This window comes from Streptomyces sp. bgisy159, assembly GCF_965341775.1.
In the GTDB taxonomy this organism is placed as follows: domain Bacteria; phylum Actinomycetota; class Actinomycetes; order Streptomycetales; family Streptomycetaceae; genus Streptomyces.
This window is the reverse complement of the sequence record NZ_CBDQZH010000008.1, coordinates 56,534-114,204: the sequence shown is the minus strand read 5'-3', so window position 1 is coordinate 114,204 and position 57,671 is coordinate 56,534. Positions and strand designations below refer to the sequence as shown.

Genomic DNA, 57,671 nt, shown 5'->3' with positions numbered 1-57,671 from the left:
CGGCGGCGTCGCCCGCGGCGAGGCCGAGGAGGAGGCCGGCGACGCGTTGCCCGGTCTCGGCCTGTGGGCCGGTTTCCGTCTCGGCCCAGGTCTCGGTACCGGTTTCGGTCTTGGCCCAGGTGTCGGTTCCGGTCTCTGTCCCGGTCTTGGCCGAGGTATCGGTTCCGGTCTCGGCCCAGGTGTCGGTTCGGGTTTCGGTCTCGACCCAGGTATCGGCCCGGGTCTCCGTCTCCGTCTGAATCCCGGCCCAGGTGTCGGCCCCGGTCTCCGTCTCAGTCCCGGCCACGCCGGTATCGGCCCCGGGCCAGGTCTCACCTCCGGTGGGGTGTCTCCGGCCCTCCCGCCATCCGTCACCGGAGGGAGGGAGGAACGCCTCCACCGGTGGGGGCCACTCGCCGTTGGCGGGTGTCTGCGGGACGGGAGGTGCGCAGGGGGTGAGGCGCGTGCCGGTCTCCGGGGCGGGTTCCGGGACGGTGCCCGGCCGGGTGAGGGCCGCCGTCCGTGGGCCGGACGGTGCCAGGGCGGCGGTGGCCGGGGGCGGGGTCGTGCCCGGGGCGCTGGGCGACTCGGTCTCCGGTCCGGGATCCCCGGAGGGTTCCGGGCCGGCCGGGGGAGCGGTGGTGTCCCACGGGGTCGGTGGAGTCATCGGGCGGCCTCCGGGGGCCACTTGGCGGCCTCCTCGGGGACCAGGAGCTCGGCGACGTCCAGGATGTGGTGGCCGGCCATGGCGGGCAGGCAACTGCCTCGGGCGGGGCCGATGGCCGCGGCCCAGTCGGCGGGGATGGCGCGGGCGCCCTGACCGGCGCCGGCCAGGGCGCCCGCCACCGCCGCCGTGGTGTCCGCGTCCCGGCCCATGTTGACGGCCGTGAGCACCGCCTCCCGGAAGTCGCCGTCCGCCGCCGCGTACGCGCCGAACGCGAGGGCGACGGCCTCGGGGGCCAGGTCCGTCCAGGGATAGCCACCGATGACGACGGCCGAGCGGACGGCCCGTTCGCCGCGGTGCGCCACGGCCACCGCCCTGCGCAGTGACCGGGCCGTCCAGGAGTCGTCGGGGATCACCGCCAGCGCGGAGGCGATCACGGCGAGGAGCGGTGCCCCGGCCATGGCCGCCGCGACCCCGGCCGCGACGGCCTGGCCGCCGTAGATGCCCTCGCCGTCGTGGCTCACCGAGCCGTCGATCGCCACCAGGCGGGCCGCCTCCGCCGGGCGGCCCGCGGCGAACACCCCGAAGGGGGCCGCGCGCATGGCCAGGCCGTCGCTCCAGGCGTGCCGGTGCTGGGCGGAGATGGGGGCCGCGAGCCCCCGGCGCAGGTTCTCCAGCGTGCCCCGCTCGCTGAAGCCCGCCCCCCGGAACGGACCCTCGTCGCGGTCGGCGATCCAGGCGTGCCAGGCCGCCTCCACGTGCGCCGGGGTGAGCGCCGAGCCGTGCCGGGCCAGCAGCAGGCCCGAGAAGATCGCGTACTCGGTGTCGTCGGTGCCCGCCGGCTGCTCGGCGACGAAGCCCGTGACGCGGCCCCAGCGGGCGCGGATCTCCGACGGTTTCATGTTCTCCGCGGGGGCGCCCAGGGCGTCCCCGACGGCCAGGCCGAGCAGTGCGCCCCGGGCCCGGTCGCGCGGCGCGGTGCCGGTGCCGGGTGCCGCCACCGCGGGGACGGGGGCGATCGATGCCATGTCTCCGCCTCTCCTTTGCGGATCTGTCCCAGCGATCTGTCCCACCGTTGGCGGTTGACTGCCGCCTCGTCGGCCTCAGAGTCACCCGGTCGGTGTGCGAGGGCAGGGCCGCCCGGAGGCGCAAGCGAAGGTAAAACCGCAGCTAAGCCCAGCCTTTCCTTGCTGGCGGCGGGGGAATCCACGGCGTAAGGTCCGTGTTGTCGAAAAGTAGAATCGATCCAAAGTTAGCTTTGGCTAAGCTTTCCGGGAGACCCTCATGGCCCTCATCGAGACCGAGGCGGCGCTGCACGAAGCCCACCGCGACAATCACACGCACCGCGATGTGAACGGTGGCTGGCTTCGGCCCGCGGTCTTCGGCGCGATGGACGGCCTGGTCTCCAACCTCGCCCTGATGACCGGTGTCGCGGGAGGGTCCGTCGGGCGCGAGACCATCGTGCTCACCGGCCTGGCCGGGCTCGCCGCCGGGGCCTTCTCCATGGCCGCCGGCGAGTACACCTCGGTCGCCTCCCAGCGGGAGCTCGTCGAGGCCGAACTCGACGTGGAGCGGCGGGAGCTCAGGAAGCACCCGAAGGACGAGGAGGCCGAACTCGCCGCCCTCTACGAGGCCCGCGGCGTCGAGCCGGAGCTGGCCCGGCAGGTGGCCCGGCAGCTGTCCCGGGACCCCGAGCAGGCCCTGGAGATACACGCCCGCGAGGAACTGGGCATCGACCCCTCCGACCTGCCCTCGCCGGCCGTCGCCGCGGTGTCCTCCTTCGGCGCCTTCGCGCTCGGCGCGCTGCTGCCCGTCCTGCCCTATCTGCTCGGGGCCACCGCGCTGTGGCCGGCGGTGCTGGTCGCGCTGATCGGACTCTTCGCCTGCGGCGCGGTCGTGGCCCGGGTGACCGCCCGCTCCTGGTGGTACAGCGGGCTGCGGCAGCTGGCGCTCGGCGGTGCGGCGGCCGGTGTGACGTACGCCCTGGGCGGCCTGTTCGGTACGGCCGTAGGATAGGGCGTCCGGCACTTATGCAAGGGACTGCATAAGTAGCCGTTACTGACTGGTTTCGGATGCTTGAACACCGGGCATGAGCCGTAAGCGCTGTGGGCAATGACGCCTGCGGCACACTCGCGGGGTGGGCGACGGTGCCCGTTCCGTTCTCCGGGTCGACGGACATCGATCTGTCCCGTTCGGCCCCCCTATATTTTCGGCCGCCGCGCGCGGCCTGTGCCGCGACCCTGTGGCGTCCGCATGCTGGAACGGAGTATCCGGTTCCCGAGAACCGCTCCATCATGTAACCTGCACGAAATTTCGCACCCACGTGCAACTCAGCAGAGGGCCAACGTCGTCCCTCGGCACTTCGCATATGCCAGATGACGACGACGGGAGAGCCGATGCGTACGCCGCGCCAGCCGTCCCAGCACTCCGCGAATGGCCAGAACTGGTCGTTCATGGATGCTCGCCCTGCTGCGCAGGGTATGTACGACCCCCGCAACGAGCACGACGCGTGCGGCGTCGGTTTCGTGGCCACCCTCACCGGTGAGGCGAGCCACACGCTGGTCGAGCAGGCGCTGACCGTACTGCGCAACCTCGAACACCGTGGCGCCACCGGCTCCGAGCCCGACTCCGGAGACGGCGCCGGCATCCTCTCCCAGGTGCCCGACACCTTCTTCCGCGAGGTGGCCGGATTCGAGCTGCCCGAGGCCGGCTCCTACGCCGTCGGCATCGCCTTCCTCCCCGAGGACGGCACCCAGGACGCCGTCTCACAGATCGAGACGATCGCCGCCGAGGAGGACCTCACCGTCCTCGGCTGGCGCGAGGTCCCCGTCGCCCCGGAGCTGCTCGGCGCCACCGCCCGGTCGACCATGCCGGTCTTCCGGCAGATCTTCGTCACCGACGGTGCCGCGGCGCCCGCCACGGGCATCGCTCTCGACCGCAAGGCGTTCGTACTGCGCAAGCGCGCCGAGCGCGAGGCGGGCGTCTACTTCCCGTCGCTGTCCGCGCGCACGATCGTCTACAAGGGCATGCTGACCACCGGCCAGCTGGAGCCCTTCTTCCCGGACCTGTCCGACCGCCGCTTCGGCTCGGCGATCGCGCTCGTGCACTCCCGGTTCTCCACGAACACCTTCCCGTCGTGGCCGCTCGCCCACCCGTACCGCTTCGTCGCGCACAACGGTGAGATCAACACCGTCAAGGGCAACCGCAACTGGATGCGCGCCCGCGAGTCGCAGCTGGTCTCCGACTTGTTCGGCTCTGCCGACCCTGGGCACAGCGGTGCGGACGAGAAGGCCATCGAGCGCATCTTCCCGGTGTGCACCCCGGACGCCTCCGACTCCGCCTCCTTCGACGAGGTGCTGGAGCTGCTGCACCTCGGCGGCCGCTCCCTGCCGCACTCCGTGCTGATGATGATCCCGGAGGCGTGGGAGAACCACGACTCCATGGACCCGGCCCGGCGCGCCTTCTACCAGTTCCACTCCACGATGATGGAGCCCTGGGACGGCCCCGCCTGCGTCACCTTCACCGACGGCACCCAGGTCGGCGCCGTGCTCGACCGCAACGGCCTGCGCCCCGGCCGCTACTGGGTCACCGACGACGGCCTGGTCGTCCTCGGCTCCGAGGTCGGCGTCCTCGACATCGACCCCGCCAAGGTGGTCCGCAAGGGCCGGCTGCAGCCCGGCCGGATGTTCCTCGTCGACACCGCCGAGCACCGCATCATCGAGGACGACGAGATCAAGGCGCAGCTCGCCGCCGAGGCCCCCTACGCGGAGTGGCTGGAGGCCGGCGAGATCGAGCTGGGCGACCTGCCCGAGCGCGAGCACATCGTCCACACCCACGCCTCGGTCACCCGCCGCCAGCAGACCTTCGGCTACACCGAGGAGGAGCTGCGCGTCATCCTCGCGCCGATGGCCCGCAGCGCCGCCGAGCCGATCGGCTCCATGGGCACCGACTCGCCGATCGCCGCGCTCTCCGACCGCCCGCGGCTGCTCTTCGACTACTTCACCCAGCTGTTCGCGCAGGTCACCAACCCGCCGCTGGACGCCATCCGCGAGGAACTGGTCACCTCCCTGCGCAGCGCGCTCGGCCCGCAGGGCAACCTGCTGGAGCCGAACGCCGCCTCCTGCCGCTCCGTCGTCCTGCCCTTCCCGGTCATCGACAACGACGAGCTGGCCAAGCTCATCCACATCAACGCCGACGGCGACATGCCCGGCTTCAAGGCCGCGACCCTGTCCGGCCTGTACCGGGTGCACGGCGGCGGCGACGCGCTGGCCGCGCGGATCGAGGAGATCTGCGCCGAGGCCGACGCCGCCATCGAGAACGGCGCCCGCCTGATCGTCCTGTCGGACCGCCACTCCGACGCCGAGCACGCGCCGATCCCCTCCCTGCTGCTCACCGCTGCCGTCCACCACCACCTCATCCGCACCAAGCAGCGCACCCAGGTGGGCCTGCTGGTCGAGGCCGGCGACGTCCGCGAGGTCCACCACGTCGCCCTGCTCATCGGCTACGGCGCCGCCGCCGTCAACCCGTACCTGGCGATGGAGTCGGTGGAGGACCTGCTGCGCGCGGGCACCTTCCTCGACGGCATGGAGCCCGAGAAGGCCATCAAGAACCTGATCTACGCCCTCGGCAAGGGCGTGCTGAAGGTCATGTCCAAGATGGGCATCTCCACCGTCGCCTCCTACCGCGGCGCGCAGGTCTTCGAGGCCGTCGGCCTGGACGAGAACTTCGTCGAGAAGTACTTCAACGGCACCGCCACCAAGATCGGCGGCGTCGGCATCGACGTCGTCGCCCAGGAGGTCGCCGCTCGCCACGCCAAGGCGTACCCGGCTTCCGGCATCGCCCCGGCGCACCGCGCGCTGGACATCGGCGGCGAGTACCAGTGGCGCCGCGAGGGCGAGCCGCACCTGTTCGACCCGGAGACGGTCTTCCGCCTCCAGCACTCCACGCGCTCGGGCAAGTACGACATCTTCAAGAAGTACACCGAGCGGGTCAACGAGCAGTCCGAGCGGCTGATGACGCTGCGCGGCCTGTTCGGCTTCAAGTCGGACCGGCAGCCGATCTCCGTCGACGAGGTCGAGCCGGTCAGCGAGATCGTCAAGCGCTTCTCCACCGGCGCCATGTCGTACGGCTCCATCTCCAAGGAGGCGCACGAGACCCTCGCCATCGCCATGAACCAGCTGGGCGGCAAGTCCAACACCGGTGAGGGCGGCGAGGACCCGGAGCGCCTGTACGACCCGGCCCGGCGCAGCGCCATCAAGCAGGTCGCCTCCGGCCGCTTCGGCGTCACCAGCGAGTACCTGGTCAACGCGGACGACATCCAGATCAAGATGGCACAGGGCGCCAAGCCCGGCGAGGGCGGCCAGCTGCCCGGCCACAAGGTGTACCCCTGGGTCGCCAGGACCCGTCACTCGACCCCGGGTGTCGGTCTGATCTCCCCGCCGCCGCACCACGACATCTACTCCATCGAGGACCTGGCCCAGCTGATCCACGACCTGAAGAACGCCAACCCTCGGGCGCGGATCCACGTCAAGCTGGTCTCCGAGGTCGGCGTCGGCACGGTCGCCGCGGGCGTCTCCAAGGCCCACGCGGACGTCGTGCTGATCTCGGGTCACGACGGCGGCACCGGTGCCTCCCCGCTGACCTCGCTGAAGCACGCGGGCGGCCCCTGGGAGCTCGGCCTCGCCGAGACCCAGCAGACCCTGCTGCTCAACGGCCTGCGCGACCGCATCGTCGTGCAGACCGACGGCCAGCTGAAGACCGGTCGCGACGTGATCATCGCCGCGCTGCTGGGCGCCGAGGAGTTCGGCTTCGCGACCGCCCCGCTGGTCGTCTCCGGCTGCGTGATGATGCGCGTCTGCCACCTGGACACCTGCCCGGTCGGCATCGCGACCCAGAACCCGACGCTGCGCGACCGCTTCACCGGCAAGCCGGAGTTCGTGGTCAACTTCTTCCAGTTCATCGCCCAGGAGGTCCGCGAACTCCTCGCCGAGCTGGGCTTCCGCTCCATCGAGGAGGCCGTCGGCCACGCCGAGATCCTCGACGTCGAGCGAGCGGTGGACCACTGGAAGGCGCAGGGCCTGGACCTGGAGCCGCTGTTCCACGTGCCGGCGCTGCCCGAGGAGGCGGTCCGCCACCAGCTGATCGCGCAGGACCACGGCCTGGAGAAGGCGCTCGACAACGAGCTGATCAAGCTCGCCGCCGACGCCCTGTCCGCCGACTCGGCCGACGACGCCCAGCCGGTGCGTGCCCAGGTCGCCATCCGCAACATCAACCGCACGGTCGGCACCATGCTCGGCCACGAGGTGACGAAGAAGTTCGGCGGCGCGGGCCTGCCCGACGACACCATCGACATCACCTTCACGGGCTCCGCCGGCCAGTCCTTCGGCGCCTTCCTGCCGCGCGGTGTCACGCTGCGCCTGGAGGGCGACGCCAACGACTACGTCGGCAAGGGCCTCTCCGGCGGCCGCGTGATCGTCCGCCCGGACCGGGGCGCCGACCACCTCGCCGAGTACTCGACGATCGCGGGCAACACCATCGCGTACGGCGCGACCGGCGGCGAGCTGTTCCTGCGCGGCCGCACCGGTGAGCGGTTCTGCGTCCGCAACTCCGGCGCGCTGGTCGTGTCCGAGGGCGTGGGCGACCACGGCTGCGAGTACATGACCGGCGGTCACGCGGTGGTCCTCGGCGAGACCGGCCGCAACTTCGCGGCCGGCATGTCCGGCGGCGTCGCCTACGTCATCGATCTGGACCGCGACAACGTCAACGTCGGCAACCTCGACTCGATCGAGGCGCTGAGCGAGGACGACCAGCAGTGGCTGCACGGCGTGGTGCGCCGTCACGCCGAGGAGACCGGGTCCACGGTCGCCGAGAAGCTGCTCGCGGAGTGGGACACCGCCGTGACCCGCTTCAGCAAGATCATCCCCAGCACGTACAAGGCAGTGCTCGCCGCCAAGGACGCCGCCGAGCGAGCCGGACTGACCGAGTCCGAGATCACCGAGAAGATGATGGAGGCGGCGATCAATGGCTGACCCGAAGGGCTTTCTGAACCACGGCCGCGAGGTCGCCAGGTCCCGCCCCGTCGAGGAGCGCGTCAAGGACTGGAACGAGGTCTACGTCCCCGGCTCCCTGCTGCCGATCATCAGCAAGCAGGCCAGCCGCTGCATGGACTGCGGCATCCCGTTCTGCCACAACGGCTGCCCGCTGGGGAACCTGATCCCCGAGTGGAACGACTACGCCTACCGGGAGGACTGGTCGGCCGCGCAGGAACGCCTGCACGCCACCAACAACTTCCCGGAGTTCACCGGCCGGCTCTGCCCGGCGCCGTGCGAGTCGGCGTGTGTGCTCGGCATCAACCAGCCGCCGGTCACCATCAAGAACGTCGAGGTCTCGATCATCGACAAGGCGTGGGAGACCGGGGACGTCGCCCCGCAGATCCCGGAGCGCCTGTCCGGCAAGACCGTCGCCGTCGTCGGCTCCGGCCCCGCGGGTCTGGCCGCCGCCCAGCAGCTGACCCGGGCCGGCCACACCGTCGCCGTCTACGAGCGCGCGGACCGCGTCGGTGGTCTGCTGCGCTACGGCATCCCCGAGTTCAAGATGGAGAAGCGGCACATCAACCGCCGCATCGAGCAGATGCGCGCGGAGGGCACCCGCTTCCGCACCGGTGTGGAGATCGGCCGCGACCTCAAGGCCGGCGACCTGAAGAAGCGGTACGACGCGGTGGTCCTGGCCGTCGGCGCCACCACCGCCCGTGACCTGCCGGTGCCGGGCCGCGAGCTCAAGGGCGTCTACCAGGCCATGGAGTACCTGCCGCTGGCCAACAAGGTCCAGGAGGGCGACTACGTCACCGCCCCGGTCTCGGCCGAGGGCAAGCACGTGGTGGTCATCGGCGGCGGCGACACCGGCGCGGACTGCGTCGGCACCGCCCACCGGCAGGGCGCGGCCTCCGTGACCCAGCTGGAGATCATGCCGAAGCCGGGCGAGGAGCGGAACGCGGGCCAGCCCTGGCCGACCTTCCCGATGCTCTACAAGGTGACCAGCGCCCACGAGGAGGGCGGTGAGCGGGTCTACTCCGTCTCCACCACCCACTTCGAGGGCGACGAGGACGGCAACGTCCAGTGGCTGCACCTGGTCGAGGTCGAGTTCGTCGACGGCAAGCTGACCCAGAAGCCGGGCACCGAGCGGAAGATCCCCGCCCAGCTGGTCACCCTCGCCATGGGCTTCACCGGCACCGACCAGGAGAACGGCCTGGTCGAGCAGTTCGGCCTGGAGCTGGACGCGCGCGGCAACATCGCCCGCGACGCCGACTTCCAGACCAACGTGCCGGGCGTGTTCGTCGCCGGTGACGCCGGCCGCGGCCAGTCGCTCATCGTCTGGGCCATCGCCGAGGGCCGCTCTGCCGCCCGCGGTGCCGACCGGTTCCTGACCGGCGCCAGCGACCTGCCCGCGCCGATCCGCCCGACGGACCGCGCGCTCACGGTCTGACGGCCCCTCAAGAACGTCCCGTACAACGGCGTACGGAACACAGGCAGCGTCTGCCCCACTGTCCCCGACCGGACGACGGGGCAGGCGCTGTCGCCTAAGGTGGCTTTGTGATCAGTCTCAGCAAGGTCCAGGAGGCCGCCCCCGCGCTGGTCAGCCTCTACAAGTCCGCCGGTGTGTCGCTCAGCCGGCACGGGCTGGCGGGGGAGCGGGCCGCCGTCTATCTCGTCGTCGACTACTCCGGCTCGATGAAGCCGTACTACAAGGACGGCAGCGTGCAGGCGCTGGCCGACCGGGTGCTGGGTCTGTCCGCCCACCTCGACGACGACGGCCGGGTGCCCGTCGTGTTCTTCTCCACCGACATCGACGCCGAGACCGACATCGTGCTCGCCGACCACGCGGGGCGGGTGGACCGGATCGTGGCCGGGCTCGGGCACATGGGAAGGACCAGCTACCACCTGGCGATGGACGCCGTCATCGACCACTACCTGGACAGCGGGGCCGACGCGCCCGCCTTGGTGGTGTTCCAGACGGACGGCGGCCCGATCAACAAGCTCGCCGCCGAACGGTATCTGTGCAAGGCGTCCGGGCTGCCGCTGTTCTGGCAGTTCATCGGCTTCGGCGACCCGGACAGCAAGCAGTTCGACTTCCTGCGCCGGCTCGACGACCTGCCCGTCCCCGAGAAGCGGATGGTCGACAACGCCGGTTTCTTCCACGCCGGTGCCGACCCGCGCGCGATGCCGGACGGCGAGCTGTACGACCGCCTGGTGGGCGAGTTCCCGTCATGGCTGGCGGCGGCGCGGGCGCGGGGCATCCTGCGGACGCCGGGCGACGCCGGCAACCTGGCCCGGGGGGCGCACTGAGCCCGCCGGGTCTCACGCCCGCGCATCGAGCACCGCCCGTCGGCATGCGTGCGGACTGCCCCACGCCGTGCGCAGCGCGTGCGCCCGGGTGAGCCACAGGGACAGGTCGTACTCCGCCGTGTAGCCGATGGCGCCGTGCGACTGCAGGGCGGCGCGGGCCGCCGTGTACGCGGCGTCGCAGGCGGCGGCCTTGGCCGCGGCCACCTCGCCCGGCTCCAGCGTGAGCGCGGCGCCCAGCACCAGCGGGCGGGCGAACTCCAGCGCGATCCGCGCGTCGGCCAGCCGGTGCTTGACCGCCTGGAACGAGCCGACCGGGACGCCGAACTGGGTGCGCCGGCCGACGTACGCCACCGTCCGGTCCAGCAGGGCCAGCCCGATGCCGAGCGCCTGCGCGGCGGTGGCCAGCCGCGCCCACCGCACCGCCTGCTCCAGGGCCTCGGCGACCCGCGGGCCGCGGGCGAGCGGCTCCCCGCCGGGTGGCAACGGGCTCAGCCGGCGCGCGGGGTCCGGGGTCGGGCGCGGTGGAGTGCCGGGCGGCGGCGACAGTTCCAGGCAGCCGTCGGCCGTCACGCCCAGCCGGACGTCCGCCACCTCCGCGTCCACGGCGTACGGCCCCCAGGCCAGCGTCGCCATCGCCGCACCGCCGGCCAGAGCGGGCAGCAGGCGCTCGGCCGGGCCCGGATCCTCCAGCGCGCTGAGCAGGGCCGCCGCCGCCACCGTCTCCGCCAGCGGGCCCGGCACCGCGTGCCGCCCCAGCTCCACGAAGGCCACCGCGACCTCGGCCGGCCGGGGGCCCAGCCCCGCGTACGCCTCGGGGACCGCCAGCGCGAACACCCCCGCCTCGGCGACCCGGCGCCACAGCGCGCGTCCGCCCGCGGGATCGCCCCGGCCCCAGGACCGGATCACCGCCGGGGTGTCCGCGGCCGTCAGCAGGGCGTCCAGGGAGGCGGCGAAGGCCCGCTGCTCGGGATCGAGGAGGAGGCGCATCAGCGGCGTCCCTTCGGCAGGCCCAGCAGCCGCTCGGCGACGATGTCCCGCTGGATCTCGTTGGTTCCGGCGTAGATCGGGCCGGCCAGCGCGAACAGCCAGCCCTCGGACCACGAGGTGTCCGCGAACACGCCCTCCTCGCCGAGGAGTTCCAGGGCGGTCTCGTGCAGTGCGAGGTCGTACTCCGACCAGAACACCTTGTTCACGCTGGACTCCGGGCCGAGGGACCCGCCGTCCAGCAGGCGCGAGGCGGCGGCGTAGGCGAACAACTGGTAGGCGCGGGCGCCGATCAGGGCGTCGGCCACCCGGTCGGCGAACTCCGGCGGGCCGCCGCGGGAGCGCCACAGGCGGTGCAGCCGGTCGGCGGCGGCGAGGAAGCGGCCCGGGGAGCGGAGCATCAGGCCGCGTTCGTTGCCCGCCGCCGACATCGCGATGCGCCAGCCCTCGCCGGGCGCCCCGATCACGTCCTCGTCGGGCACGAACGCGTCGTCCAGGAACAGCTCCGCGAAGGCCGGCCGGCCGTCCAGGCGCTGGATCGGGCGGACCGTGACCCCCGGGGCGTGCAGGTCGAACATCAGGTAGATCAGGCCCTGGTGGGGCCCGGCGGCGCCCGGGTCGCAGCGGAACAGGCCGAAGGCGCGGTCGGCGAAGGCCGCGCGCGAGGACCACGTCTTCTGCCCGCTCAGCCGCCAGCCGCCCGCCACCCGCTCCGCCCTCGCGCGCAGCGACGCCAGGTCGGAGCCGGCCTCGGGCTCCGACCAGGCCTGCGCCCAGACCGCCTCGCCGCGCGCCATGGGCGGCAGGACCCGGGCGCGCTGCTCCTCGGTGCCGTGGTCGAGGAGGGTCGGGGCGAGCAGCGAGATCCCGTTCTGGCTGACCCGGGCCGGGGCGGCCAGGGCGTGGTACTCCTCCTCGAAGAGCAGCCAGCGCACCAGATCGCAGTCCCGACCGCCGTACCGCGTCGGCCAGTTCACCGCCGACCAGCGGGCCGCGGCCAGCTCGGCCTCCCACGCGCGGTGGGCGGCGAAGCCCTCGGCGGTCTCCAGGGAGGGCAGGGGAGCGCGCGGGACGTGGTCGGCCAGCCAGGCGCGGGCCTCGGTGCGGAAGGCCTCGTCGGCCGGGGAGAACGCGAGGTCCACGACTCACCCTCCTTCCCTAACAAGTGTTTGGTAGGTTAGCGTGCTGTCATGACCAACGTCGAGGCTCCGGCGTACGTTCCCGGACACGGTCTGCTCGGCGGCCGCACCGCCGTCGTCACCGCGGCCGCCGGGGCGGGCATCGGCGCGGCCACCGCCCGCCGGTTCCTCCAGGAGGGCGCCCGCGTACTGATCAGCGACGCCCACGCCCGCCGGCTGGAGGAGCACCGGGCCGCTCTGGCGGGCGAGTTCGGCGACGCGGTGACCGCCGTGCCGTGCGACGTGACCGACGAGACGCAGGTGTGCGCCCTGTTCGACGCGGCCGTCGCCGCGCACGGACGGCTGGACGTCGTCGTCAACAACGCGGGCCTCGGCGGCACCTCGGACCTCGTCGACATGACGGACGACCAGTGGACCCGCGTCCTGGACGTCACGCTGAACGGCACCTTCCGCTGCACCCGGGCCGCGCTGCGCCTGATGCGCCGCTCCGGCGGCGGGGTGATCGTCAACAACGCCTCCGTCCTGGGCTGGCGCGCCCAGGCCGGACAGGCGCACTACGCCGCCGCCAAGGCCGGCGTGATGGCACTGACCCGCTGCGCCGCGGTGGAGGCGGCCCGGGACGGGATCCGGGTCAACGCGGTCGCGCCGAGCCTCGCCCTGCACCCGCACCTGGCGAAGGTGACCTCGGCCGAGCTGCTGCGCGACCTGACCGCCCGGGAGGCCTTCGGCCGCGCCGCCGCACCCTGGGAGGTGGCCAACGTGATCGTCTTCCTGGCGTCGGGCTACTCCTCGTACATGACCGGCGAGGTCGTCGCCGTCAGCAGCCAGCGCGCGTGAGGCCGGGGGCGAGAATGTGCGCGTGCCTACGAAGAAGAAGCCCCAGGTGACCGCCGAGAGCAAGCCCGCGGCGGCCGCCGCGCAGGCCCGGCGACGCGAACTCCTCGGCACCGCCGCCGAGGTCTTCGCCGAACAGGGCTACAACGCCACCACCGTCCGCAAGATCGCCGACCAGGCCGGCATGCTCGCCGGCAGCCTCTACTACCACTTCGACTCCAAGGAGTCGATGCTGGAGGAGATCCTGCGGACCTTCCTCGACGAGCTGTGGGACGGCTACGACACCGTCCTGGCCGCCGGCCTCGGCCCGCGCGAAACCCTTGAGGCCCTGGTCACCGAGTCGTTCCGGGAGATCGACAGGCACCGCGCCGCCGTCGCGATCTACCAGAAGGAGAGCAGGCAGCTCGTGGCGCAGGAGCGGTTCGCCTTCCTCGCCGAGTCGCAGCGCAGGTTCGAGAGGGCCTGGCTGTCCACGCTGGAGCGCGGTGTCGCGGACCGGGTCTTCCGGGCCGACCTCGACGTCCGGCTCACCTACCGGTTCGTCCGGGACACGGTGTGGGTCGCCGCGTCCTGGTACCGGCCCGGCGGACAGCACAGCCCCGAGGAGATCGCCCGCCAGTACCTGTCGATGGTGCTGGACGGGATCGCCGTACGTGAGTAGCCGTTCGAGGTTCCGTTCTGCGTGAGGGAGTTGCCGCCATGGCCGAGGCCTACATCGTCGAAGCGGTCCGTACGCCCGTGGGGCGGCGCGGGGGAGGGCTCAGCGAGGTCCACCCGGCCGATCTGGGCGCGCATGTGCTGCGGGAGCTGATGGCCCGCTCCGGCGTCGACCCGGCCGCCGTCGAGGACGTCGTGTTCGGCTGCCTGGACGCGGTGGGACCCCAGGCCGGCGACATCGCCCGCACCTGCTGGCTGGCCGCCGGCCTGCCCGAGGAGGTGCCCGGGGTGACCGTGGACCGCCAGTGCGGGTCCTCCCAGCAGGCGGTGCACTTCGCGGCGCAGGCCGTGCTGTCCGGGACCCAGGACCTGGTGGTCGCGGGCGGCGTGCAGAACATGTCCCAGATCCCGATCGCCTTCGCCACCCGGCAGGCCGCCGAGCCGCTCGGCCTCACCCAGGGGCCCTTCGCGGGCAGCGAGGGCTGGCGGGCGCGGTACGGGGACCGGCCCGTCAACCAGTTCGCGGGCGCCGAGATGATCGCCGCGAAGTGGCGGATCAGCCGCCGCGACCAGGAGGAGTTCGCGCTGCGCTCGCACCGGCGGGCCCTGCGCGCGATCGACGAGGGCCGCTTCACCCGCGAGACAGTCCCCTACGGGCCGGTCGCCGTCGACGAGGGCCCCCGCCGGGACACCTCCCCGGAGAAGATGGCCGCCCTGGCGCCCGTCATCGACGGCGGGACCGTCACCGCCGCCTGCTCCTCCCAGGTCTCCGACGGCGCCGCCGCCCTGCTGCTGGCCTCCGAGCGAGCCGTACGCGAACAAGGGCTCACCCCACGCGCGCGCGTGCACCACCTCTCCGTACGCGGCGAGGACCCCATCCGGATGCTCACCGCGCCCATCCCGGCCACCGCCCACGCCCTGAAGAAGACCGGGCTGACCCTCGACGCCATCGACCTCGTCGAGATCAACGAGGCCTTCGCGCCCGTCGTCCTCGCCTGGCTGAAGGAGACCGGGGCCGACCCCGGCAAGGTCAACGTCAACGGCGGCGCCATCGCCCTCGGCCACCCCCTGGGCGCCACCGGCGCCCGGCTGATGACCAGCCTCCTGCACGAACTGGAGCGCACCGGCGGCCGGTTCGGCCTGCAGACGATGTGCGAGGGCGGCGGCCAGGCCAACGTGACGGTCATCGAACGGCTGTGAGCCGCCGCCGCACCTCCTCCGCCTCGGCCATCACGCGCTCCACCAGCTCCGCGCACGAGGGCAGGTCGCCGATCACCCCGGCGACCTGCCCGGACGCCATCACCCCGAGGTCGGTGCGGCCGTCCACCATCGCCGACCTCAGCAACGTCGGGGTGTTCGCGGCGAGCAGGACCTGGCTCCAGGTCAGGTCCTTGCCGCGCCTGAGGGCGCGACCGTCGCGCAGCAGCGCGCGCCAGGACAGCCCGGACAGCTCCCGGAAGGCGGCGGCCGCGCGGACGGCCCGCAGCAGGGCCCTGGCGCGCCCCGCGCGCTCCAGCGCGTCGACGAGATCCGTGCGCAGCATGCGGTGGGGCAGACCGTCCACCGCCCGGGTCACCGTCACGTCCCGCACCGTCGCCGCCAGGTACCGCGCCTTCACCGCGTCCGGCACCGTCGAGTCCGAGGTGAGCAGGAAGCGGGTGCCCATGGCCACGCCCGCCGCCCCGTAGGCCAGCGCCGCGACCAGGCCCCGCCCGTCGAAGAAGCCGCCCGCCGCGACGACCGGGACGTCCACCGCGTCCACCACCTGCGGCAGCAGCACCGACGTCGCCACCTCGCCGGTGTGCCCGCCGCCCTCGCCGCCCTGCACGATCACCGCGTCGGCACCCCAGGCGGCCACTTTCTCGGCGTGCCGGCGCGCACCCACCGACGGGATCACGACCACGCCCGCCTCCTTCAGCTCCGCGATCAGCTCGCGGGAGGGCGCCAGCGCGAACGACGCCACCCGGACACCGCCCTCCACGATGATCCGGACCCGCTCGGCGGCGTCCCCGGCGTCGGCGCGCAGGTTGACCCCGAAGGGCGCGTCCGTCCGCGCACGCACCTCACGGACCGCCTCGCGCAACCGGTCCGGGGTCATCGTCGCGGACGCCAGGATGCCCAGGGCTCCCGCGTTCGCCGCCGCCGAGACCAGCCGGGGGCCCGCCACCCAGCCCATGCCGGTCTGCACGATCGGGTGGCGGACCCCGACCAGCCGGGTCAGCGCCGTCTCCATCAGTGGCCGACCTCCCGCGCGCGCGTCGTCCCCGGGTCGAGCACCTCCCGGATCAGCCGCAGCTCCTCGGCGCTGGGCTCCCGGGTGTACGGCACCTCGTCCGGGACGGCCAGGTCGAAGCCCGTGGCCGCGGTGACCTCCCCGACCGTCGCCCCGGGGTGCAGGGACGCCAGCCGCATCGAGTGGTCCGGCGTGGCGAAGTCGAACACCCCGAGGTCGGTGACCACCCGGCGCAGCCGGTGATGGCGGGCGCCCGCCGCGTGGTCGTAGCCCACCCCGCACACCATGTCGACCCGCTCCACGAAGACTCGCGGGGCGTGCCTGGGTACCCAGTAACTGGTCGGGTGGTTCAGGGTGTTCACCGGGGCGCCGCGCACGCCGAGCAGCTGGCGCCGGGGCCGCCGCCAGTCGCCGACGCAGGAGATGTTCTGGTTGCCGTACCGGTCGAGCTGGCTCGCGCCCATCATCACGTGCCGGCGCCCGCCGGTGACCAGGTCCAGGTGCCGGATGTAGGGCAGCCAGCCCTCCGGCGTCCCGTCCGGGCGCACCAGCAGCGCCTCCCCGTCGGTCAGCATCAGGTCCGGCGCGAAGGTGAGCCGGGCCAGCCGCGCGCCGACGGACGGGATCAGGCCCATCGGGGCGGCCAGCACCTCCCCGTCGCCCCGCCAGGCCTCGGCGCAGGCGATGACGCAGTACTCGGCGCGCGTCACGGTCACGACGGCCTCCCCGTGAGATAGCGCTCGGCGAACTCCGGCCAGGGCGTGGTCGCGTACGCGCGCTGCGCGGCCTCGTCCCGGCCGTAGTCGGGCGCGCACGACGTGAAGTGCGCCCCGCCCGGGGCCTCCACCACCCCCGTCACGGTGTGCCGCCCGATCAGCAGGGTCTGCGGCGCGGCGCCCTCGGTCAGCTCGGCCGTGCCGACGATCCGCTCGCACGAGACGTAGGCCGCGTCCGCCGCCGCGCAGAACAGGTCGTCGAAGTACGGGTCCGGCCCCAGGTACTGCCCGTTGCCCAGCCGGTCGGCGCGGTTGACGTGCACCAGGGCCGCGTCCAGCCGCAGGGCGGGCATCGCCACGAACGTCTCCCCGTCGTCGTACGGCGACGTCACCGTCCGCAGGCCCGGGTTGACCCGCATGACGTCGGAGCCCAGCCCCGCCCGTACCGGCAGGAACGGCATCCGGTGCGCGGCGGCGCGCAGCCCCCACAGGAACATCGCCTCGTCCACCTCCGTCAGCTCCAGGTCGCCCCGCTCGCGGGCGGCGCGGTAGTGCGGCTCCAGCGGGATCGAGTCCAGGGTGACGAACGCGGCGACCAGCCGCCGGATCCGGCCGGCGGCGGCCAGCATGCCGACGTCCGGTCCGCCGCACGACACGACCGTGAGGTCGGTGACCGGTGACCGCAGCAGGGCCCGCACCAGGGCCATCGGCTTGCGCCGGGACCCCCAGCCGCCGATGCCCACGGTCATGCCGCTCTCCAGCCGGGCGACGGCCTCCTCGGCGGTCATCGTCTTGTCGGTCGTCGGCTCGTCAGGCATCCGCCCGCCCCCTCCCGAATCGGTCGCGCACCTGGTCGGCCACCCCGGTGAGCTGCGCCTCGAAGGTGAAGCCCTGCTCGAAGCGGTAGCTGCGGCGCACGTCGACCGGGTCGATGCCGTTGAGGGCGGCCTTGGCCAGGCGCAGCAGCCGGCCGTCCTTCGCGGCGATCTCACCGGCCAGCTCCAGCGCGGCGCCCGGCAGCTGCGCGCGCGGCACCACCCGCCACACCGAGCCGTGCGCCCGCAGCTCGGCCGCCGTGACCGTGCGCGAGGTGTAGTACAGCGCCCGCATCAGGTGCCGCGGCACCAGGCGGGCCAGGTGGGTGGCCGCGCCCAGCGCCCCCCGGTCCAGCTCGGGCAGCCCGAAGACGGCGTCCTCGCTGGCCACGATCGCGTCCGCGGTGCCGGCCAGGCCCACGCCGCCGCCCAGGCAGAAGCCCTGGACGGCGGCCACGACCGGCACCTCGCACTCGTAGACCGCCGCGAACGCCTCCGCGCAGCCGGAGTTGGCGCCGACCAGGGCCCGGCCGTCCGCCTGGATCTCCTTGATGTCCACCCCGGCGTTGAACCCCCGCCCCTCGGCCGCCACGACGACACACCGCACACCGGGGTCGCGGCCGGCCGCCCGCACCGCGTCGGCCAGGGCGAACCAGCCGGCCACCGGAAGCGCGTTCACCGGCGGGAAGTCGACGGTGACGACGGATATCCCCCTTTCGGGGGACGAGGTGGAGACACCCATGGCCGCATCAGCTACCTTTCCACCAAACGTTTGTTAGGTGAAGGGTAGCGTCGCATGGGCCTGCACGGAAAGGTCGCGGTCGTCACCGGCGGCACGCGCGGCGTCGGCGCCGGCATCGCGCGGGCGTTCGCCGACGCCGGCGCCCGGGTTCTGGTCTGCGCCCGCAGACCCCCCGAAATGCCGGTGGCCGGAGTGGAGTTCGCCCCCCTGGACCTGCGCGACCCGCCGGCCGTCCGCGCCTTCTTCGCCGCCCTGCCCCGCCTCGACGTGCTCGTCAACAACGCGGGCGGCACCCCCCACCGCCGGCTGACCGACGCGGACGCCGAGCGGCACGCGCGCGTGATCGAACTCAACCTCGTCACCCCCCTGACCGCCTCCCTCGCCGCCCACCCCCACCTCAGACGGGCCCGGGGATCCATCGTCATGATCGGCAGCGTCAGCGGCAGCCGCCCCTCACCCGGCTCCGCCGCCTACGGCGCGGCCAAGGCCGGACTGGAGAGCCTCGCCCGCTCCATGGCCGTCGAATGGGCGCCCGAGGTCCGCGTCAACACGCTCGTCGTCGGCATGGTCCGCACCGAGCTGTCCCACCTGCACTACGGCGGTGAGCAGGGGATCGCCGCCGTCGAGCGCACCGTCCCGCTCGGCCGGCTCGCCCGCCCCGCCGACGTCGGCGCCGCCGCCGTCTTCCTGGCGTCGGACGCCGCCGCCTACATCAGCGGCGCCGCGCTGCCCGTGCACGGCGGCGGCGAACGGCCCGCTTTCCTGGACGCCGCGACAGTCACCGAGGAGGACTGAGATGCACGCGAACCTCTGCGACGGCCGGGTGGCCGTCGTCACCGGCGCCGGGCGCGGTCTCGGCCGCGCGCACGCCCTCGCCCTCGCGGCCGAGGGCGCCCGCGTCGTCGTCAACGACCTCGGGGTGACCCTGGACGGCCGCCCCGGTCCCGACAGCCCGGCCACCCGCGTCGCCGACGAGATCCGCGCGGCCGGCGGCCGGGCCGTGGCCCACGCCGGCGACATCGCCACCGCCGAGGGCGCCGCCTCCCTCGTGACGACCGCCCTGGAGACGTACGGCCGCCTCGACACCCTCGTCAACAACGCGGGCTTCCTGCGCGACCGCATGCTCGTCAACCTCGACGAGGACGACTGGGACGCCGTCCTCCGCGTCCACCTCAAGGGCCACTTCCTCCCCCTGCGGCACGCCGCCGCCCACTGGCGCGCCGAGGCAAAGGCGGGCCGCCCGCCCGCCGCCCGCGTCGTCAACACCGGCAGCGGGGCCGGACTGCTCGGCTCGGTCGGCCAGGCCAACTACAGCGCCGCCAAGGCCGGCATCACCGCCCTCACCCTGGTCGCCGCCGCCGAACTCGCCCGCTACGGCGTCCAGGTCAACGCCGTCGCCCCCGCCGCCCGCACCCGCATGACCGAGCGCACCTTCGCGCAGGCCATGGCCGCGCCCGCCGACGGCTTCGACGCGATGGCCCCCGAGAACGTCTCCCCCCTGGTGGTCTGGCTCGGCTCCGCCGCCAGCGCCGGGGTCACCGGCCGGGTCTTCGAGGCCGAGGGCGGCCGGATCACCGTGATGGAGGGCTGGCGGCCGGGCCCCACGGCGGACAAGGGAGCGCGATGGAGCGCGGGGGAGGTGGGGGAGACGGTGACGAGACTGCTGGCGCGCGCGGAGACACCGGGGCAGGTGTACGGCCTCTAGCGACGCGGTGCGGCACCCGGCGGACCGGCACATCGGCACCGCACCCACCCCGGGCGGGACCGGCCGGGGAGGCGAAGCGTTCCTACGTGTCGCACTCCAGAACCGTCCGGCACAGCCCGCACCGCGCCCGCACCCTCCCCCGGACCGGCACCCGGATCCGCTGATGGCAGGTGGGACAGGGGAACGTCACCCGCCACGGACCGTCCCCGCCCGGCGCGAACGAGTACCCCGCTCCCTCCGCGCCCCCGCCCGGCCTGAGCGCCTGCGCCCGGCGCCGGTCCTGCGCGTACCGCCGGCGCCCCGCCCACCCGGCCGCCGTGAGCGGCGGCTGCCGCCCGTCGCGGCCGGCCCGCTCCCGCCCCCGCACGTACGCCTCGTACGCCGGAGCGCTGGTGAACCACGGCGACGGATCCTCCCCGAACACCAGCGCTCGTTTCGCCAGCACGTACCCGAACTCCTCCGGCGTGAGATACCCCAGCTTCTGCGAGGACACCCCGTCCTGCCGGAACGCGTCCAGCAGCAGCCAACCGGCGCCCATATACGTCGTCACCGTGTCCGTGAGGATCTCGTTGGCGCGGGTGCCCGGGAACGACAGGTCCAGCCGGTGCAGGTACACGTGCGCGATCTCGTGCGCCAGCGCCGCGCCGATGTCCCGCCGATGCGTACGGAACCGGGCGTTCAGCTCCACGAAGTACTCCGGGCCGGCCGTCAGCTCCACGCTCGCCGCCTGCTCCATCTCCCGGAAGCTCACGATCAGCCGCGCGTCCGGCAGCCGGAAGTGCCGCACCAGCGCACGCGCCACCCGCTGCGCCCCCAGATACAGGTCGTCGGTGTCGCAGAACGCCACATCGACCGGCGGCACACTGGTGTCGAAGGCGTGAACGGTGTCGTACGACAACCGCCGGTACAGCGCCGTGATCGCGTCCCGCACCGTCTCCAGATGCGGAAAGCCGTGCTCGACCGGTCCGCCGTTCGCCACGCCGCACCCCCAGGACAGCCGTGAACCCGATACCACTGTACGAGGAGGGCGCCCACTAGGGTGAACGCCCATGACCACCAGCAACACCGGAACCGGTGACGTCGACCCCGCCGTGCGCGAGGAGCTGGCGCGGCTGCGCGACAGCATCGACAACATCGACGCGGCCGTCGTCCACATGCTCGCCGAGCGCTTCAAGTGCACCCAGCAGGTCGGCCACCTCAAGGCCCGCCACCAGCTGCCGGCCGCCGACCCGGGGCGCGAGGCCCGCCAGATCGCCCGGCTGCGCGCCCTCGCCGAGAGCGCCAAACTGGACCCCGCCTTCGCCGAGAAGTTCCTCAACTTCATCATCGCCGAGGTCATCCGCCACCACGAGCGCATCGCCGAGGACACGGTCGGCACCGCCGGCTGACGCGCCCGTCCGGGCACGGACGGCGGCCGGTGCACGCCCCGACATCGCGCACGTACCGATCCGCCCCTGTGCCCACGCGACGCCATCAGGCAGCATGTCGTCCATGTCCGTACTGACGCGCGACGAAGCGCAGACCCGTGCCCAGCTGCTCGACGTCCACCGCTACACCATCGAGCTCGACCTCACCACCGGCGACGAGACCTTCACGTCCCACACCGTCATCCGGTTCTCCGCGCGCACGGACCACGAGGTGACGGACACCTTCGTCGAGCTCAAACCCGCCGAACTGCGCTCCGCCACGCTCGACGGACACCCCCTGGACCCCGGGTCCCTGGACGGCAACCGGCTCCCGCTGAAGAACCTCGCCCCCGGCGACCACGAACTGCGCGTCGACGCGCGCATGCGCTACTCCCGCACCGGTGAGGGCATGCACCGCTTCACCGACCCCGCCGACGGGGAGACCTACGTCTACACCCAGCTGTTCATGGACGACGTCCAGCGCGTCTTCGCCGCGTTCGACCAGCCCGACCTCAAGGCCGTCTTCGACCTCACCGTCAAGGCCCCCGAAGGGTGGACCGTCCTCGCCAACGGCATCACCGAGCACACCGGCGACGGCGTCTGGAAGGCCGCCACCACCCCCCTGATCTCCACCTACCTCGTCGCCGTCGCCGCCGGCCCCTGGCACTCCGTGCGCACCGAACACCACGGCCTGCCCTTCGGCATCCACTGCCGCCGCTCCCTCGCCCCCCACCTCGACGCCGACGCCGACGAACTCCTCGACGTCACCCGGCAGTGCTTCGACCGTTACCACGAGAAGTTCACCGAGCCCTACCCGTTCGACTCCTACGACCAGGCCTTCGTCCCCGAGTTCAACGCCGGCGCCATGGAGAACCCCGGCCTGGTCACCTTCCGCGACGAGTTCGTCTTCCGCTCCGCCGTGACCGACACCGAACGCCAGACCCGCGCCATGGTCATCGCCCACGAGATGGCCCACATGTGGTTCGGCGACCTCGTCACCCTGCGCTGGTGGGACGACATCTGGCTGAACGAGTCCTTCGCCGAGTACATGGGTTACCAGACCACCGCCGAGGCCACCCGCTTCACCGACACCTGGACCGACTTCGGCGTCGTCCGCAAGGCGTGGGGCTACGACGCCGACCAGCGCCCCTCCACCCACCCCGTCGCACCCGACGCCGTCCCGGACACGGCCTCCGCGCTCCTCAACTTCGACGGCATCTCCTACGCCAAGGGCGCCTCCGCGCTGCGCCAGCTGGTGGCCTGGCTCGGCGAGAAGGACTTCCTCGCCGGCATCAACATCCATTTCGAACGGCACAGGTTCGCCAACGCCACCCTCGCCGACTTCATCGACTCCCTCGCCGCCGCCACCGACCGCGACGTCCACGCCTGGGCCGAGGCCTGGCTGCGCACCACCGGCGTCGACACCCTCACCCCCACCGTCGGCGGCACCAACGGCTCGCGCACCCTCACCGTCGAACGCGCCGGCAGCCGCCCCCACCGCATCAGCGTCGGCCTCTACGACCAGGACCTCACCGACGAGGGCCGCCTCACCCTGCGCGAGCGGATCGAGGTCGACGTCCCGCAGACCGCGCCCCAGCCGCTCGGCAAGAAGCCGGCCCTGCTCCTGCTGAACGACGGCGACCTCACCTACGCCAAGATCCGCTTCGACGCGGACTCCTCCGCGACCGTGCGCACCGCGCTGTCCGGGCTGCCCGACCCGCTCACCCGCGCGGTCGTCTGGAACGCCCTGCGCGACGCCGTCCGCGACGGCGAACTCCCGCCCGCCGCCTACCTGGAGGCCGCCCGCGCCCACCTGCCGCACGAGACCGACCTCGCCCTCGTGCAGGGCGTCCTCGGCTTCGCCTGCGGCCAGATCGCCGACCGGTACGTCACACCCGAGCAGCGCCCCGCCGCCCTCGCCACCCTGTCCTCCCTGTGCCGCGACCTCATCCGCCGCACCGAGGACGGCGACCACCCCGGCCTGCGCCTGATCGCCGTACGCCACTTCGTCGACGTCGCCGCCCACCCCGAGACCATCGCCGCCTGGCTCGCCGACGGGACCGTGCCCGGCGGCCCGGAACTCGACGCCGACCTGCGCTGGCGGGTCCTCGCGCGGCTCGCCGTGCTGGGCGCGACCGACGAGGCCGCCATCGCCGCGGAGCTCGACCGCGACCCCTCCGCCACCGGGCGGGAAGGCGCCGCCCGCTGCCGGGCCGCGCTGCCCGACCCGGCGGCCAAGGCGGCGGCCTGGGACGCCATGTTCGCCGGCGACGACCTCTCCAACTACCTCTTCACCGCCACCGCGCAGGGCTTCTGGCAGCCCGAACAGGCCGAGCTGGTACGGCCGTACGTGGCCCGCTTCTACGCCGACGCGGTCGCCGTCGCCGAGCGGCGCGGGCCGGCCATCGCCGACGCGGCGGGACGGTGGGCGTTCCCCGTCCACGCGGTGGACGAGGAGGCGCTCCGCCTGGGCAAGGCGTGCCTCACCGACGGCGAGCCGATCCCGGCCCTGCGGCGCAAGCTCGTCGACCAGCTGGACGACCTGGAACGGGCGTTGCGGGTACGGACCGTGTCGGCGGGGTAGCCGGCCGACCGCGGGGACGCGGGGACGCGGGGGCGATGGGATGCGGGGACGCGGGGGCCGGTCGGGCGGCTCCCTGCGTCCCCGGGGTGAGTACGCCGATCCGCGTTTCACCGCTCGCGCCGGGCCGTGCGTCCACCCGCACGTACCCCCTTTCGGGTTCGTTCCCGCCACTTTTCGGGCGCAGTACCCCGAGGCCGTACAAGCTGGTGCGCATGAGCATGCCGCCTCTCGCCTCCGGCCGCCAAGGCGCCGCTGCCCTGAGGGAGTTGACCGGCGTCGTCCTGGACGCGCTGGAGGCCGGGACCCGGGCCCGCGGCGGGCCCCTGCCGGCCGGCGGGCCGCGCGCCGTCGCCGCCCGGGTACGGGACGCCCTCGGCGAGCCGCTGCCCGAGAGCGGCGACCCGGCCGCCCTCGCCGACCTCGTGCGGACCCTCGCCGAGGGCGCCGCCGACCCCGCCGACCCGCTGTGCGCCGCCCACCTGCACTGCCCGCCGCTCGCCGTCGCCGCTGCCGCCGACCTCGCAGCCTCCGTCCTCAACCCGTCCCTGGACTCCTGGGACCAGGCCCCGGCAGCCTCCGCGCTGGAAGCCCTCGTCACCCGGGCCCTCGCCCACCACGCGGGCCTGGCCGACGCCGTCGTCACCACCGGCGGCACCGAGGCCAACCAACTCGCCGTCCTCCTCGCCCGCGAGACCCGCGAGACCCACGCGACCCGCGCGGCCCGAGACAGCCGCGAGACGGCCGGCACGCCAGCGCCCCGCCACCCGCACGCCGGACCCCTCCGCCTCGTCCACGGCGCCAACGCCCACCACTCCCTGCGCCGCGCCGCCTGGCTCCTCGGCCTGCCCGAACCGGTGGTGATCCCCACCCCGGCCGGCACCCTCGACCCCGCCGCCCTCCACACCGCCCTCGCCACCCTGCCCGAGCCCCGCGGCCCGGTACTCGTCGCCGCCACCGCCGGCACCACCGACGCCGGCCTCATCGACCCCCTGCCCGACATCGCCGCCCGCTGCGCCGCCCATGGCGCCCGGCTGCACATCGACGCCGCCTACGCGGGCGGCCTGCTGTTCAGCGACCGGCACCGCCCCAAGCTCGCCGGACTCCACACCGCCGACACCGTCACCCTCGACCTGCACAAACTCGGCTGGCAGCCGATCGCCGCGGGCCTCCTCGCCGTCCGCGACCCCACCGACCTCACCGCCCTGCACCAGCGCGCCGACTACCTCAACGCCGACGACGACACCGAAGCCGGCCTGCCCGACCTCCTCGGCCGCTCCCCGCGCACCAGCCGCCGCCCCGACGTCCTCAAGACCGCCGTCACCCTGCGCACCCTCGGCCGCACCGGCCTGGGCGCCCTGGTCGACCGCGTCTGCGCCCTGGCCCAGGAACTCGCCGACCTCGTCGCCGACCGCCCCGGCCTCGAACTCCACGACCGGCCCACCCTCAGCACGGTCCTGTTCCGCCCCGCCGGCGCCCCCGACACCGCCGTGGCCGCCGTGCGCCGCACCCTCCTCACCGACGGCCACGCCGTCCTCGGCCGCGCCCGTCTCGGTGGCCGTCTCTGGCTCAAGGCCACCCTCCTCAACCCCTGCGCCCGGCCCCACGACCTGGCCACCCTGCTGAACCTGGTGGAAGGACACACCCCCCGATGAGCACCCTCCCCGACCCGCGCCCCGAACCCGACAGCCCCCTCGACCTCGTCGGCATCGGCATCGGCCCCAGCAACCTCTCCCTGGCCGCCCTCGCCCACCAGCGCACCGAACTCGACACCTTCTTCTACGAGCAGTGCCCCGCCTTCACCTGGCACCCCGGCCTGCTCCTCGACGGCGCCCGCGTCCAAGTGCCCTTCCTGGCCGACCTCGTCACCCTCGCCGACCCCGCCAGCCCCTGGACCTTCCTGAACTACCTCAGGGCCCGCGACCGGCTCTTCCCCTTCTACTTCGCCGAGCGTTTCCACATCCACCGTGCCGAGTACGACGCCTACTGCCGCTGGGTCGCCGACCACCTGCCCGCCCTGCGCTTCGGCCACCAGGTCGACGCCGTCCGCTGGAACCCCGAACGCGACCTCTTCGAGGTCGACTTCACCCAGCTCGACACCGACGGCGAGGCCGAGGCCCTCGGCCGCACGTACGCCAGGAACATCGTTCTCGGCATCGGCACCCGGCCCCACGTCCCCGACGCCCTGCGCCCCCTCGTCGACGCCCCCGGCGTTCCCGTCCTGCACGCCGCCGACTACCTCGACCACCGCGACACCCTGCTCGCCGCCGGCCACGTCACCGTCGTGGGCTCCGGACAGACCGGCGCCGAGATCTTCCTCGACCTGCTCCGCCACCGCCCCGCCGGCCGTGAACGGCTCCACTGGATCGGCCGCACCCCCGCCTTCGCCCCCATGGAGTACTCCAAGCTCGGCCTGGAGCACTTCACCCCCGACTACGCCCGCTACTTCCACGGCCTGCCCGAAGCCGTCCGCGACGAGCTGGTCCGCACCCAGTGGCAGCTCCACAAGGGCATCGACGCGGGCACCCTCGCCGCTGTCCACGACGAGCTCTACCGCCGCACCCTCGACGGAGGCTGGCCCGACGCCGTCCTCACCCCCGGAGTCCGCGTCCGCACCGCCGGCCGCATCGCCACCACGAGGGTCGAACTCCACCTGGAACACCTGGAACAGAACACCCGCTCCCGCCTCACCACCGACGCCGTCGTCCTCGCCACCGGCTACCGCGAACGCCCCCTCGACCGCCTCCTCGCCGGCCTCGACCCCTATCTGCGCCGCGACAGTTCGGAACGCCTCCGTATCGACGACCGCTACCGCCTCGTCACCGACCCCTCCGTCACCGGGTCCGTCTTCGTCCAGAACGCCGAACGCCACACCCACGGCGTCGGCGCCCCCGACCTCGGCCTCACCGCATGGCGCTCCGCCACCATCCTCAACACCCTCACCGGCAAGGAGCCCTACCCCCTGCCGGACCGCACCGCCTTCACCACCTTCGGCCTGGAACAGCGACAGCCCCAGATTCCGCCCGCCCGCCGGCCCAGGGCACTGACACCCCTGGTGGACGGAGTCTGAGGCCGCCGCCGACATCCGGCGGCCCTAGAACACCGGTGTGCCCTCCCGCGTCAGCCTCCAGTCCACCGAGGCGAAGTCCGCCGGGTCCAGCACCCCCTTCGCGGTCACCCACTCCGCGATCCGGGTCCGGATCTCCGTCGACTCCGACCACACCTCCTGCGCCGACGCCACGTGCGGGAACGCGCCGCCGCCGTTGGCCCGGTAGTTGTTCACCGCGAACACGAACCGCTGCCCGTCGTCCAGCGCCGCACCCTGGTACGTCAGGTTCCTGATCCGCGAGCCCGGCGCCCGGGCGATGTCGATGTCGTACGACAGACCCGACACGTAGTCGTAGTTGTAGTCCGGGCGGCCGTTCGCGTTGGTGAGCTTCTCCACGTCGACCACCGCACCGACGGCCGTCTGCACGAAGTACTCCGCCGAGTACTCCAGGTACGCCCTGAGCTGTGCTCCGGTCATCACCTTGGCGACGAGCGTGTTGTCGTAGACGTACAGGCTCGACAGGTCCCGGATCGTCACCTCGCCCGCCGGGATCTCCGACGTGCGGGAGAACGGCGACGCCTGCGAGATCACCGGCAGCGACGCGTACTCGGTGCCGGCCAGCGCCGCCTTGACCACGTCCTCCTGGACCCTGGTGATCAGGTCGATGATGGGCGCGTCCTTGTAGCGGGCCTCGACCGTCGTCAGTGTCTGCGTCGCCGTGCCCACCACCTGGTTGACGTACTCGACGACCTTCGCGTGCTCGTCGCTCAGCAGCTTGACGATCTCCGGGTCGTCGGCGACCGCGTTCGAGTTCAGCACCTTCGACGCCACCGACTCCACACTCCAGCGGCCCTTGGCGAAGACCAGCCCGATGTCGAAGACCGACAGCCGCTCCGCGTACGCCAGCGGCTCCGACAGCACCACCGTCCGCCCCGTCTTCTCGTTGACGACCTTCAGCTCCGGGATCTCCACGTGCGCGTGCCCGACCAGGATCGCGTCGATGTCCGGCACCAGCCGCGCCACGTTGGCCGCCGCGTTCTCCACGTACGGCACCTGGTCACCGTACGACGACGTGCCCGACGAACCCGAGTGAGCCGAGACGATCACCACGTCCGCGCCCATCGACTTCAGCTTCGGCACCCACTTCGCGGCCTGCTCCTCCAGCCCCGGGAACGCCAGCTTGCCCTGCACGTACGCCTTGTCCCAGATCGCGATGCCGGGGTTCGTCAGACCCAGCACCGCCACCTTCACCGGCCGCCCGCACCCCGGCGCGTGGAACGTCTTCATGAAGTACGGCGGGAAGGCCGGCCGCAGCGTCTTCGCGTCCACCGCGTTCGCGCCCAGCAGCGGGAAGTCCAGCTGCTCCTCGAACCTGCGCAGCGTCTCGATGCCGTAGTTGAACTCGTGGTTGCCGAGCGCGGCGGCGTCGAACCCGATCGCGTTCATCGCCTGCGCCATGGGGTGCACCGGGCCGCCCTCGGCGGTGATCGGGTCCACCTTCGCGTAGTAGTACGTCAGCGGCGTGCCCTGGATGGTGTCGCCCGCGTCGATCAGCAGCGTGTTGCGGCGGCCCTTCTCCGCCCGGATCCCGTTCACCAGCGTGGAGATGCGCGCCAGGCCCTGGGCGTTGCCCGCCTTGTCGGTGTACTCCGCGTCCTTGAAGTAGTCCCAGTTGAAGACGTGGCCGTGCAGGTCGGTCGTCCCCATGACGGTGAGCGAGTAGCGCCGGGGGTGCTTCCGGTCGGCCGGGGCCGGTGTGGTCGCCGCGTCGGCCGGGGCCGCAGCGGCCCCCGCGATCGCCACTCCCGCCCCGGTCGCGGCGGACTTTTTGAGGAACTTCCGGCGGTTCAACGGCATGTCTTGCTCTCCTCGCGGGACGATCACTGACGCGCGTAGATAACGCGCGTAGATTCTGACCCGGTCATGACCAGACGCAAAAGGGCCGGAGGGTTTCTTTCTGGTGACCGGAAGAAACAACTCCGGTGTCATAAGCGGCCAAGGACTGACAGTGTGGGGCGTATGACCGCACCGCACGGCACTCCCGACGCCCCCCTCCTCACCGTCCGCGGCGAAGCCGAACTGGACGCCGACCCCGACCTCGCCCGCATCACCGCCACGGTCATCGCCCGCGGCCGCGACCGCCGCACCGCCCTCGACGACCTCACCCGCCGCAACACCGCCGCCCTGGACCTCGTCAGGTCCTACGGCGACGCGGTGGCCCACCTGTCCACCGGCACCGTCTCGGTCGGCCCCGAGGTCTCCGGTCGTTCGCGCGGAGGCGTCCGCGCGTACCACGGCCGCGTCTGGGTCACCGCCGAACTCACCGACTTCACCGTCCTCGGTGAACTGGTCGCCCGCCTCGCCGACCTGGACGTCACCCGGGTCGACGGCCCGTCGTGGGACCTGCGCCCCGACTCGCCCGTCCACCGCCGGGCACGGGAGCAGGCCGTGCAGGGAGCGGTCCGGCGCGCCCGCGAGTACGCGCAGGCCCTCGGCACCACCCTCGCCGCCCTCGTCGAACTCGCCGACTCCGGCAGCCATGAGGGGCGCCCCCGGGCCGCCTTCGAACGCCGGGTCGTGCGCGCCTCCGCCGGGGGCGCCGCCGACACGCCCGAAGCCCTCGACCTGGAACCGCAGAGAATGCGGGTCAGGGCGGAGGTCACCGCACAATTCACGATGAATCCGCCAAGCCTATGAGCAGAAAGTCGCTCTGCATCGCGAAAAGGTGTCCGACTGCTCATCAGAGCACCCCGTCGCACAATTCGGCGTCCGTCAACCACCCTTAGGGCAAAGGTCGTTGGCCCGACATGTCCGGCCAAGAAACTACTCGGTGGTAAGTCGTAGGGTCGCTCCATGCGCCGAGCGAAAATCGTCTGCACCCTGGGTCCTGCCACCGACTCCTACGACCAGATCAAATCCCTGGTCGACGCCGGAATGGACATCGCCCGCTTCAACCTCAGTCACGGTTCCCACGCCGAACACGAGGAGCGCTACCAGCGGGTCCGCAAGGCCGCCGACGAGACCGGCCGCAGCGTCGGCCTCCTCGCCGACCTCCAGGGGCCGAAGATCAGACTCGGCCGCTTCGCCGAAGGGCCCGTCCTCCTGGAGCGCGGCGACACCTTCACCATCACCGTCGAGGAGGGCGTCGAGGGCGACCGCCACCAGTGCGGCACCACCTACGCCGGACTCGCCGACGACGTCACCCCCGGCGAACGCATCCTCGTCGACGACGGCAAGGTCGGCCTCGAAGTCACCGACGTCGACGGGCCCCGCGTCCGCACCACGGTCGTCGAGGGCGGGATGGTCTCCGACCACAAGGGCCTCAACCTGCCCGGAGTCGCCGTATCCGTCCCCGCGCTGGCCAAGAAGGACGAGGAGGACCTCCGCTGGGCGCTGCGCACCGGCTTCGACATCGTCGCCCTCTCCTTCGTCCGCAGCGGCCGGGACATCCGGGAGGTCCACCGGATCATGGACGAGGAGGGCCGCCGCCTCCCCGTCATCGCCAAGGTGGAGAAACCCCAGGCCGTCGACGCCATCGAGGACATCGTCGCCGCCTTCGACGGGCTCATGGTGGCCCGCGGCGACCTCGGTGTGGAGATGCCCCTCGAACAGGTCCCCATCGTCCAGAAGCGCGCCGTCAAACTGGCCAGGCGCAACGCGAAGCCGGTCATCGTGGCCACCCAGATGCTCGACTCCATGATCGAGAACAGCCGGCCCACCCGCGCGGAGGCGTCCGACGTCGCCAACGCCGTCATCGACGGCACCGACGCGGTGATGCTGTCCGGCGAGACCAGTGTCGGCAAACACGCCGTGGAATCCGTCCGCACCATGGCCAAGATCGTCGCGGCGGCGGAGGAGGACATCCTCGCCAAGGGTCTGCCCCCGCTCACCGAGAGCAGCAAACCGCGCACCCAGGGCGGTGCGGTCGCCCGTGCGGCGGCCGAGACGGGTGACTTCCTCGGCGCGAAGTTCCTCGTCGCCTTCACGCAGTCCGGCGACACCGCCCGCCGCCTCTCCCGCTATCGCTCCCCGATCCCCCTGCTCGCCTTCACCCCCGATCCGGCGACCCGCTCCCAGCTGAGCGCCAGCTGGGGTGTGGAGACCTTCCTCGGCCCCCACGTCGACTCCACGGACGCCATGGTCGACCAGGTCGACGAGCTGCTGACCCGCTACGGCCGCTGCCGTCCGGGCGACACCGTCGTCATCACCGCCGGCTCCCCGCCGGGCGTCTCCGGCTCCACGAACATGGTCCGCGTCCACCACATCGGCGAGTCCGACGCGGGCAGGTGACCGGACCAGCCGGTTGCCGCGCGCAACGAAAAGCGGAGGCTCACCTGAGTGAGCCTCCGCCAGAAGCGTGCCGGGTGCGGGATTCGAACCCGCAAGCCGTGAGGCGCGGTCTTTTGAGGACCGTGTGTATGCCGATTCCACCAACCCGGCGGGAGCCGCTGCGCGGAAGCATACCGGGTCACCACACCCCTCTGCCTCTGGGTAGGCTTCATACTCAGCAGCACAGCCCGGCCCGTACCAAGGAGCCCCCGTGACCGCCGAGTCGCCCCAGCCCGTAGACGTGCCCGACGACGACAGGTCGCACGTGCCTCCGCTGACGACCCGGGTCGTCATCGCCGAGGACGAGGCGCTCATCCGGCTGGATCTCAAAGAGATGCTGGAGGAGGAGGGCTACAGCGTCGTCGGCGAGGCCGGGGACGGTGAGCAGGCGATCGAGCTGGCCCGTGAGCACCGGCCGGACCTGGTGATCCTGGACGTGAAGATGCCGAAGATGGACGGCATCTCGGCGGCGGAGAAGATCGCCGAGGAGAGTATCGCCCCGGTGCTGATGCTGACGGCGTTCTCCCAGCGCGACCTGGTGGAGCGGGCTCGGGACGCGGGCGCCATGGCGTACCTGGTCAAGCCGTTCAGCAAGAGCGACGTGGTGCCGGCGATCGAGATGGCCGTCTCCCGGTTCACCGAGCTGAAGGAGCTGGAGAAGGAGGTCGCGGACCTCACCCAGCGCCTGGAGACGCGCAAGCTGGTGGACCGCGCGAAGTCGGTCCTGCAGACGCAGTACGGTCTGACGGAGCCGGCCGCGTTCCGGTGGATCCAGAAGACCTCGATGGATCGACGCATGTCGATGCAGCAGGTCGCGGAGGCCGTCATCCAGGACGCGGAGGAGAAGAAGACGTCCAAGGGCTGAGCGGCCCGACGCGTACGACGAGGCCCGCGCTCCCCGGAAAGCACCGGGGGCGCGGGCCTCGTCGTGTGCGGGTCAGTCCTCGCCGAGGTAGGCCTTGCGCACGGACTCGTCGTGGAGGAGGTCCTGACCGCTGCCGGACAGGACGATCTTGCCGACTTCCATGACGTGGCCGTGGTCGGCCAGGGAGAGGGCGGCCTGGGCGTTCTGCTCGATGAGCAGAATGGTGGTGCCCTGCTGCTTCAGCTCCTGAATGGTCGCCATGATCTTCTGCATCATGATCGGCGAGAGGCCCATGGAGGGCTCGTCGAGCATGAGCAGCTTGGGCCGGGACATCAGGGCGCGGCCCATGGCGAGCATCTGCTGCTCTCCGCCGGAGAGGGTTCCGGCGGCCTGCTTCCGGCGTTCCCCGAGGATGGGGAAGAGGTCGTAGGCGCGCTGGATGTCCCTCTCGATGCCGTCCTTGTCGTCCCGGAGGAAGGCGCCGAGGCGGAGGTTGTCCTCGATGGTCATCCGGGGGAAGATGTGCCGCCCCTCGGGGGAGTGGGCGAGCCCGAGGGAGACGATCTTGTGGGCGGGGATCTTCTTCAGGGACTGGCCGTCGAAGCGGATGTGACCGGAGACCGGCTGGAGGAGCCCGGACAGGGTCCTCAGGGTGGTGGTCTTGCCGGCCCCGTTGGTGCCGATGAGGGTGACGACCTCGCCCTGCTCGACGGTGAAGGAGATGCCCTTGACGGCCTCGATCTTGCCGTAGGCGACCTTGAGGTCCTCGACCTCCAGCAGTGCGGTCACTTGTCGTCCCCTTCCGTGGTGCTGTCCGCCGGGGACGCCTCGGACGCCTCCGCTTCGGACGCCTCCGTGTCGGACGCCTCCGTGTCGGACGTATCCGTTTCGTCGGCCTCCGTGTCGGACGATCCCGTGTCGTCGGCCGTCGTCCCGGACGCCGCCGCGTGGGAGGCCGCCGCCTCGGACTCGGCGGCCGCCACCTCGTCGGCCTCCTCCTTGCCGGGCGCGCCCTCGAAGGGGGTGCCGAGGTAGGCGGCGATGACGCGTTCGTCGGCCTGGACCACTTCGGCGGGGCCTTCGACGATCTTCTCGCCCTGGACGAGCACGGCGACCCGGTCGCACAGGTTCATGATGAACCGGATGTCGTGTTCGATGACGAGGATGGCGATGCCCTTGTCGCGGATCGCGAAGATGAGCTCCTCGGCGGCACGGGTCTCCTGCGGGTTCATGCCGGCCGTGGGCTCGTCCAGCAGCAGGAGCCCGGGCTCGCTGGCCAGGGCGCGGGCGATCTCCAGCTTGCGCTGCTCGCCGTAGGGGAGGTTGCGGGCGAGGTGGTCCGCCTTGGCGGCGAGACCGGTGAACTCCAGGAGTTCCATCGCCCGCTCACGGGACTTCTCCTCCGCCTTGTGGAAGGACGGCAGACGCAGGAGGGCGGACCACAGGCCCTCGCGGGTGCGGGTGTGGCGTCCCACGAGGACGTTCTCCAGAACGGTCATGTTGGCGAAGAGCCGGATGTTCTGGAAGGTGCGGGCGATGCCGGCCTGGGTGACCAGGTGCGGCTTGGGCGGCAGGACGGTGTCCTGGTACTTGACCGTGCCCTCGGTGGGGACGTACAGGCCGGTGAGGCAGTTGAAGAAGGTGGTCTTCCCGGCGCCGTTGGGCCCGATGAGGCCGACGATCTCGCCGCTGTTGACGGTGAGGTCGACGGAGCGTACGGCGGTGAGGCCGCCGAAGCGCATGGTCACGCCGCTGGCGTCGAGGACCGTGGTGGTGGTGGGTGCGGTGGTGGTCATGGCGGTCACGCCCCTGCCTTGGCCGCGCCGGTGGCGCCTTCGGGCAGCGGTTTGTCCTCCGGTACGTCGAGCTGTCCGGTGTCGTGGAATTCCAGCTGCTTGCGCCGGTCGGCGACCAGACCCTCGGGCCGGAAGCGCATCAGCAGCATCAGGGCGACGCCGAAGAGCAGCAGCTGGTAGTCGGCCATGAACTGGAGCTTGGCCGGGATGAGGTAGAGCAGGGCGGCGCCGATGAGGGGGCCGCTGATGGTGCCCATGCCGCCGAGGATGACGGCGGCGAGCAGGAAGGCCGAGTTGGGCGGCACGGGGCCGGCGAACTGGTACTGCTCGGGGGTGACGCTGTAGGAGACGTGGGCCTGGACGGTGCCGGCGAGGCCGGCGAGGCAGGCGCCGAGGGCGAAGGCCAGGAGCTTGAGGCGGAAGCCGTTGATGCCCATGGCGGTGGCGGCGGTCTCGTCCTCGCGGATGGCGACCCAGGCGCGGCCGATGCGCGACTCCGCGCTGCGGCGGAAGACGGTCACGACGATGGCCGTGAACAGCAGCATCAGCAGGTAGTAGTTGCCGGAGCGGGTCAGTTCGTGGCCGAGGACGTCGTGCGGCAGCCCGAGGTTGAATCCCAGGATCTTCAGGTCGGGGATGTTCGGGATGCCGTTGGAGCCGTTGGTGATGTCCGGTCCGCTGTTGCCGTTCAGGTTGTTCATGGTGATGCGGAAGATCTCACCGAAGCCGAGCGTCACGATGGCGAGGTAGTCGCCGCGCAGACGCAGGGTGGGAGCGCCGATCACCACGCCGAAGACGAGCGAGGCGAGGGCGCCGGTGAGGGCGGCCGCCCAGAACGGGAACTGTACGCCGATGGACGACTGCGGTGAGCCGGAGACCAGGGCGGCGGCGTAGGCGCCGACACCGAGGAACGCGACGTAGCCGAGGTCGAGGAGGCCGGCGAGGCCGACGACGACGTTGAGGCCCAGGGCGACCGTGGCGAAGATCAGGATGTTGGCGCCGATCAGCGCGAACTGGTCGTTGGTCTGGGTGAAGGGGAAGCAGATCGCGGCGGCGAAGGCGGCGGTGAGGGTGACGCTGCGGTGCTTGGCGGTGAGCGCGGACAGCTGCTTGATCAGTCCGGCCCGGGCGACGGCGAGGACGCCGAAGGCGGCGCTGACGAGGAACCCGATGAAGAGCTCGGAGTAGGTGCCGATGCCGTACGCGAAGATGTAGAGGCCGATGCCGAATCCGGCGGTGATGAGGAGGATCTCGGCCCAGGAGGGCAGGTTCTCCAGCCGGCGCGGTTCCGGGGCGGTCAGCGCGTGGCGCAGACGGCTCCAGGTGCTGGGGGCCGGTTCGTCGGCGCTGTGGGGGTGGTCGGCGGGCAGGCCGAGGGCGCTGACGGCGGCCACGAGGGCGCCGATGCCCGAGACCCAGGCGCCGGGTTCCAGGTTGACGAGGCCACCGAGGTTGTAGCTGATGGCGCCCATGGCGTAGCCGGTGGTGCCGAGGACGCCGAGGGCGCTCAGGATGACCGGGCTGTTGGTGCCGCCGGGGGTGAGCCAGCCGAGCCCCCGGACTCCGTAGCCGGAGAGGGTGAACAGCAGGGTGAGGGCGGCGCCGACCAGGGTGAGGACCTGCAGGCCGCCGGGGTAGCCGGTGACGGTGAGGTTGCCGGGGAACTCCGCGGTCCAGGTCCAGGCGAGGAAGGTGCCGACGAGGGCGACGGCCGAGCCGGCGACCACACCGGCGCGTGCCGCCGCGGGCGGCAGGGGGACGAGCGCTTCGGTCCGGGGCCCGGAGTCGGGGGTGGTCCCCGAGGTCATGTCGGGAGAGGTGCTGGTGGTCATGGGTATCACGCCCGATCCGCGACGCGTTCGCCGAGCAGGCCCTGCGGTCTGAAGAGCAGGACGAGGATGAGCAGGGCGAACGCCCACACGTCCTTCCAGGCGCCGCCGCCGAAGAGGTCCATGCCGGGGATGTCGCCGATGTAGCCGGTGGCGAGGGATTCGGCGAGACCGAGGACGACGCCGCCGAGCATGGCGCCGTAGATGTTGCCGATGCCACCGAGGACGGCCGCGGTGAAGGCCTTCAGACCCATCAGGAAGCCCATGCGGAAGCCGACTTGGCCGTTCTTGAGGCCGTAGGCGACGGCGGCGATGGCGGCGAAGGCGGCACCGATGGCGAAGGCCATGACGATGATGCGGTCGGTGTTGATGCCCATGAGCTTGGCCGTGTCGGGGTCCTGCGCCGTGGCCTGCATGCCGCGGCCGGCGCGGGTCTTGCTGACGAAGAGGGCCAGGGCGGCCATGCACAGCGGGGCGGCTATCAGGACGAAGAGGTCACCGCGCTGGATGTTGGCGCCGAGGAAGTCGAAGGGCGCTCCCGAGAACTGCGGGAAGGGCCGGTCCTTCTTCGCGTCGGGGTACCACTTCCACACGGCCTGCTGGAGCACGATGGACAGGCCGATGGCGGTGATGAGGGGCGCGAGGCGGGGGGCGGTACGCAGAGGGCGGTAGGCGAACCGTTCCGCCGCGGTGGCGACGGCGACGGACACGATGACGCCGCCGAGGATCATGAGGGGGATGGCGGCGCCGAGCGCGAAGCCGCTGGGGAGGACGAGCCAGACGGTGAGGGCCCCGAAGCCCCCGACCATGAAGATCTCGCCGTGGGCGAAGTTGATGAGCTGGACGATGCCGTAGACCATCGTGTAGCCGATCGCGATGAGTCCGTACATCGCGCCGAGGATGAGTCCATTGGCCAGCTGTTGCGGCAGTTCTTGCACCGCAGGGCCTCCGTGGAGTGGTTCGGATACGGCGCCGCGCGGGAGCGCTGGTGGGCGCTGCCCGCGCGGCCTGGATCAATGTGTGCGGGGGTGTGTGTCTGCCGTCCCTGCTCAGTCCAGCTTGGGCGAGGCGCTGTACTCGGGGGCCCAGGCGTTGCTCTTGATCTTGTAGGCGGTCATCAGGGTGTTGGTGGTGTCACCGAACTCGTCGAACGAGATGGTGCCGGTGACGCCGTCGAACTTGACCTTGCTCATGGCGTCCAGGACCGCCTTGCGGCCGTCCGCCGGGACCTTGCCGCCGTTGCCGTCGACGGCCAGCTTGACGGCCTCGATGATGGACCAGGTGGCGTCGTAGGTCAGGCCGCCGTAGGCCTCGTAGGCGTCCTCGTAGTTCTCCGCCTTGTAGTTCTTGATGAAGGTCTGCGCGGAGTCGAGCTGCTCGACGGGCTTGCCGACGGAGGTGGCGAGGTCACCCTCGGCCTTCTTGTTCAGCTTGGGGTACTCGCCGGAGTAGATCCCGTCGCCGCCCATCAGCGGGATGTTCTGGCCGCTGTCCTTGAGCTGCTGGCTCAGGGGCGCGGCGGCCGGGTACTCGCCGCCGTAGTACAGGGCCTCGGCACCGGTCTTCTTGATCTTGGTGACGACGGCGTTGAAGTCACGGTCGTCGGGGTTGATGTGGTCCGAACCGACGATGGTGCCGCCGAGCTTGGTGAAGTTCGCCTTGAAGGAGGCGGCCAGGCCCGCGCCGTAGGTCTTCTGGTCGTCGATCAGGTAGACCTTCTTCTTGCCCGCCTTGGTGAAGAGGTAGTCGGCGGCGAACGCGCCCTGGACCTCGTCGGTGGTGGCGGTACGGAAGAACGTCTTGAACGGGCGGACGGAGTTGCCCGTCTTCCAGCCGTCGCCCTGGGTCAGCTCGGTGCCGGTGTTGGCGGGCGAGACCTGGACCAGGCCGGCGTCGCTGAACGGCTTCTGCATCTGCTGGGAGACGCTGGAGTTCAGCGGGCCGACGACGCCGAGGACGGCCTTGTCGCTGATGAACTTCTGGGCGTTCTGCTGGCCCACGGAGGGCTGCGCCTGGTCGTCGAGGGATTCGAGTTTGAACTCGACGCCCTTGACGTACTCCTGCTTGTTGGCGGTCTTGACCGCGAGGTCGGCGGAGTTGCGGATGCCGAGGCCCAGGGCAGAGAGGTCGCCGGACAGCGGGGCGTCGAGGCCGATGACGACAGTGGTCTTGCCGCCACCACCGCCGCTGTCTCCGCTGTCGTCGCGCGACCCACATGCGGTGAGCGTGAGCGAGCCCGCCGCGAGCGCCGCGGTGAGGGCTATGAGCGAACGTTGACGCACGAATCAGTCCTTTCCCTGGCACGGCGGCCCTCCACAGGGTCGCGCCGAGTCGAGCGCTGGACCGAAGGGGCTTCGAATCCGGTGGCGCGGTGACTGGCCGTGACTCTAAGCGTGTGTGGGGAAGGTGGAGGAGTATCTGACGGAGGCTGTGACTCTCTTGTTATGACACGAGGTAATGCAGAGCGGTACTGAGTGGGTGGAACAACGGAATTCCAGCCGATTCGCCCTGTCCACATGGTGAGAACTCCCAGGACCGGCGCGGGTGTGTTCAGGTGTCTCGGGCGTTTTGGTGATTACCTGGAATCGTTGCTGCGGGCTACTTCCGGGGCCTTCGAGGACTCCTGGGTAAAGCGTTCCCCAAGGATGAAAGGGCCTTCTGCATTGCGCGCGTATTACGCACAGTTACGCGGGGGAAAGGGGGTCGGTGTTCCCCGCTGATTTTCCCGCATTCCGCCCCATGCTTGGTGATGAACCGTCAGGGCGGAGGAAACCGGGCGGAATCCGGGCGCGGAAGCGCCGGGTCGGGGAGCAACAGGTGTGCCGGGGGCGGCGGTTGCGCCCCCGGCACGGTCGGTGCGTCGGTCGGCCCGGGTCAGCGCGCCGGCCGCGCGGGCGCCTCGTCGCCCGGACGCACGTCCCGCAGCATGCAGGTCAGCCGCGCCGTGCACACCCGCCGCCCGCCCTCGTCGCTGATCACGATCTCGTACGTAGCCGTGGAGCGGCCGCGGTGCACCGGCGTGGCCACGCCGGTGACCAGACCGGAGCGGACCCCGCGGTGATGCGTGCAGTTGAGGTCGACCCCCACGGCGATCTTGGCGCTGCCGCCGTGCAGCATCGAACCGACCGAGCCCAGGGTCTCGGCGAGCACGGCCGAGGCGCCGCCGTGCAGCAGGCCGTAGGGCTGGGTGTTGCCCTCGACGGGCATCGTCCCGACGACCCGCTCGGCCGACGCTTCGACGATCTGCACGCCCATCCGCGTGCCCAGGTGGCCGGCCGAGAACAGGGCGGGCAGGTCGACGCCGAGCGCGGCGTACTCGTCGAGGACCTCCTGCGGGAACTTCACATGCTGCTGCTCGCCCATGGGCCCGGCTCCGTTCGTCGTCGTACGTCAGGCAACTCCTGAGCAAACGCTCAGTCGGCCGCCGATTGTTCCAGACGGACCACGACGGACTTGCTGGCCGGGGTGTTGCTGGTGTCCGCGGTCGCGTCCAGCGGCACCAGGACGTTGGTCTCGGGGTAGTACGCGGCGGCGCAGCCCCGCGCGGTCGGATAGACGACCACCCGGAAACCCGGCGCCCGCCGCTCCACCCCGTCCCTCCACTCGCTCACCAGATCGACGTACGAGCCGTCCGCGACGCCCAGCTCCCGCGCGTCCCCGGCGTTCACCAGGACCACCCGCCGGCCGCCCCGGATGCCCCGGTAGCGGTCGTCCAGGCCGTAGATCGTGGTGTTGTACTGGTCGTGCGAGCGCAGGGTCTGCAGCAGCAGCCGGCCCTCGGGCAGCTGCGGGAACTCCACCGGCGCGGCGGTGAAGTTGGCCTTGCCGGTGGCCGTCGGGAAGCGGCGCTCGTCGCGCGGGGCGTGCGGCAGCGCGAAGCCGCCCGGGCGGGCCACCCGCGCGTTGAAGTCCTCGAACCCGGGGACCACCCGCGCGATGCGGTCACGGATCGCCCCGTAGTCCTCCTCGAACTCCTCCCACGGCACCGAGCTGCGCTCGCCGAGCACCCGCCGGGCCAGCCGGCACACGATGGCCGGCTCGGACAGCAGGTGGGGGCTCGCCGGCTCCAGCCGGCCCCGGGAGGCGTGCACCATGCCCATGGAGTCCTCCACGGTGACGAACTGCTCGCCGCCGCCGCGCACGTCGCGCTCGGTGCGCCCGAGCGTCGGCAGGATCAGCGCCCGCGCGCCCGTGACCACGTGCGAGCGGTTGAGCTTGGTCGACACGTGCACGGTGAGCCGGGCCCGGCGCATCGCGGCCTCGGTGACCTCCGTGTCGGGAGAGGCGGCGACGAAGTTGCCGCCCATCGCGAAGAACACCTTGGCCTCGCCGTCGCGCAGCGCCCGGATCGCCCGCACGACGTCATAGCCGTGCTCGCGCGGGGGAACGAACCCGAACTCCTTCTCCAGGGCGTCCAGGAAGGCGGGCGCCGGACGCTCGAAGATGCCCATGGTGCGGTCGCCCTGCACGTTGGAGTGGCCGCGCACCGGACACACCCCCGCCCCCGGGCGGCCGATGTTCCCGCGCAGCAGGAGGAAGTTGACGACCTCGCGGATGGTCGGCACCGAGTGTTTGTGCTGGGTCAGGCCCATCGCCCAGCACACGATGGTCCGCTTCGAGGCGAGGACCATGTCCAGGGCCTGCTCGACCCGGTCACGGGTCAGGCCGGTCGCGGCCAGCGTCGCCTCCCAGTCGGCGCCGCGGGCGGCCGCCGCGAACTCCTCGTAGCCGTGCGTGTGGTCGCGCACGAACCCTTCGTCGACGGCGCCCTCCGTCTCCAGGATCAGCTTGTTGAGGAGGCGGAAGAGGGCCTGGTCGCCGCCGATGCGGATCTGCAGGAACAGGTCGGTGAGCGCCGCGCCCGCGGTGAGCCCCTTCGCCGTCTGCGGGTTCTTGAACCGCTGCAGGCCGGCCTCGGGCAGCGGGTTGACCGTGATGATCCGCGCCCCGTTCGCCTTGGCCCTCTCCAGCGCGGAGAGCATCCGCGGGTGGTTGGTGCCAGGGTTCTGCCCGGCGACGATGATCAGATCGGCCTGGTACAGGTCCTCCAGCAGGACACTGCCCTTGCCGACGCCGATCGTCTCCGACAGCGCCGAGCCGGACGACTCGTGGCACATGTTGGAGCAGTCCGGCAGGTTGTTCGTGCCCAGTTCGCGCGCGAAGAGCTGGTACAGGAACGCGGCCTCGTTGCTGGTGCGGCCGGAGGTGTAGAAGACGGCCTCGTCGGGGGAGCCGAGGGCGGCGATCTCCTCGGCGACGATGCCGAAGGCGCGCTCCCAGGTGACCGGCTCGTAGTGCGTGCCGCCCTCGGGCAGGTACACGGGGTGGGTGAGCCGGCCCTGCTGGCCGAGCCAGTAGCCGCTGCGGGTCGCGAGGTCGGCCACCGGGTGCGCGGCGAAGAACTCCGGGGTGACCCGGCGCAGGGTCGCCTCCTCGGCGACCGCCTTCGCGCCGTTCTCGCAGAACTCCGCCCGGTGCCGGTGGTCCGGCTCGGGCCAGGCGCAGCCCGGACAGTCGAAGCCGTCCTTCTGGTTGACCCGCAGCAGGGTCAGCGCCGTGCGCTTCACACCCATCTGCTCTCGGGCCATCCGCAGGGTGTGCCCGATGGCCGGCAGCCCCGCCGCCGCGTGCTGCGGCTCGTCGACCCGCGGTGCGTCCTGAACCGGGTCGGCCTTGGGCGGCTTCGATGCCATCGCACGCTCTCCTTCGACTGCGCGGGTGCGCTCCCGCGGTACGCCATCGATCCTCGCACGGGGCACCGACAGGGGCCGGTCCCCGGTCGGGTACGGGGGAGGGCTCGGCGGTGGGCCGGCGGTGGTCGTTTCCCGGCGGTGGGGCGTCGAGCGGTGTGGCGTGGCGGGGCAGGGCCGCGTGGAGGGGAGTGCGGGGGCGAGGGGAGCGCGGGCGGCGTGGAGGGGAGTGGCGGGGCGGGGCGCGCACCGGTCCGGTGACCGGCATGCCGGCGGGGGCGCCCGCTCACGGCCCGGAAGGGCGGACCGCGCCCGGCGGCGGGAGCCGCATCCGGGCGCCGGCTCCGGCGTGCGAAGCCGGCCGGTGGCGGCCGAGTGTCAGTGGGGCGTGGCAGGATCGGGGGCGTGGCAGAGACAGCATCGAAGAAGACCGACACCCCTTCCGGCGGCAGCCGCCCGCGCCTGATGCTCATGGACGGGCACTCGCTGGCCTACCGCGCGTTCTTCGCGCTGCCCGCGGAGAACTTCACCACCGCGACGGGCCAGCCGACGAACGCGATCTACGGCTTCGCGTCGATGCTGGCCAACACCCTGCGTGACGAGGCACCCACCCACTTCGCGGTCGCCTTCGACGTCTCCCGCAAGACCTGGCGCTCCGAGGAGTTCACGGAGTACAAGGCGAACCGTTCCAAGACACCGGACGAGTTCCGGGGCCAGGTGGAGCTGATCGGCGAGCTGCTCGACGCGATGCACGCCCAGCGCTTCGCCGTCGACGGCTTCGAGGCCGACGACATCATCGCCACGCTCGCGACCAGGGCCGAGGCCGAGGGCTACGAGGTGCTGATCGTCACCGGCGACCGCGACAACTTCCAGCTGATCACCGACAACGTCACGGTGCTGTACCCCACCAAGGGCGTCTCCGAGCTGACCCGGTTCACCCCGGAGAAGGTGATCGAGAAGTACGGCCTGACGCCCGCCCAGTACCCCGACTTCGCGGCCCTGCGCGGCGACCCCTCCGACAACCTCCCCGGAATCCCCGGCGTCGGAGAGAAGACCGCCGCCAAGTGGATCAACCAGTTCGGTTCGTTCGCGCAGCTGGTCGAGCGTGTCGACGAGGTCAAGGGCAAGGCCGGCCAGAACCTCCGCGACCACCTGGAGGCGGTCAAGCTCAACCGCCGCCTGACCGAGATGGTCCGCACCGTGGAGCTGGACCGCACGGTCGCCGACCTGGAGCGCGCGCCCTACGACCGCAAGGCCGTCGCGATGGTCCTGGACACCCTGGAGATCCGCAACCCGTCACTGCGCGAGCGCCTCCTCGCCGTCGACCCCGGTGCCGAGGAGGCCGAGACGACGCCGGTCGTCGCGGCCGGCGTGGAGCTGGACGGCACGGTGCTCGGCACCGGGGAGCTGGCCGGCTGGCTCACCGAGCACGCCACCGGCACCCTCGGCGTGGCCACGGTCGACACCTGGGCGCTGGGCGCCGGCTCGGTCGCCGAGATCGCGCTCGCCGCGGCCGGCGGCGCGGCCGCCTGGTTCGACCCGGCCCAGCTGGACGAGGCCGACGACAGGGCGTGGGCGGCCTGGCTCGCCGACGCCGACCAGGGCAAGATCTTCCACAACGTCAAGGGCGCGATGCGGGTCTTCGCCGAGCACGGCTGGAGCATCGCCGGTGTCGCCATGGACACCGCCCTCGCCGCCTACCTGGTCAAGCCCGGACGCCGCTCCTTCGACCTGGACGCGCTCTCCCTGGAGTACCTGGGACGCGAACTCGCCCCGGCGGCGGCCGCCGACGGCCAGCTGGCCTTCGGCGCGGACGAGGGTGCCGAGGCCGAGGCGCTCATGGTGCAGGCCCGCGCGATCCTCGACCTCGGCGAGGCGTTCCGAGGCCGCCTGGAGGACGTCGGCGCGGCCGACCTGCTGCGCGACATGGAGCTGCCCACCTCGGCGCTGCTCGCCCGCATGGAGCGGCACGGCATCGCGGCCGACCGGGCCCACCTGGAGGCCATGGAGCAGCTGTTCGCCGGCGCCGTCCAGCAGGCCGTGAAGGAGGCCCACGCGGCCGCCGGGCGCGAGTTCAACCTGGGCTCGCCCAAGCAGCTCCAGGAAGTCCTCTTCGGCGAACTGGGCCTGCCCAGGACCAAGAAGACCAAGACCGGTTACACCACCGACGCCGACGCCCTGGCCTGGCTCGCCACCCAGACGGACAACGAACTGCCCGTCATCATGCTCCGCCACCGCGAGCAGGCGAAGCTGCGGGTGACCGTCGAGGGCCTGATCAAGACCATCGCGGCGGACGGCCGCATCCACACCACCTTCAACCAGACGGTGGCGGCCACCGGACGGCTGTCCTCCACCGACCCCAACCTGCAGAACATCCCGGTCCGCACCGACGAGGGCCGCGCCATCCGTCGCGGCTTCGTCGTCGGCGGGGGCTACGAGTCCCTCATGACCGCGGACTACAGCCAGATCGAGCTGCGCGTCATGGCCCACCTCTCCGAGGACGCGGGCCTCATCGAGGCGTTCACCTCCGGCGAGGACCTGCACACCACCGCCGCGTCCCAGGTGTTCGGCGTCGAGCACTCGGCCGTGGACGCCGAGATGCGCCGCAAGATCAAGGCGATGTCGTACGGCCTGGCCTACGGCCTGTCGGCGTTCGGCCTGTCCCAGCAGCTGAACATCGAGGCCGCCGAGGCGCGCGCCCTGATGGACGCGTACTTCGACCGCTTCGGTGGCGTGCGGGACTATCTGCACCGGGTCGTCGACGAGGCGCGGGCGACCGGGTACACGGCGACCCTCTTCGGACGCCGCCGCTACCTGCCCGACCTCAACAGCGACAACCGGCAGCGCCGTGAGGCCGCCGAGCGGATGGCCCTCAACGCGCCCATCCAGGGCACGGCGGCGGACATCGTGAAGATCGCCATGCTGAAGGTGGACGGTGCCCTGCGCGAGGCGAACCTGAAGTCCCGGATGCTGCTGCAGGTCCACGACGAGATCGTCCTGGAGATCGCCCCCGGCGAGCGCGCGGCCGTGGAGGAGCTGGTCCGCCACCGGATGACCGAGGCGGTCCGGCTGCGGGCTCCCCTCGACGTCTCGGTGGGCGCGGGCTCCGACTGGGAGTCCGCCGCCCACTGACACCCTTCCGAGGGGCGGTCCGACACCCTTCCGAGGGGCGAACCCCACCGTAGGGACGGGCACCCGGCCGCCCCGCCCGTCCCTGCGCCCCCGCGCGTCCCCGCCTCCCGACCGCCTTCGCGCACCGCGGGCCGGCCACCGGTGCCCCCGGCCCGCACCCGCCGCCGCACCGCGGGCTCCCTCACCCGCGTGGCCCCCGCCGAAAGGCCCCCGCCCCCACCGCCCGCCAGGATGCCGCCATGGGTATACGCATGCTTCACCGCCGGACGGCTACCGCACGCGTTGACGCCACGGCGACCGCAGACACGCAGGTCAACCCCGACGCGGCCCCCTCCGGGCCACTCCGCGCGGTCGCCCTCGGCGCCGCCGCCCCCCGCCTCCCCGCAACCCCGCGCACGCTGCTCCGCGACACCACCGCCCCCGTGCGCCGACGGCTCGACCGCCTCCGGGACGGCACGGCGTGGCAACTGGCCCGCGGCTGCGCCGACCTCGCGCTCGGCGCCCTGAACCGGCTCCCCAGGCCGCGCACCCTGCGCCGTACCCGGCGCTCCCTGACGGTGTTCATCGCGTCGGCGGACCGCCCGGCACCACGCTGACCGCCGCCGCCGCCTCCGCCTCCGCCTCCGCCTCCGCGTTCGGCGCTCCGGTGCCTCCCGGGCCCGGGGCGGCCGGACGACGCACCCGCACCGCGACGGCGTACCCGAGGAGCCCGGCGGCCAGCCCGGCGCCCGCTCCGAAGCACACCGTGGGGACGACCTCCCACAGCTCGTCCCGGGGCCCCCGGCCGTCCCACCACACGGTCGCCCGCCGTGCCGCCGCCGCCAGCGCACAGCCCCCGACCAGCACCCCGGCCCACCAACGGACCCGGACCGACAGCATGGGCACACCGGTCGGCCCGCACGACGGCGCACGCCGCAGCGCGCGGCCGACGAACACCGCGATCACCCCGGCCGCGACCACCGAACCGCCGTACTGCAGACACCGGTACAGCGGTGAACCGGCCACCGTCCCGCCCAGCACCGGGAACAGCCGCACGCCCCACCGGCCGTGATGGGTGAACGCGTCCCACACCACGTGGGTCAGCGCACCGAGCGCGGCGGAGACGTACCACCACAGCAGGAGAGGCGGCCGTACCCGTGCGCGGGGCGCACCGCAGCGCGTCAGGGCGGCCACCGGCCCCTGCCGCTCCCGCGGCGCCAGCGCCACCAGCGGCTCGCGCACCAGCAGCCACAGCGCCGTCAGCAGCCAGGCGACGAGCACGTCGACGGTGAACACCCCGGCGACGGAGTGGGTGACGTCCCCGAACCCCATCGCGCCGGGTACGGCACTTGCCGCGTAATAGGTCATGTCGGGAGCGAAGGAACCCGAGACGAGGACGGCCGGCACCAGCCGCGCCCGTCCGCTGCCGTCGGCGCGCACGGCGGGCAGCACCGCCGCCGCATGACTCAGGGTGAACGGCAACACGGCTCCCGGGAAAGGACGTTGACGGGCCGGCGGACCCGCCGACCGGCCCGCCCAGTATGCGTGAGCCGGCCGAGCCCCCATGCGCCCGGCCCGCCGGGCAAACCTCGGCGCGAACTGGCTCCCGGCTCAAAAGAAGTTGTCGTAGGGTCGCCTGAGTACAACAGGAGACGGAGACGGGCGCTCGGGCGTCCAGGGGAGGGGTTCGGTTACATGGCGGCGCTCATCGGCAGGCGGCTGCGCAAGGGGGCGGTCACCACCGCCGTCGCGGCGGCGGCGGTCGCGGCACTCTCCGCGTCCCAGGCTCCCGGCGTCACCACGGACGACCAGGGCAGACAGAGCGCCGCCGACACACTGCCCACACCCGACGAGTCGGCCGACGACAACGCCAGCGGCGACTCGTTCTACTACACGGACCTGCCGCCGCTCAACAGCCCCAGCCCCGCGCCGGGTACCGGTACCGCCGGCCCCACGCCGGCCGCCGGCTCGACCGAGGCCGGCATACCCGCGACCGTCCTGGACGCCTACAAGAAGGCCGAGGCCTCCCTCGCCACGTCCAAGCCGGGCTGCAACCTGCCCTGGCAACTGCTCGCCGCCATCGGCAAGGTGGAGTCGGGCCAGGCCCGCGGCGGCCGCGTGAGCGCCGACGGCACCACCTACTCGCCGATCCTCGGCCCGGTCCTCGACGGCAACGGCTTCGCCAACATCTCCGACACCGACAACGGTGCCTACGACGGCGACAGCAGGTACGACCGCGCGGTCGGCCCCATGCAGTTCATCCCCTCCACGTGGGAGTGGGCGGGCCGGGACGGCAACGGCGACGGCCGGTCCGACCCGAACAACGTCTACGACGCCGCCCTCGCCGCCGGCAACTACCTGTGCCGCTTCGGCTGGGACCTGTCCACGACCGCGGACCTGCGCAAGGCGATCCTCAGCTACAACAACTCCACCGAGTACCTGCACACGGTCCTGTCCTGGCTGGAGTACTACCGCAAGGGCACCCACGAGATCCCGGACGGCACGGGCACCCTGCCCTCCCACCCCAGCGGTGGCGGGACCGGCACGGGCACCACGCCGGCCCGACCGGTCACGCCCGAGCCGGAGCCGAGCCCGCCCGCGACGCCGAAGCCGCCGTCGACCCCGAAGCCCGCCACCCCGGCTCCCGACCCGACCCCGCCCGGCACCGGCACCACCACCCCGCCCCCCACACCGCCGGGCACCATGACCCCGCCGGTCACCCCCACCGAGTCGGTCCACCACCTGGAGGCCGAGGGCGGCACCGCGCTGAGCGCGATGGCCGGCGACACCTATGCCGAGCGGATCGGCACCCGTGCCGAGACCGCCACCGGCCGGCCCGTCGCGAAGGTCCGGATCCGTTTCACCATCAGCGGCGACACCGACGCCACCTTCGAGGGCGGCGAGACCGTCGCCACGATCATCACGGACGGCACCGGCGTCGCCCTGGCGCCCGCCCTGCGGGCAGGCGAGAAGACCGGCACCTTCAAGGTCAGCGCCACCCTCGTGGGCCGCTCGGTCACGCCCGTCACCTACACCGCCACCGTCACCCAGCGCGCCGCCGACACCCTCACCCGCACCACCGGCACCGCGCTGACGTGCGTGCCGGGCGGCTCGTTCACCGAGCAGGTCGAGGTGAAGGCCACCTACCGGGGAGCCGTCGCCGACGAAGTCGCCGCCACCGCCACCCTCGTCAAGGCGGCCGACGACCCCACCGAGAACGACAAGGGCCCCTACTTCAAGGACGCCGACGACAAGCCCGTACGCACCGTCAGCCTGAAGACCGACGCCGACGGCCTGCTGAAGCTGCCGAAGCTGTACGCGGACGACACCGCCGGCACCTACCTGCTGCGCATCACGACACCCGGCGGCGCCACCCTGACCGTCGAACTGACCGTCGCGGAGGCCACCGAATCCCCGTCGGCGAGCCCGTCGCCGTCCCCGTCCGCGAGCCCGTCCCCGTCCGCGAGCCCGTCCCCGTCCACGAGCCCGTCACCCTCGGAGTCCACCGGCGGCGCGTAGCACGCCCACCCGCACGACCGACGGCGGCGCCCCCCCTCGAAGGGGGCGCCGCCGTCCCTCGTGCACGACCTGTTCTCTTCTCAACCGTCCCTTGCTACGGTGCCCGACCTGACGCCGCATCAGACACCTCAGGGTCCGGGAGGGACCGCATGCGCGCCCTGATCGCCGCCGCCACCGGTCTCGCCGTCGCGGTCGCCGCCGTCCTCGCCCTCACCGCCCTGGGCACCCCCACGGGCGGCACCTCCCCGCAACCCCTGCTGACGACGGTGCCGGCACACCCGTGACCGCCCGGGAGGGAGCCCGAGATGCGCCGCAGAGCCGGCCTGATCCTCCTCGCCCTCGCCGTGTTCTTCACGGCGCTGGCCCCCCTGCTGCGCTGGTACGCCTTCCCGCGCCTGGCGAAGGTCCCCCCGAACACCTACCAGACCATGGTCCTCCAGGCGCGCGACGCCACCCTCCTCGACTACGCCACCATGACCGCCCGCACCGTCCCCGAGGTCACCATCGTCCAGACCCTCAAGGGCGACGTCGAGGAGTCCGAGCGGATCGAGCGGACCGCAGGCCGCGACGTCGTCGTCTGGGACGGCCTCTCCTACGTCCAGGGGCCCGACGGCAAGATGGTCTCCCGCGTCCCCGAGCGCTACATCTTCGACGCCCACACCCAGGAACCCGTCCACGCCACCGGCGAGTCCGTCGACGGCGACCCGGTGCAACGCACCGGCATCGAGTTCAAATGGCCGTTCCTGACCGAAAAACGCGACTACGAGTACTTCGACGCCCAGACCCGCACCAGCGCGCCCATCCATTACCAGGGCACCCGCACCTTCCGCGGCCTGAAGGTCTACTACTTCGAACAGACGATCCCCTGGACCCGGGTCCCCATGCCCAGGACCATGCCCGTCCAGGGCATCACCCCCGAGACGGTCGCCAGGACCGGCACCACCCGCTGGTACACCACCGTCCGCAAGTTCTGGGTCGAACCGGTCACCGGGGCGCCCGTCTACGGCGAGGAGATCCACCGCGAGGAACTGCGCGGCGGCACCCTCCTCGGCGACCGGGACAAGGTCACCGCGTTCGCCGGGCACGTCAAGATGCGCGAGGACTACGTCCGGCACACCGTCGACCTGGTCAGATCCAACCGCACCGCGGTGCTCGCGCTCAGGACCTACCTGCCCGCCGGGTTCCTCGCCCTCGGCACGCTCCTGCTGGCCCTCTCCCTCCACGTCGAGGCCCGCGGCCGCCGCTCCACCGCACCGTCCCCCGCAGAACCCACCGCTCCGGAAACCGTCAGCGCCTGAGCCGCGCCCGGGTGTGCCGGGTCGGCTCGGCACCCGCCGGATCCTGCGGCCACGGATGCTTGGGATACCGGCCGCGCAACTCCGCCCGCACCCCCTGATACCCGTCCCGCCAGAACGACGCCAGATCGGCGGTCACGGCGGCGGGCCGTCCTGCCGGCGACAACAGGTGCACCAGCAACGGCACCCCCGCGACCCGCGGCGACTCCTGCAGCCCGAACATCTCCTGCAGCTTGACGGCGAGCACCGGACGCTCCGGATCCGTGTAGTCGACCCGGATCCGCGACCCGCTCGGCACGGTGATCCGCTCCGGCGCCAACTCGTCCAGCCGCCCGGCCTCCCCCGAGGCCCACGGCAGCAGCCGCCCCAGCGCCGCCCCCGCGTCGATCCGCCCGAGGTCGGCCCGCCGCCGCGCCCTGCCCAGCTCCGGCTCCAGCCACTCGTCCACGCGCGCGTGCAGCGCCTCGTCACCCACGTCGGGCCAGGGCTCGCCCAGCCGCAGCCGCAGGAACGCCAGCCGCTGCCGCAGCCCGACCGCCTCCGCCGACCAGCGCAGCAGCCCCAGCCCCTCCCGCCGCAACCCCTCCAGCAAGGCGCCGCGCACCAGGGCCGGGTCGGCATCACGCAACGGCCGCGCCGCCAGCTCGATCGTCCCCAGCCGTGTCACCCGCCGGGCCACGACATCGCCGTCGGCCCAGCGCACCTCCTTCCGCTCGTCGAGCAGCGCACCGGCGGCGAACCGCGCGACGTCCTCGTCGACGACCGCCCCCAGCCGCACGCGCGCGTGACCCCTCCCCGCAGGGCGGTCGGCGACCGCCACGACGATCCACGGCGCGCCGTGCAGCGGGGAACCCTCGGCGAGCTCCGCGCGCGTCCCCGACGCCATCAGGTACGACCCGCCGTCGGCCCTGGCCACCCGCTCGGGAAAGGCCAGCGCGGCCACGAGCCCCGGGAAGCGGTCACCGTCGGCCGCCACCGGCAGCCCCGCCGACCCGGAGCCCTCCCCGGCGACAGCCCGCAGCCGCCGCGCCTCCGCCCGCCACCGCGCGCCGTACGCGTCACCCCCGCGCCGGGCGGCCCGCAGCACCCCACCGAGATCGTCCCCGTACTCCCGCGGCGCCTCCTCGGACAGCAGCGCCACGACGTCGGCACCCTCACCGCCCGTGTCCAGCAGGGCCCGCCCGAGCCGGGGGTGCAGGCCCAGCCGGGCCAGCCGCGCCCCACGCTCCGTGACCCGCCCGGCGCCGTCCACCGCACCGACCGCCGACAGCACCGAGCGGGCCGCCGCCATCGCCCCGGCCGGCGGCGGATCCAGCAGCGCCAGCCCCGACGCCTGCGGATCGCCCCAGCACGCCGCCTGCAGGGCGAACGCCGTCAGATCCGCCACCTTGATCTCCGGGGCCGGAAAACCCGGCAGCCGGGCGTCCTCCGCCTCCGTCCAGCAGCGGTACACCGTGCCCGGCGCCTCCCGCCCGGCCCGGCCCGCCCGCTGCCGCCCGGACGCCCGCGAGGCCCGCACCGTCGCCAGCGCGCTCAGCCCGCGCGCGTGGTCCACCCGCGGCTCGCGCGCCAGCCCCGAATCCACCACCACCCGGACACCCGGCACCGTCAGCGACGACTCCGCCACCGACGTCGCCAGCACCACCCGCCGCTCCGTGCCCCGCGTGAGCACCGCGTCCTGCACGGCCGCCGGCGCCCGCCCGTGCACCTGGAGCACCGTCACCCCGCCCAGATCCCCCAACTGCGCCGCGACCCGCGCGATCTCCCCCACACCGGGCAGGAAGCACAGCACGTCCCCGGACCGCTCGGCCAGCGCCCGCCGCACCACCGACGCCACGTGCGCCAGCAGCGCCGGATCCACCCGCACACCGTGCGGTGGCCGAACCGGCCGGGCCGGCGGCGCCCACACGACCTCCACCGGGTGCGCCACGCCCTCCGCCGCCACCACCGGGGCGTCGCCCAGCAGCCGCGCCCACCCCTGTGCGTCGGTCGTCGCGGAGGCGGCCAGCAGCCGCAGCTCGGGCCGCAGCGCCTGCCGCACGTCCCACAGGAAGGCCGCCGCCGTGTCCGCGTCCAGATGCCGCTCGTGGCACTCGTCGAGCACCACGACGTCGACACCCGCCAGCTCCTGGTCGCGCTGCAACCGCTGCAGCAGCACACCGGTCGTGACGACCTCCACGCGCGCGCGGCGCCCGACGACGCGCTCCCCGCGCACCGTGTAGCCGACGTCTCCCCGACCCGCTCGCCCAGCAGCCACGCCATGCGCCGGGCGGCGGCCCGGGCCGCGATCCGCCGCGGCTCGGCGACCACCACCCGCCGGGCGGGCCCCCCGCCCGGCAGACCGGCCAGCGCGAGCGGCACCAGGGTCGTCTTCCCGGTCCCGGGCGGCGCCACCAGCACGGCGGCGCCGTGGCCCGCCAGAGCGTCCTCCAGCGCGGGCAGGGCACCGCGTACGGGCAGCGCCTCCAGCGCGTCGTGACGGATCACGCCGTCAGTCCCGTACACACGCGAAGATCGCCGTGCCCGGGATCAGACTCCCGCGCAGCGGCGACCAGCCGCCCCACTCCGAGGTGTTCCAGGCCGGCCACTCCGGCTCCACCAGGTCCACCAGCCGGAAACCGGACGCCACGATGTCGCGCACCCGGTCGCCCAGCGTGCGGTGGTGCTCCACGTAGACCGCGGCACCCCGCCCGTCCTGCTCGACGTACGGCGTGCGGTCGAAGTACGAGCCCGCCACGCTCAGCCCCTCCGGGCCCGGCTCGTCCGGGAACGCCCAGCGGATCGGATGCGTCACCGAGAACACGAACCGGCCGCCCGGGCGCAGCACCCGGCGCACCTCGCCCAGCACCTGCCGCGGATCCGCGACGAAGGGCAGCGCCCCGTACGCCGAGCAGGCCAGGTCGAAGGAGCCGTCCGCGAAGGGCAGTGCCCCCGCGTCCGCGCACACCAGCGGGAACGCGGAGCCGATGCGCAGCGCGTGCTGGAGCTGGCGGTGGGAGAGGTCCAGGGCGACCGGGCGGGCGCCCTGTGCGGCCAGCCAGCGCGCGCACTGCGCCGCGCCCGCGCCGATCTCCAGGACGTCCCGGCCCGTCAGCTCCTCCGGCGGTCCGAGGAGCTCCGCCTCGACCTCGTCCAGGCCCTCCGGGCCCCACACGAACCGGTCGTCCCCGAGGAACGTGCCGTGCTCGGTCTGGTACTCGTCCGCGTTGCGGTCCCACCAGCCCCGGTTGGCCCGGGAGCTCTCGGCGACGCCGGCGTCACGCCGCGTGGCCTCCGGCTCGGTCTGGGCGGCGGGCGCGTGCTCGGACGATACGGGCTCTTGGATGATCGGCTCCCTCGTCGTACTCTTCCGTCCAACCCGTCCGGGGGGTGAGACCCGCGGGGCTCCTCGCGCCCTGCGCGGACCCGGGGGACAGGTTGTGTGCCGGGTATGCGGCGATCCACCCCTGGTGGGCGCCTTCGCGCATTGACCATGTCCGGCTGCCCCCGTATGCTACAAGTTGCGCTGCGGGCCTGCGCACCTCAGACGTAGCAGGCTGCGCTCGCATCTGTTGTATGTCCCCTCGGTTGTCGAGGCGCCATCACCGTTTCGGTGAGGCGCTTCCTTGGCTGTCCGGCTTCTGCAGAGCGAAACGGGCTCCCGGCGTAAGCAGTACCTACGACTTCAATGTCCGTACCGGAGCCCTTTCCCACATGACGAGCAGCACCGAGACCACCGCCACCACCCCGCAGGTTGCGGTCAACGACATCGGTAACGAGGAAGCCTTCCTCGCCGCGATCGACGAGACGATCAAGTACTTCAACGACGGCGACATCGTCGACGGCGTCATCGTGAAGGTCGACCGGGACGAGGTCCTGCTCGACATCGGTTACAAGACCGAAGGTGTCATCCCGAGCCGCGAGCTCTCGATCAAGCACGACGTCGACCCCAACGAGGTCGTCGCCGTCGGAGACGAGATCGAGGCCCTGGTCCTCCAGAAGGAGGACAAGGAAGGCCGCCTGATCCTCTCGAAGAAGCGCGCCCAGTACGAGCGGGCCTGGGGCACCATCGAGAAGATCAAGGAAGAGGACGGCATCGTCACCGGTACCGTCATCGAGGTCGTCAAGGGTGGTCTCATCCTCGACATCGGCCTCCGTGGCTTCCTGCCGGCCTCCCTCGTCGAGATGCGCCGTGTCCGCGACCTCCAGCCGTACGTCGGCAAGGAGCTCGAGGCCAAGATCATCGAGCTGGACAAGAACCGCAACAACGTGGTCCTGTCCCGTCGCGCCTGGCTGGAGCAGACCCAGTCCGAGGTCCGCCAGACGTTCCTCACGACCCTCCAGAAGGGTCAGGTCCGCTCCGGCGTGGTCTCCTCGATCGTCAACTTCGGTGCCTTCGTGGACCTCGGTGGCGTCGACGGCCTGGTCCACGTCTCCGAGCTGTCCTGGAAGCACATCGACCACCCGTCCGAGGTCGTCGAGGTCGGCCAGGAAGTCACCGTCGAGGTCCTCGACGTGGACATGGACCGCGAGCGTGTCTCCCTGTCGCTGAAGGCGACCCAGGAAGACCCGTGGCAGCAGTTCGCCCGCACCCACCAGATCGGCCAGGTCGTGCCCGGCAAGGTCACGAAGCTGGTTCCGTTCGGTGCGTTCGTCCGCGTCGACGAGGGCATCGAGGGTCTGGTCCACATCTCCGAGCTGGCCGAGCGCCACGTGGAGATCCCGGAGCAGGTCGTCCAGGTCAACGACGAGATCTTCGTCAAGGTCATCGACATCGACCTCGAGCGCCGCCGCATCAGCCTCTCGCTGAAGCAGGCCAACGAGGCCTTCGGTGCCGACCCGTCCGTGGTCGAGTTCGACCCGACCCTGTACGGCATGGCCGCGTCCTACGACGACCAGGGCAACTACATCTACCCCGAGGGCTTCGACCCCGAGACCAACGACTGGCTCGAGGGCTACGAGAAGCAGCGCGAGGAGTGGGAGCGCCAGTACGCCGAGGCGCAGTCCCGCTTCGAGCAGCACCAGGCGCAGGTCATCAAGTCCCGCGAGGCGGACGAGAAGGCGGCTGCCGAGGGTGGCGAGGCCGCCGCTCCGGCCGCGACCGGTGGTGGCTCGTACTCCTCCGAGGGTGCCGACAACAGCGGCGCGCTGGCCTCGGACGAGGCGCTTGCCGCCCTGCGCGAGAAGCTGGCCGGCGGCCAGAGCTGACCGCCCACCGCTGAGGCTCAGCCACCAGCCGAGGGGCCGTACCCGTCCGGGTACGGCCCCTCGGCCGTACCCACGGCACCCGAGACCGGCGAATTCACGATCACGGGAATGCACACGCGCTGTATCTCGTTGTTCACCGTGAACACGAGGAGGAGCGGTCCAAGTGCTTGATCCGCAGGGTTTGTACGCATGGGAGCCGAAGGGCCTGGCCGTCGTCGACATGGCGCTCGCCCAGGAGTCGGCCGGACTTGTCATGCTCTACCACTTCGACGGATACATCGACGCGGGAGAGACGGGCGACCAGATCGTCGACCGGCTCCTCGACGCGCTGCCCCACCAGGTCGTCGCCCGCTTCGACCACGACCGACTGGTCGACTACCGGGCCCGCCGCCCGCTGCTCACCTTCCGGCGCGACCGCTGGACGGCGTACGAGGAGCCCGCGATCGAGGTCCGCATCGTCCAGGACGCCACCGGAGCACCCTTCCTGCTGCTGTCCGGCCCCGAACCGGACGTGGAATGGGAACGCTTCGCCGCCGCCGTACGGGAGATCGTGGAACGGCTCGGGGTCCGCCTCTCGGTCAACTTCCACGGCATCCCCATGGGCGTCCCGCACACCCGCCCCGTGGGCCTCACCCCCCACGGCAACCGCACCGACCTGGTGCCCGGCCACCGCAGCCCCTTCGACGAGGCCCAGGTGCCCGGCAGCGCCGAGTCCCTTGTCGAGTACCGCCTCATGGAAGCCGGCCACGACGTCCTGGGCGTCGCCGCGCACGTCCCCCACTACATCGCCCGGTCCCCCTACCCCGACGCGGCCCTGACCGTCCTGGAGGCCATCACGGCCGCCACCGGCCTGGTCCTGCCGGGCGTCGCCCACACACTGCGCACCGACGCCCACCGAACCCAGACCGAGATCGACCGCCAGATCCGCGAAGGCGACGAGGAACTGACCGCCCTGGTCGAAGGCCTGGAGCACCAGTACGACGCCGTCGCAGGGGCCGAGACCCGCGGCAACATGCTCGCCGAGCCGGTGGACATCCCGTCGGCCGACGAGATCGGCCGCGAGTTCGAGCGATTCCTCGCCGAGCGGGAAGGCGACGGCTGACACCGGGCGGTGCCGCCCCGCCCGCAGAGCCTAAGCTTGCGCCCATGCTGACAGTGGGCCTGACCGGCGGGATCGGCGCCGGCAAGAGCGAGGTGTCACGGCTGCTCGTCGAGTGCGGGGCCGTGCTGATCGACGCGGACCGCATCGCGCGTGACGTCGTCGCCCCCGGCACCCCCGGCCTCGCGGCCGTCGTCGACGCGTTCGGCACCGGCGTACTGACCCCCGACGGCAGCCTCGACCGGCCCAAGCTGGGCTCCCTCGTCTTCGCCGACCCCGACAAACTCGCCCTGCTCAACTCGATCGTGCACCCCCTGGTCGGCGCCCGCTCCCGCGCCCTGGAAGAGGCAGCCCCCGAGGACGCGGTGGTCGTCCACGACGTCCCGCTCCTCACCGAGAACGGCCTCGCCTCCCTGTACGACGTCGTCATCGTCGTCGACACCGACCCCGCCACCCAGCTCGACCGGCTGGTGCGGTTGCGCGGCATGACCGAGGCGGACGCCCGCGCGCGCATGGCCGCCCAGGCGACCCGCGACGAACGCCGGAAGATCGCCGACATCGTGATCGACAACGACGTACCGCTGCCGGAACTGCAACTGCGTGTGCGACAGGTGTGGGCACAACTGACGGAGCGGGCGCGAACGGCGTCGGCGGGGCCGACCGGGCGGGGATGACGTCCGCGCGGAATAGGGTTGTCCGCTGCGGGCGTTGGACCAGTGCACTCAGGGAAGGGATTCTCCGTGGCCGAAACCAGCGGTTCGACCGGACGCACTCCGGAGACCCATGTCATTGACTTCCGCGCCGCCGAGCAACTGCTCGCCGCCCGGGATCCCCGAGGCGCCGTGAAACTCCTCGACGGCGTCATCGCCGCCCACCCCGAGAACACCGCCGCCCGACTGCTGAGGGCCCGCGCGTTCTTCGCCGCCGCACAGCTGCGCCCGGCGGAACTCGAGTTCACCATCGTCCTGGAGCGGGAACCGGACAACGCCTTCGCGCACTTCGCCCTCGCCCGGACCTACCAGCGCCAGGGCCGCGACGATCAGGCCACGCGTCACTTCCGGCTGGCCGCGGCGCTGGATCCGAACCCGGAGTACCTCAAGGCCGCGCGCTTCGACAGCTGACCCGCCCTCCCGCCGCCGGACCCCGCACACCAACACGTCGCTCGAACGAGTGAACCGGTCGCCACCGGGAACGGCCCCCGGCCGACCGGCCGTTGAACGGTCATGAAGCAACAGACATGAGCGGCGCCGACAATCCGCGCCGACAAACCGCGCCGACAAGCTGACGAAGCACTGAGAAAGCGCCTCCGACCGCGATGAGTTCGGAGCCGAAGGACGGTCTGTATCCGTGACAGCAGCAATCAACCGCTCTTCACAGGAGAACCAGATGTCCGAGACCACCGCGCCCACCACCTCGGTGCCCGTCACCGTCCCGGCCGCCGGGCCTTCGGCCGAGGACGGTCCCCGATCCGGCAGCCGTGGCAGGGTCGGCCGGATCGCGCTGCGGAGCGTGCAGATACTGCTCGCGCTCTTCTTCGGGATCGCCAGCGCTCTGCCGAAGCTGATCGCCCACTCGTCGGCGGCCGAGGTCTTCGACGACATGGGCTGGGGCAGCGTCGGCATGTACACCATCGGCGTGCTGGAACTGGCCGGTGCGGTGGCCCTGCTGGTGCCGCTGCTGCAGTCGGTGGCGGCGATGGCGCTGAGCGGGCTCATGGTGGGCGCGTTCATCGTCCAGCTCACCGTCCTCGACGGGAAGAACGCCGCGACCCCGCTGATCATCATCGTGCCGCTCCTGCTCGTCGCCTGGGCCAGGAGGGAGCGGAACATCGAGCTCATGCGGTGGGTGCGGGGAACTGCGTGACGGCTCGGAAGGGGCTGGGGGCGGGGGCGGGAAGGGGTAGGGGGGAGGGGGCCGACGGAGTCACCCCTTCGCCGGCAGCGGGAGCCCCGTTACTCGCCGGAGCGGTCCCGACGTCCTTCGCCGCCTCGGCGCCGGGAACCACCTCGACGCGCCGCCCCGCTGCCGGGATCGTCACCGCCCCGGCGGTCGGCGCGGCCTCGGCCGGCCGAGCCCTCCCGGCGGGTCGCCCCCTTACCTCCGGTA

46 protein-coding genes, 1 tRNA gene and 1 pseudogene (2 of these 48 running past the window's edge) are annotated in these 57,671 nt (G+C 72.4%); 26 read left to right on the top strand and 22 right to left on the bottom strand.

The features are described 5' to 3' along the window. Positions 1 to 646, bottom strand: the beginning of a protein-coding gene (locus tag ACSLTV_RS10965; protein WP_435612035.1) for an ADP-ribosylglycohydrolase family protein. The gene continues 1,061 nt to the left of window position 1, outside the view; the window shows 646 of its 1,707 coding nt (coding positions 1-646); it begins with the start codon at positions 644 to 646; the stop codon falls past the left edge of the window. Further along, positions 643 to 1,671, bottom strand: coding sequence for an ADP-ribosylglycohydrolase family protein (locus ACSLTV_RS10960; RefSeq protein WP_435612034.1), 1,029 nt, complete (start codon positions 1,669 to 1,671; stop codon positions 643 to 645). Before ACSLTV_RS10960 ends, ACSLTV_RS10965 begins: the two co-directional genes overlap by 4 nt. Positions 1,672 to 1,927: 256 nt before the next feature. On the opposite strand from ACSLTV_RS10960, the gene ACSLTV_RS10955 reads away from it, so the two are divergent. From ACSLTV_RS10955 to ACSLTV_RS10940, 4 genes are all read left to right on the top strand, one after another. Continuing rightward, positions 1,928 to 2,659, top strand: coding sequence for a VIT1/CCC1 transporter family protein (locus ACSLTV_RS10955; protein ID WP_432135998.1), 732 nt, complete (start codon positions 1,928 to 1,930; stop codon positions 2,657 to 2,659). Positions 2,660 to 3,039: 380 nt separating this feature from the next. Continuing rightward, entirely contained in the window at positions 3,040 to 7,671 is a 4,632-nt protein-coding gene (gene gltB / locus ACSLTV_RS10950; RefSeq protein ID WP_432136082.1) for a glutamate synthase large subunit, read from the top strand. Further along, positions 7,664 to 9,124 (top strand): glutamate synthase subunit beta, encoded by a 1,461-nt coding sequence (locus tag ACSLTV_RS10945; RefSeq protein WP_432135999.1) that lies wholly within the window; start codon positions 7,664 to 7,666, stop codon positions 9,122 to 9,124. Before gltB ends, ACSLTV_RS10945 begins: the two co-directional genes overlap by 8 nt. A gap of 107 nt (positions 9,125 to 9,231) precedes the next feature. Further along, entirely contained in the window at positions 9,232 to 9,984 is a 753-nt protein-coding gene (locus ACSLTV_RS10940) for a vWA domain-containing protein (RefSeq protein ID WP_432136000.1), read from the top strand. 12 nt (positions 9,985 to 9,996) lie between these two features. On the opposite strand, the gene ACSLTV_RS10935 is transcribed toward ACSLTV_RS10940, so the two are convergent. Together ACSLTV_RS10935 and ACSLTV_RS10930 are read right to left on the bottom strand one after the other, a co-directional pair. Beyond that, complete coding sequence (locus tag ACSLTV_RS10935; RefSeq protein WP_432136001.1) at positions 9,997 to 10,971, bottom strand: acyl-CoA dehydrogenase family protein; 975 nt, start codon at positions 10,969 to 10,971, stop codon at positions 9,997 to 9,999. Then, complete coding sequence (locus ACSLTV_RS10930) at positions 10,971 to 12,110, bottom strand: acyl-CoA dehydrogenase family protein (RefSeq protein ID WP_432136002.1); 1,140 nt, start codon at positions 12,108 to 12,110, stop codon at positions 10,971 to 10,973. The genes ACSLTV_RS10935 and ACSLTV_RS10930 overlap by 1 nt, the downstream gene beginning before the upstream one ends. Positions 12,111 to 12,158: 48 nt before the next feature. On the opposite strand from ACSLTV_RS10930, the gene ACSLTV_RS10925 reads away from it, so the two are divergent. From ACSLTV_RS10925 to ACSLTV_RS10915, 3 genes are read left to right on the top strand one after another with little or no spacing between them, the layout of a single operon-like run. Further along, complete coding sequence (locus tag ACSLTV_RS10925; protein WP_432136003.1) at positions 12,159 to 12,944, top strand: SDR family oxidoreductase; 786 nt, start codon at positions 12,159 to 12,161, stop codon at positions 12,942 to 12,944. A 22-nt stretch (positions 12,945 to 12,966) separates the two neighbouring features. Next, a complete protein-coding gene (locus ACSLTV_RS10920) occupies positions 12,967 to 13,602 on the top strand; it encodes a TetR/AcrR family transcriptional regulator (protein ID WP_432136004.1) in 636 nt (211 codons plus the stop codon). Positions 13,603 to 13,640: 38 nt separating this feature from the next. Then, positions 13,641 to 14,798, top strand: coding sequence for an acetyl-CoA C-acetyltransferase (locus ACSLTV_RS10915; RefSeq protein WP_432136005.1), 1,158 nt, complete (start codon positions 13,641 to 13,643; stop codon positions 14,796 to 14,798). On the opposite strand, the gene ACSLTV_RS10910 is transcribed toward ACSLTV_RS10915, so the two are convergent. From ACSLTV_RS10910 to ACSLTV_RS10895, 4 genes are read right to left on the bottom strand one after another with little or no spacing between them, the layout of a single operon-like run. Then, positions 14,782 to 15,831, bottom strand: coding sequence for an NAD(P)H-dependent flavin oxidoreductase (locus ACSLTV_RS10910; protein ID WP_432136006.1), 1,050 nt, complete (start codon positions 15,829 to 15,831; stop codon positions 14,782 to 14,784). The genes ACSLTV_RS10915 and ACSLTV_RS10910 overlap by 17 nt on opposite strands. After that, positions 15,831 to 16,547 carry a CoA-transferase subunit beta gene (locus tag ACSLTV_RS10905; protein WP_432136007.1) on the bottom strand — a complete coding sequence of 239 codons (717 nt, stop codon included), beginning with the start codon at positions 16,545 to 16,547 and terminating at the stop codon, positions 15,831 to 15,833. Before ACSLTV_RS10905 ends, ACSLTV_RS10910 begins: the two co-directional genes overlap by 1 nt. Then, entirely contained in the window at positions 16,544 to 17,365 is an 822-nt protein-coding gene (locus tag ACSLTV_RS10900) for a CoA transferase subunit A (RefSeq protein WP_432136008.1), read from the bottom strand. The genes ACSLTV_RS10905 and ACSLTV_RS10900 overlap by 4 nt, the downstream gene beginning before the upstream one ends. Continuing rightward, a complete protein-coding gene (locus tag ACSLTV_RS10895; RefSeq protein ID WP_432136009.1) occupies positions 17,358 to 18,104 on the bottom strand; it encodes an enoyl-CoA hydratase family protein in 747 nt (248 codons plus the stop codon). The genes ACSLTV_RS10900 and ACSLTV_RS10895 overlap by 8 nt, the downstream gene beginning before the upstream one ends. Before the next feature lie 54 nt (positions 18,105 to 18,158). Here ACSLTV_RS10895 and ACSLTV_RS10890 point away from each other — a divergent pair, with 54 nt between their 5' ends. Further along, entirely contained in the window at positions 18,159 to 18,899 is a 741-nt protein-coding gene (locus ACSLTV_RS10890; protein WP_435612033.1) for an SDR family oxidoreductase, read from the top strand. 1 nt (position 18,900) lies between these two features. Beyond that, entirely contained in the window at positions 18,901 to 19,809 is a 909-nt protein-coding gene (locus tag ACSLTV_RS10885) for an SDR family oxidoreductase (protein WP_432136011.1), read from the top strand. Between the two features lie 82 nt (positions 19,810 to 19,891). Here ACSLTV_RS10885 and ACSLTV_RS10880 read toward each other — a convergent pair whose 3' ends face one another. Beyond that, positions 19,892 to 20,788 (bottom strand): hypothetical protein, encoded by an 897-nt coding sequence (locus tag ACSLTV_RS10880; RefSeq protein ID WP_435612032.1) that lies wholly within the window; start codon positions 20,786 to 20,788, stop codon positions 19,892 to 19,894. Between the two features lie 70 nt (positions 20,789 to 20,858). Between ACSLTV_RS10880 and ACSLTV_RS10875 the strand changes: the two genes are divergently transcribed. The 4 genes from ACSLTV_RS10875 (at position 20,859) to ACSLTV_RS10860 (ending at position 26,866) form a co-directional block, all read left to right on the top strand. Further along, positions 20,859 to 21,197 carry a chorismate mutase gene (locus tag ACSLTV_RS10875; RefSeq protein ID WP_432136013.1) on the top strand — a complete coding sequence of 113 codons (339 nt, stop codon included), beginning with the start codon at positions 20,859 to 20,861 and terminating at the stop codon, positions 21,195 to 21,197. Between the two features lie 103 nt (positions 21,198 to 21,300). Next, on the top strand, positions 21,301 to 23,799 hold the full coding sequence (gene pepN / locus ACSLTV_RS10870; RefSeq protein ID WP_432136014.1) for an aminopeptidase N: 2,499 nt from the start codon (positions 21,301 to 21,303) through the stop codon (positions 23,797 to 23,799). 212 nt (positions 23,800 to 24,011) lie between these two features. Further along, positions 24,012 to 25,451, top strand: coding sequence for a pyridoxal phosphate-dependent decarboxylase family protein (locus ACSLTV_RS10865; RefSeq protein ID WP_435612031.1), 1,440 nt, complete (start codon positions 24,012 to 24,014; stop codon positions 25,449 to 25,451). Further along, on the top strand, positions 25,448 to 26,866 hold the full coding sequence (locus tag ACSLTV_RS10860; RefSeq protein WP_435612030.1) for a lysine N(6)-hydroxylase/L-ornithine N(5)-oxygenase family protein: 1,419 nt from the start codon (positions 25,448 to 25,450) through the stop codon (positions 26,864 to 26,866). Before ACSLTV_RS10865 ends, ACSLTV_RS10860 begins: the two co-directional genes overlap by 4 nt. A gap of 24 nt (positions 26,867 to 26,890) precedes the next feature. Here ACSLTV_RS10860 and ACSLTV_RS10855 read toward each other — a convergent pair whose 3' ends face one another. Then, positions 26,891 to 28,702: a bifunctional metallophosphatase/5'-nucleotidase gene (locus ACSLTV_RS10855; RefSeq protein ID WP_435612029.1), complete on the bottom strand. Its 1,812-nt coding sequence runs from the start codon at positions 28,700 to 28,702 to the stop codon at positions 26,891 to 26,893. 162 nt (positions 28,703 to 28,864) lie between these two features. Here ACSLTV_RS10855 and ACSLTV_RS10850 point away from each other — a divergent pair, with 162 nt between their 5' ends. Beyond that, entirely contained in the window at positions 28,865 to 29,542 is a 678-nt protein-coding gene (locus ACSLTV_RS10850) for an SIMPL domain-containing protein (protein WP_432136018.1), read from the top strand. A gap of 156 nt (positions 29,543 to 29,698) precedes the next feature. Beyond that, positions 29,699 to 31,135 (top strand): pyruvate kinase, encoded by a 1,437-nt coding sequence (gene pyk / locus ACSLTV_RS10845; RefSeq protein WP_432136019.1) that lies wholly within the window; start codon positions 29,699 to 29,701, stop codon positions 31,133 to 31,135. A gap of 68 nt (positions 31,136 to 31,203) precedes the next feature. On the opposite strand, the gene ACSLTV_RS10840 is transcribed toward pyk, so the two are convergent. After that, a tRNA-Leu gene (locus tag ACSLTV_RS10840) sits at positions 31,204 to 31,285 on the bottom strand. Positions 31,286 to 31,385: 100 nt separating this feature from the next. Here ACSLTV_RS10840 and ACSLTV_RS10835 point away from each other — a divergent pair. Then, positions 31,386 to 32,039, top strand: a complete 654-nt coding sequence (locus tag ACSLTV_RS10835; RefSeq protein WP_432136020.1) for an ANTAR domain-containing response regulator — start codon at positions 31,386 to 31,388, stop codon at positions 32,037 to 32,039. Positions 32,040 to 32,111: 72 nt separating this feature from the next. Here ACSLTV_RS10835 and ACSLTV_RS10830 read toward each other — a convergent pair whose 3' ends face one another. From ACSLTV_RS10830 to ACSLTV_RS10800, 7 genes are all read right to left on the bottom strand, one after another. After that, positions 32,112 to 32,828 (bottom strand): ABC transporter ATP-binding protein, encoded by a 717-nt coding sequence (locus tag ACSLTV_RS10830; protein ID WP_432136021.1) that lies wholly within the window; start codon positions 32,826 to 32,828, stop codon positions 32,112 to 32,114. Further along, complete coding sequence (locus tag ACSLTV_RS10825; RefSeq protein ID WP_435612028.1) at positions 32,825 to 33,835, bottom strand: ABC transporter ATP-binding protein; 1,011 nt, start codon at positions 33,833 to 33,835, stop codon at positions 32,825 to 32,827. Before ACSLTV_RS10825 ends, ACSLTV_RS10830 begins: the two co-directional genes overlap by 4 nt. 5 nt (positions 33,836 to 33,840) lie before the next feature. After that, the gene (locus ACSLTV_RS10820) at positions 33,841 to 35,667 is read right to left on the bottom strand and encodes a branched-chain amino acid ABC transporter permease (protein WP_432136023.1); all 1,827 of its coding nucleotides are present in this window, start codon (positions 35,665 to 35,667) and stop codon (positions 33,841 to 33,843) included. A 5-nt stretch (positions 35,668 to 35,672) separates the two neighbouring features. Next, on the bottom strand, positions 35,673 to 36,602 hold the full coding sequence (locus ACSLTV_RS10815; RefSeq protein ID WP_432136024.1) for a branched-chain amino acid ABC transporter permease: 930 nt from the start codon (positions 36,600 to 36,602) through the stop codon (positions 35,673 to 35,675). Between the two features lie 111 nt (positions 36,603 to 36,713). Then, a complete protein-coding gene (locus tag ACSLTV_RS10810; RefSeq protein ID WP_432136025.1) occupies positions 36,714 to 37,946 on the bottom strand; it encodes a branched-chain amino acid ABC transporter substrate-binding protein in 1,233 nt (410 codons plus the stop codon). Positions 37,947 to 38,538: 592 nt separating this feature from the next. Further along, complete coding sequence (locus tag ACSLTV_RS10805) at positions 38,539 to 39,027, bottom strand: hotdog fold thioesterase (protein WP_432136026.1); 489 nt, start codon at positions 39,025 to 39,027, stop codon at positions 38,539 to 38,541. A gap of 50 nt (positions 39,028 to 39,077) precedes the next feature. Continuing rightward, positions 39,078 to 41,357 carry an FdhF/YdeP family oxidoreductase gene (locus ACSLTV_RS10800; protein WP_435612027.1) on the bottom strand — a complete coding sequence of 760 codons (2,280 nt, stop codon included), beginning with the start codon at positions 41,355 to 41,357 and terminating at the stop codon, positions 39,078 to 39,080. A 402-nt stretch (positions 41,358 to 41,759) separates the two neighbouring features. Here ACSLTV_RS10800 and polA point away from each other — a divergent pair, with 402 nt between their 5' ends. Next, positions 41,760 to 44,486 carry a DNA polymerase I gene (gene polA / locus ACSLTV_RS10795; protein WP_432156597.1) on the top strand — a complete coding sequence of 909 codons (2,727 nt, stop codon included), beginning with the start codon at positions 41,760 to 41,762 and terminating at the stop codon, positions 44,484 to 44,486. 239 nt (positions 44,487 to 44,725) lie between these two features. Next, complete coding sequence (locus ACSLTV_RS10790; RefSeq protein ID WP_432136029.1) at positions 44,726 to 45,082, top strand: hypothetical protein; 357 nt, start codon at positions 44,726 to 44,728, stop codon at positions 45,080 to 45,082. Here the strand turns inward: ACSLTV_RS10790 and ACSLTV_RS10785 are convergent. Continuing rightward, complete coding sequence (locus tag ACSLTV_RS10785) at positions 45,048 to 45,947, bottom strand: DUF4184 family protein (RefSeq protein WP_435612026.1); 900 nt, start codon at positions 45,945 to 45,947, stop codon at positions 45,048 to 45,050. The genes ACSLTV_RS10790 and ACSLTV_RS10785 overlap by 35 nt on opposite strands. Before the next feature lie 213 nt (positions 45,948 to 46,160). Here ACSLTV_RS10785 and ACSLTV_RS10780 point away from each other — a divergent pair, with 213 nt between their 5' ends. The 3 genes from ACSLTV_RS10780 to ACSLTV_RS10770 all read left to right on the top strand — a co-directional run bounded on the left by ACSLTV_RS10780 (position 46,161) and on the right by ACSLTV_RS10770 (position 49,282). Next, positions 46,161 to 47,984 (top strand): lytic transglycosylase domain-containing protein, encoded by a 1,824-nt coding sequence (locus tag ACSLTV_RS10780; RefSeq protein ID WP_435612025.1) that lies wholly within the window; start codon positions 46,161 to 46,163, stop codon positions 47,982 to 47,984. A 149-nt stretch (positions 47,985 to 48,133) separates the two neighbouring features. Further along, positions 48,134 to 48,268 (top strand): SPW_0924 family protein, encoded by a 135-nt coding sequence (locus tag ACSLTV_RS10775; RefSeq protein ID WP_432136032.1) that lies wholly within the window; start codon positions 48,134 to 48,136, stop codon positions 48,266 to 48,268. 21 nt (positions 48,269 to 48,289) lie between these two features. After that, entirely contained in the window at positions 48,290 to 49,282 is a 993-nt protein-coding gene (locus ACSLTV_RS10770) for a DUF3068 domain-containing protein (RefSeq protein WP_432136033.1), read from the top strand. Here ACSLTV_RS10770 and hrpB read toward each other — a convergent pair. Continuing rightward, positions 49,272 to 51,766, bottom strand: a pseudogene (gene hrpB, locus ACSLTV_RS10765) (ATP-dependent helicase HrpB). The gene ACSLTV_RS10770 and the pseudogene hrpB sit on opposite strands and share 11 nt — an antisense overlap. A 4-nt stretch (positions 51,767 to 51,770) precedes the next feature. Then, positions 51,771 to 52,607, bottom strand: coding sequence for a class I SAM-dependent methyltransferase (locus ACSLTV_RS10760; RefSeq protein WP_432136083.1), 837 nt, complete (start codon positions 52,605 to 52,607; stop codon positions 51,771 to 51,773). A gap of 365 nt (positions 52,608 to 52,972) precedes the next feature. Between ACSLTV_RS10760 and rpsA the strand changes: the two genes are divergently transcribed. The 5 genes from rpsA (at position 52,973) to ACSLTV_RS10735 (ending at position 57,428) form a co-directional block, all read left to right on the top strand. Beyond that, positions 52,973 to 54,466 carry a 30S ribosomal protein S1 gene (gene rpsA, locus ACSLTV_RS10755; RefSeq protein ID WP_432136035.1) on the top strand — a complete coding sequence of 498 codons (1,494 nt, stop codon included), beginning with the start codon at positions 52,973 to 52,975 and terminating at the stop codon, positions 54,464 to 54,466. Between the two features lie 163 nt (positions 54,467 to 54,629). Next, a complete protein-coding gene (locus ACSLTV_RS10750) occupies positions 54,630 to 55,568 on the top strand; it encodes a PAC2 family protein (protein WP_432136036.1) in 939 nt (312 codons plus the stop codon). 44 nt (positions 55,569 to 55,612) lie between these two features. Then, on the top strand, positions 55,613 to 56,239 hold the full coding sequence (gene coaE / locus ACSLTV_RS10745) for a dephospho-CoA kinase (RefSeq protein ID WP_432136037.1): 627 nt from the start codon (positions 55,613 to 55,615) through the stop codon (positions 56,237 to 56,239). A 66-nt stretch (positions 56,240 to 56,305) separates the two neighbouring features. Further along, the gene (locus ACSLTV_RS10740; RefSeq protein ID WP_432136038.1) at positions 56,306 to 56,686 is read left to right on the top strand and encodes a tetratricopeptide repeat protein; all 381 of its coding nucleotides are present in this window, start codon (positions 56,306 to 56,308) and stop codon (positions 56,684 to 56,686) included. Between the two features lie 265 nt (positions 56,687 to 56,951). After that, complete coding sequence (locus ACSLTV_RS10735) at positions 56,952 to 57,428, top strand: DoxX family protein (RefSeq protein ID WP_432156593.1); 477 nt, start codon at positions 56,952 to 56,954, stop codon at positions 57,426 to 57,428. A gap of 89 nt (positions 57,429 to 57,517) precedes the next feature. Here the strand turns inward: ACSLTV_RS10735 and ACSLTV_RS10730 are convergent, their stop codons facing one another. Continuing rightward, on the bottom strand, positions 57,518 to 57,671 hold the 3' portion of the coding sequence (locus ACSLTV_RS10730) for an RNA-binding S4 domain-containing protein (protein WP_435612024.1). The gene runs 644 nt beyond the window's last position; only the last 154 of its 798 coding nucleotides appear in the window; its start codon lies beyond the right edge, outside the window; it ends in the stop codon at positions 57,518 to 57,520.

Bases quoted from the DNA above. Each gene is read 5' to 3' on its own strand.
- ACSLTV_RS10790 (WP_432136029.1), top strand. From the start codon at position 44,726: ATGGGTATACGCATGCTTCACCGCCGGACGGCTACCGCACGCGTTGAC.
- ACSLTV_RS10875 (WP_432136013.1), top strand. From the start codon at position 20,859: ATGACCACCAGCAACACCGGAACCGGTGACGTCGACCCCGCCGTGCGC.
- ACSLTV_RS10855 (WP_435612029.1), bottom strand. From the start codon at position 28,702: ATGCCGTTGAACCGCCGGAAGTTCCTCAAAAAGTCCGCCGCGACCGGG.
- gltB (WP_432136082.1), top strand. From the start codon at position 3,040: ATGCGTACGCCGCGCCAGCCGTCCCAGCACTCCGCGAATGGCCAGAAC.
- ACSLTV_RS10805 (WP_432136026.1), bottom strand. From the start codon at position 39,027: ATGGGCGAGCAGCAGCATGTGAAGTTCCCGCAGGAGGTCCTCGACGAG.
- ACSLTV_RS10885 (WP_432136011.1), top strand. From the start codon at position 18,901: ATGCACGCGAACCTCTGCGACGGCCGGGTGGCCGTCGTCACCGGCGCC.
- ACSLTV_RS10780 (WP_435612025.1), top strand. From the start codon at position 46,161: ATGGCGGCGCTCATCGGCAGGCGGCTGCGCAAGGGGGCGGTCACCACC.
- ACSLTV_RS10770 (WP_432136033.1), top strand. From the start codon at position 48,290: ATGCGCCGCAGAGCCGGCCTGATCCTCCTCGCCCTCGCCGTGTTCTTC.
- ACSLTV_RS10800 (WP_435612027.1), bottom strand. From the start codon at position 41,357: ATGGCATCGAAGCCGCCCAAGGCCGACCCGGTTCAGGACGCACCGCGG.
- ACSLTV_RS10890 (WP_435612033.1), top strand. From the start codon at position 18,159: ATGGGCCTGCACGGAAAGGTCGCGGTCGTCACCGGCGGCACGCGCGGC.
- ACSLTV_RS10915 (WP_432136005.1), top strand. From the start codon at position 13,641: ATGGCCGAGGCCTACATCGTCGAAGCGGTCCGTACGCCCGTGGGGCGG.
- ACSLTV_RS10735 (WP_432156593.1), top strand. From the start codon at position 56,952: ATGTCCGAGACCACCGCGCCCACCACCTCGGTGCCCGTCACCGTCCCG.
- ACSLTV_RS10860 (WP_435612030.1), top strand. From the start codon at position 25,448: ATGAGCACCCTCCCCGACCCGCGCCCCGAACCCGACAGCCCCCTCGAC.
- ACSLTV_RS10955 (WP_432135998.1), top strand. From the start codon at position 1,928: ATGGCCCTCATCGAGACCGAGGCGGCGCTGCACGAAGCCCACCGCGAC.
- ACSLTV_RS10945 (WP_432135999.1), top strand. From the start codon at position 7,664: ATGGCTGACCCGAAGGGCTTTCTGAACCACGGCCGCGAGGTCGCCAGG.
- ACSLTV_RS10775 (WP_432136032.1), top strand. From the start codon at position 48,134: ATGCGCGCCCTGATCGCCGCCGCCACCGGTCTCGCCGTCGCGGTCGCC.
- ACSLTV_RS10925 (WP_432136003.1), top strand. From the start codon at position 12,159: ATGACCAACGTCGAGGCTCCGGCGTACGTTCCCGGACACGGTCTGCTC.
- ACSLTV_RS10850 (WP_432136018.1), top strand. From the start codon at position 28,865: ATGACCGCACCGCACGGCACTCCCGACGCCCCCCTCCTCACCGTCCGC.
- ACSLTV_RS10895 (WP_432136009.1), bottom strand. From the start codon at position 18,104: ATGGGTGTCTCCACCTCGTCCCCCGAAAGGGGGATATCCGTCGTCACC.
- coaE (WP_432136037.1), top strand. From the start codon at position 55,613: ATGCTGACAGTGGGCCTGACCGGCGGGATCGGCGCCGGCAAGAGCGAG.
- rpsA (WP_432136035.1), top strand. From the start codon at position 52,973: ATGACGAGCAGCACCGAGACCACCGCCACCACCCCGCAGGTTGCGGTC.
- ACSLTV_RS10910 (WP_432136006.1), bottom strand. From the start codon at position 15,831: ATGGAGACGGCGCTGACCCGGCTGGTCGGGGTCCGCCACCCGATCGTG.
- ACSLTV_RS10960 (WP_435612034.1), bottom strand. From the start codon at position 1,671: ATGGCATCGATCGCCCCCGTCCCCGCGGTGGCGGCACCCGGCACCGGC.
- ACSLTV_RS10820 (WP_432136023.1), bottom strand. From the start codon at position 35,667: ATGACCACCAGCACCTCTCCCGACATGACCTCGGGGACCACCCCCGAC.
- ACSLTV_RS10900 (WP_432136008.1), bottom strand. From the start codon at position 17,365: ATGCCTGACGAGCCGACGACCGACAAGACGATGACCGCCGAGGAGGCC.
- pepN (WP_432136014.1), top strand. From the start codon at position 21,301: ATGTCCGTACTGACGCGCGACGAAGCGCAGACCCGTGCCCAGCTGCTC.
- pyk (WP_432136019.1), top strand. From the start codon at position 29,699: ATGCGCCGAGCGAAAATCGTCTGCACCCTGGGTCCTGCCACCGACTCC.
- ACSLTV_RS10935 (WP_432136001.1), bottom strand. From the start codon at position 10,971: ATGCGCCTCCTCCTCGATCCCGAGCAGCGGGCCTTCGCCGCCTCCCTG.
- ACSLTV_RS10825 (WP_435612028.1), bottom strand. From the start codon at position 33,835: ATGACCACCACCGCACCCACCACCACCACGGTCCTCGACGCCAGCGGC.
- ACSLTV_RS10865 (WP_435612031.1), top strand. From the start codon at position 24,012: ATGAGCATGCCGCCTCTCGCCTCCGGCCGCCAAGGCGCCGCTGCCCTG.